General features: G+C 38.4%; 42 protein-coding genes, 5 pseudogenes and 1 CRISPR repeat array. Of the genes and pseudogenes, 21 read left to right on the forward strand and 26 right to left on the reverse strand.

The features are described from left to right. From AN486_RS10315 to AN486_RS10325, 3 genes and pseudogenes are all read left to right on the forward strand, one after another. Nucleotides 1–278, forward strand: a 278-nt coding sequence (locus AN486_RS10315; protein WP_290600487.1) for a transposase, incomplete at its 5' end; no start/stop codon positions are given. 16 nt (nucleotides 279–294) lie between these two features. Next, nucleotides 295–543: pseudogene (locus tag AN486_RS10320) on the forward strand (FAD-binding oxidoreductase); the annotation flags it as partial. Nucleotides 544–804: 261 nt separating this feature from the next. Then, nucleotides 805–1,023, forward strand: coding sequence for a hypothetical protein (locus tag AN486_RS10325; RefSeq protein ID WP_052150100.1), 219 nt, complete (start codon nucleotides 805–807; stop codon nucleotides 1,021–1,023). Between the two features lie 152 nt (nucleotides 1,024–1,175). On the opposite strand, the gene AN486_RS10330 is transcribed toward AN486_RS10325, so the two are convergent. Beyond that, the gene (locus AN486_RS10330) at nucleotides 1,176–2,360 is read right to left on the reverse strand and encodes a CBS domain-containing protein (protein WP_290600490.1); all 1,185 of its coding nucleotides are present in this window, start codon (nucleotides 2,358–2,360) and stop codon (nucleotides 1,176–1,178) included. Nucleotides 2,361–2,603: 243 nt separating this feature from the next. Then, complete coding sequence (locus AN486_RS10335) at nucleotides 2,604–2,945, reverse strand: recombinase family protein (protein WP_015079420.1); 342 nt, start codon at nucleotides 2,943–2,945, stop codon at nucleotides 2,604–2,606. 133 nt (nucleotides 2,946–3,078) lie between these two features. On the opposite strand from AN486_RS10335, the gene AN486_RS10340 reads away from it, so the two are divergent. From AN486_RS10340 to AN486_RS10360, 5 genes are all read left to right on the forward strand, one after another. Then, nucleotides 3,079–3,684, forward strand: a complete 606-nt coding sequence (locus AN486_RS10340; protein WP_168636467.1) for a nucleoside monophosphate kinase — start codon at nucleotides 3,079–3,081, stop codon at nucleotides 3,682–3,684. Between the two features lie 185 nt (nucleotides 3,685–3,869). Beyond that, nucleotides 3,870–4,229: a thioredoxin gene (gene trxA / locus AN486_RS10345; RefSeq protein ID WP_290600496.1), complete on the forward strand. Its 360-nt coding sequence runs from the start codon at nucleotides 3,870–3,872 to the stop codon at nucleotides 4,227–4,229. Nucleotides 4,230–4,241: 12 nt separating this feature from the next. Further along, complete coding sequence (locus AN486_RS26670) at nucleotides 4,242–4,601, forward strand: hypothetical protein (protein WP_367142433.1); 360 nt, start codon at nucleotides 4,242–4,244, stop codon at nucleotides 4,599–4,601. Further along, a complete protein-coding gene (locus AN486_RS10355; RefSeq protein WP_290600498.1) occupies nucleotides 4,598–5,053 on the forward strand; it encodes a CBS domain-containing protein in 456 nt (151 codons plus the stop codon). The genes AN486_RS26670 and AN486_RS10355 overlap by 4 nt, the downstream gene beginning before the upstream one ends. Before the next feature lie 159 nt (nucleotides 5,054–5,212). Further along, nucleotides 5,213–5,770, forward strand: coding sequence for a CBS domain-containing protein (locus AN486_RS10360; RefSeq protein ID WP_035081470.1), 558 nt, complete (start codon nucleotides 5,213–5,215; stop codon nucleotides 5,768–5,770). Nucleotides 5,771–6,153: 383 nt separating this feature from the next. Here AN486_RS10360 and AN486_RS10365 read toward each other — a convergent pair whose 3' ends face one another. Next, nucleotides 6,154–7,092: a putative 2-dehydropantoate 2-reductase gene (locus tag AN486_RS10365; protein ID WP_290600501.1), complete on the reverse strand. Its 939-nt coding sequence runs from the start codon at nucleotides 7,090–7,092 to the stop codon at nucleotides 6,154–6,156. A gap of 117 nt (nucleotides 7,093–7,209) precedes the next feature. On the opposite strand from AN486_RS10365, the gene AN486_RS10370 reads away from it, so the two are divergent. Continuing rightward, the gene (locus tag AN486_RS10370; protein ID WP_027401651.1) at nucleotides 7,210–7,611 is read left to right on the forward strand and encodes a fasciclin domain-containing protein; all 402 of its coding nucleotides are present in this window, start codon (nucleotides 7,210–7,212) and stop codon (nucleotides 7,609–7,611) included. A gap of 341 nt (nucleotides 7,612–7,952) precedes the next feature. After that, entirely contained in the window at nucleotides 7,953–8,282 is a 330-nt protein-coding gene (locus AN486_RS10375; RefSeq protein WP_053539614.1) for a hypothetical protein, read from the forward strand. 108 nt (nucleotides 8,283–8,390) lie between these two features. Here AN486_RS10375 and AN486_RS10380 read toward each other — a convergent pair whose 3' ends face one another. The 6 genes and pseudogenes from AN486_RS10380 to AN486_RS10405 all read right to left on the reverse strand — a co-directional run. Beyond that, nucleotides 8,391–8,597 carry a hypothetical protein gene (locus tag AN486_RS10380; RefSeq protein ID WP_053539613.1) on the reverse strand — a complete coding sequence of 69 codons (207 nt, stop codon included), beginning with the start codon at nucleotides 8,595–8,597 and terminating at the stop codon, nucleotides 8,391–8,393. A 334-nt stretch (nucleotides 8,598–8,931) separates the two neighbouring features. After that, complete coding sequence (murF, locus tag AN486_RS10385) at nucleotides 8,932–10,287, reverse strand: UDP-N-acetylmuramoyl-tripeptide--D-alanyl-D-alanine ligase (RefSeq protein WP_053539612.1); 1,356 nt, start codon at nucleotides 10,285–10,287, stop codon at nucleotides 8,932–8,934. Between the two features lie 222 nt (nucleotides 10,288–10,509). After that, nucleotides 10,510–11,322 (reverse strand): Rpn family recombination-promoting nuclease/putative transposase, encoded by an 813-nt coding sequence (locus tag AN486_RS10390; protein WP_053539611.1) that lies wholly within the window; start codon nucleotides 11,320–11,322, stop codon nucleotides 10,510–10,512. 85 nt (nucleotides 11,323–11,407) lie between these two features. Next, a complete protein-coding gene (locus AN486_RS10395; protein ID WP_053539610.1) occupies nucleotides 11,408–11,665 on the reverse strand; it encodes an AbrB/MazE/SpoVT family DNA-binding domain-containing protein in 258 nt (85 codons plus the stop codon). 57 nt (nucleotides 11,666–11,722) lie between these two features. Continuing rightward, a complete protein-coding gene (locus AN486_RS10400) occupies nucleotides 11,723–12,190 on the reverse strand; it encodes a 3'-5' exonuclease (protein WP_234413412.1) in 468 nt (155 codons plus the stop codon). A gap of 45 nt (nucleotides 12,191–12,235) precedes the next feature. Continuing rightward, nucleotides 12,236–12,697 (reverse strand): annotated as a pseudogene (locus tag AN486_RS10405) (Uma2 family endonuclease); the annotation flags it as partial. Nucleotides 12,698–12,781: 84 nt separating this feature from the next. On the opposite strand from AN486_RS10405, the gene AN486_RS10410 reads away from it, so the two are divergent. Together AN486_RS10410 and bchB are read left to right on the forward strand one after the other, a co-directional pair. After that, nucleotides 12,782–15,253, forward strand: coding sequence for a BsuBI/PstI family type II restriction endonuclease (locus AN486_RS10410; protein ID WP_053539609.1), 2,472 nt, complete (start codon nucleotides 12,782–12,784; stop codon nucleotides 15,251–15,253). A 242-nt stretch (nucleotides 15,254–15,495) separates the two neighbouring features. Further along, the gene (bchB, locus tag AN486_RS10415; protein WP_053539608.1) at nucleotides 15,496–17,022 is read left to right on the forward strand and encodes a ferredoxin:protochlorophyllide reductase (ATP-dependent) subunit B; all 1,527 of its coding nucleotides are present in this window, start codon (nucleotides 15,496–15,498) and stop codon (nucleotides 17,020–17,022) included. 278 nt (nucleotides 17,023–17,300) lie between these two features. Beyond that, nucleotides 17,301–17,550: direct repeats of the CRISPR family, unit length 37 nt; unit sequence ATTGCAATTTCATTTACTCCCTATTAGGGATTGAAAC. A gap of 58 nt (nucleotides 17,551–17,608) precedes the next feature. Here bchB and AN486_RS10420 read toward each other — a convergent pair. From AN486_RS10420 to AN486_RS10450, 7 genes are all read right to left on the reverse strand, one after another. After that, nucleotides 17,609–17,737 (reverse strand): DUF6516 family protein, encoded by a 129-nt coding sequence (locus tag AN486_RS10420; RefSeq protein WP_234413194.1) that lies wholly within the window; start codon nucleotides 17,735–17,737, stop codon nucleotides 17,609–17,611. A gap of 161 nt (nucleotides 17,738–17,898) precedes the next feature. After that, nucleotides 17,899–18,174, reverse strand: coding sequence for a DUF6516 family protein (locus AN486_RS10425; RefSeq protein WP_053539607.1), 276 nt, complete (start codon nucleotides 18,172–18,174; stop codon nucleotides 17,899–17,901). Between the two features lie 3 nt (nucleotides 18,175–18,177). After that, entirely contained in the window at nucleotides 18,178–18,501 is a 324-nt protein-coding gene (locus AN486_RS10430) for a hypothetical protein (RefSeq protein WP_053539606.1), read from the reverse strand. 369 nt (nucleotides 18,502–18,870) lie between these two features. After that, nucleotides 18,871–21,738, reverse strand: coding sequence for a glycerol-3-phosphate acyltransferase (locus AN486_RS10435; RefSeq protein ID WP_290600511.1), 2,868 nt, complete (start codon nucleotides 21,736–21,738; stop codon nucleotides 18,871–18,873). 266 nt (nucleotides 21,739–22,004) lie between these two features. Then, entirely contained in the window at nucleotides 22,005–22,145 is a 141-nt protein-coding gene (locus AN486_RS10440; RefSeq protein ID WP_027401772.1) for a hypothetical protein, read from the reverse strand. Nucleotides 22,146–22,304: 159 nt separating this feature from the next. Further along, the gene (locus AN486_RS10445) at nucleotides 22,305–22,922 is read right to left on the reverse strand and encodes a hypothetical protein (RefSeq protein ID WP_290600534.1); all 618 of its coding nucleotides are present in this window, start codon (nucleotides 22,920–22,922) and stop codon (nucleotides 22,305–22,307) included. A gap of 2,414 nt (nucleotides 22,923–25,336) precedes the next feature. Beyond that, a complete protein-coding gene (locus AN486_RS10450; RefSeq protein WP_027401774.1) occupies nucleotides 25,337–25,555 on the reverse strand; it encodes a hypothetical protein in 219 nt (72 codons plus the stop codon). 326 nt (nucleotides 25,556–25,881) lie between these two features. Between AN486_RS10450 and AN486_RS10455 the strand changes: the two genes are divergently transcribed. Continuing rightward, complete coding sequence (locus tag AN486_RS10455; RefSeq protein WP_053539604.1) at nucleotides 25,882–26,712, forward strand: DUF3598 family protein; 831 nt, start codon at nucleotides 25,882–25,884, stop codon at nucleotides 26,710–26,712. Nucleotides 26,713–26,812: 100 nt separating this feature from the next. Here the strand turns inward: AN486_RS10455 and nrdJ (AN486_RS10460) are convergent. The 4 genes and pseudogenes from nrdJ (AN486_RS10460) to AN486_RS10475 all read right to left on the reverse strand — a co-directional run. Next, nucleotides 26,813–27,886 (reverse strand): annotated as a pseudogene (gene nrdJ, locus AN486_RS10460) (ribonucleoside-triphosphate reductase, adenosylcobalamin-dependent); the annotation flags it as partial. Nucleotides 27,887–28,204: 318 nt separating this feature from the next. Further along, nucleotides 28,205–29,431: pseudogene (nrdJ, locus tag AN486_RS10465) on the reverse strand (ribonucleoside-triphosphate reductase, adenosylcobalamin-dependent); the annotation flags it as partial. A 257-nt stretch (nucleotides 29,432–29,688) separates the two neighbouring features. Then, the gene (locus AN486_RS10470; protein WP_168636458.1) at nucleotides 29,689–30,045 is read right to left on the reverse strand and encodes a hypothetical protein; all 357 of its coding nucleotides are present in this window, start codon (nucleotides 30,043–30,045) and stop codon (nucleotides 29,689–29,691) included. 15 nt (nucleotides 30,046–30,060) lie between these two features. Beyond that, nucleotides 30,061–30,438, reverse strand: coding sequence for a hypothetical protein (locus AN486_RS10475; protein ID WP_290600515.1), 378 nt, complete (start codon nucleotides 30,436–30,438; stop codon nucleotides 30,061–30,063). 194 nt (nucleotides 30,439–30,632) lie between these two features. Here AN486_RS10475 and AN486_RS10480 point away from each other — a divergent pair, with 194 nt between their 5' ends. Continuing rightward, nucleotides 30,633–31,214, forward strand: coding sequence for an Npun_F5749 family FMN-dependent PPOX-type flavoprotein (locus AN486_RS10480; RefSeq protein WP_290600517.1), 582 nt, complete (start codon nucleotides 30,633–30,635; stop codon nucleotides 31,212–31,214). A gap of 144 nt (nucleotides 31,215–31,358) precedes the next feature. On the opposite strand, the gene AN486_RS10485 is transcribed toward AN486_RS10480, so the two are convergent. After that, nucleotides 31,359–33,224, reverse strand: a complete 1,866-nt coding sequence (locus AN486_RS10485) for a tetratricopeptide repeat protein (protein WP_290600519.1) — start codon at nucleotides 33,222–33,224, stop codon at nucleotides 31,359–31,361. A 5-nt stretch (nucleotides 33,225–33,229) separates the two neighbouring features. Then, a complete protein-coding gene (locus tag AN486_RS10490; protein ID WP_290600521.1) occupies nucleotides 33,230–33,397 on the reverse strand; it encodes a hypothetical protein in 168 nt (55 codons plus the stop codon). 261 nt (nucleotides 33,398–33,658) lie between these two features. On the opposite strand from AN486_RS10490, the gene AN486_RS10495 reads away from it, so the two are divergent. After that, on the forward strand, nucleotides 33,659–35,215 hold the full coding sequence (locus AN486_RS10495) for a DEAD/DEAH box helicase family protein (protein WP_168636454.1): 1,557 nt from the start codon (nucleotides 33,659–33,661) through the stop codon (nucleotides 35,213–35,215). Continuing rightward, complete coding sequence (locus AN486_RS10500; protein ID WP_168636453.1) at nucleotides 35,145–36,359, forward strand: DUF790 family protein; 1,215 nt, start codon at nucleotides 35,145–35,147, stop codon at nucleotides 36,357–36,359. Before AN486_RS10495 ends, AN486_RS10500 begins: the two co-directional genes overlap by 71 nt. Before the next feature lie 649 nt (nucleotides 36,360–37,008). Here AN486_RS10500 and AN486_RS10505 read toward each other — a convergent pair. After that, entirely contained in the window at nucleotides 37,009–38,667 is a 1,659-nt protein-coding gene (locus AN486_RS10505; protein WP_290600525.1) for a DUF3352 domain-containing protein, read from the reverse strand. A 628-nt stretch (nucleotides 38,668–39,295) separates the two neighbouring features. On the opposite strand from AN486_RS10505, the gene AN486_RS10510 reads away from it, so the two are divergent. Continuing rightward, complete coding sequence (locus AN486_RS10510) at nucleotides 39,296–41,869, forward strand: M1 family metallopeptidase (protein WP_290600527.1); 2,574 nt, start codon at nucleotides 39,296–39,298, stop codon at nucleotides 41,867–41,869. Nucleotides 41,870–42,141: 272 nt separating this feature from the next. On the opposite strand, the gene AN486_RS10515 is transcribed toward AN486_RS10510, so the two are convergent. Then, nucleotides 42,142–42,321, reverse strand: a complete 180-nt coding sequence (locus AN486_RS10515; protein ID WP_234413193.1) for a hypothetical protein — start codon at nucleotides 42,319–42,321, stop codon at nucleotides 42,142–42,144. A gap of 282 nt (nucleotides 42,322–42,603) precedes the next feature. Further along, nucleotides 42,604–43,086, reverse strand: a complete 483-nt coding sequence (locus tag AN486_RS10520) for a hypothetical protein (protein ID WP_234413192.1) — start codon at nucleotides 43,084–43,086, stop codon at nucleotides 42,604–42,606. A gap of 59 nt (nucleotides 43,087–43,145) precedes the next feature. Between AN486_RS10520 and AN486_RS10525 the strand changes: the two genes are divergently transcribed. Both AN486_RS10525 and AN486_RS10530 read left to right on the forward strand, forming a co-directional pair. After that, nucleotides 43,146–43,334: a hypothetical protein gene (locus AN486_RS10525; RefSeq protein ID WP_053539593.1), complete on the forward strand. Its 189-nt coding sequence runs from the start codon at nucleotides 43,146–43,148 to the stop codon at nucleotides 43,332–43,334. Nucleotides 43,335–43,444: 110 nt separating this feature from the next. Beyond that, nucleotides 43,445–44,065: a Uma2 family endonuclease gene (locus tag AN486_RS10530; RefSeq protein WP_053539592.1), complete on the forward strand. Its 621-nt coding sequence runs from the start codon at nucleotides 43,445–43,447 to the stop codon at nucleotides 44,063–44,065. 154 nt (nucleotides 44,066–44,219) lie between these two features. On the opposite strand, the gene AN486_RS10535 is transcribed toward AN486_RS10530, so the two are convergent. Then, complete coding sequence (locus AN486_RS10535; RefSeq protein WP_290600536.1) at nucleotides 44,220–45,914, reverse strand: ABC-F family ATP-binding cassette domain-containing protein; 1,695 nt, start codon at nucleotides 45,912–45,914, stop codon at nucleotides 44,220–44,222. Nucleotides 45,915–46,657: 743 nt separating this feature from the next. Between AN486_RS10535 and AN486_RS10540 the strand changes: the two genes are divergently transcribed. Continuing rightward, nucleotides 46,658–48,850 (forward strand): cation:proton antiporter, encoded by a 2,193-nt coding sequence (locus AN486_RS10540; RefSeq protein WP_290600531.1) that lies wholly within the window; start codon nucleotides 46,658–46,660, stop codon nucleotides 48,848–48,850. A 571-nt stretch (nucleotides 48,851–49,421) separates the two neighbouring features. Next, a pseudogene (locus AN486_RS10545) lies at nucleotides 49,422–50,437 on the forward strand (sodium:calcium exchanger); the annotation flags it as partial.

Raw genomic sequence — 50,437 nt, forward strand, 5'->3', positions numbered from 1 at the left:
ACATATTTGAATCTACTAAGTCTTGGGGTGAAAGCATAATCAATTTATTAGATTGGATGCATAATGGACTTTCGTATTTTCCCAAAAGTATAGGAACAATGATTAGATGGTTTGGTGAAGTCGTAGGTTATTTTGATGGCAGAACTACGAGTGGTACTGTTGAAGGAATTAATAATAAACTCAAATTAATCAAAAGACTTGGATATGGCTTTCGTAACTTTAGTAATTTCCGATTACGTAGTTTATTAAACTGGCACTTTAGTATTAATTCTCCATAAAAGAGACGCAAGAGCCACAAAAACTTTGTTAAAAACTGGTTTATCTCATCCTTTATTAGTTGCGAAAATCATTCCCCAAGTTGGTTTATTGAGTTTGTTAGATTGGATGTTACATTATGTGAATTTAATTGTGTATACTAGTTTGTTCTCTCTAAGTCCAAGATTAGAAATATTAGTTAATAATCTATCACCAGAAAACCGATATTATTGGCATCGGTTAATAGATAAATGGAAGTTTGGTTCTGGTAGTGATTATTCTGAATAATACAGCACTTTCCGGTGTGATGAGGTACATATCCAGCGGGCAAGATGTCCGCACTACAAGAGTTTCATAATTCAAGTTTGTACCTCATTAGAGCGGAATCTGCTGTATCTGGTAAATGGTTATGAATAGAGGTTTTGTGATTTTATACGTCAAATTAGTTTAACGCTCCCATTGACATAGTATTAATATTGATACTATTATTTATTTAATGCTAATCATAAGCATCTTACCTATCCTATAAAAAAATTGAGGAAATGGAAGATGGTTAACTATACCCACTACACATATAAAGTTACTTGGTCGGAAGAAGATCAAGAATTCGTGGGATTGTGTGCTGAATTTCCCAGTCTGTCTTATCTTCATAAAGATCAGAATGCTACACTCAAAGGTATTACAGATTTAGTAAAAGATGCAGTAACTGATATGGAATCTAATGAAGAGCTAGTTCCAGAACCCAGGGCAAACGCATCTTATTTTTAGAATGCTTACTAAACAATAGTCGGCGTTGCTGAATTAGGGTATGAAATTGAAAAATCAATGATTTCAAACTCTTACTCTCTGCGCCTCTGCGCCTCTGCGTGAAACAAAATCATACTCTTAATCAGCAACGCCCAATAGTCCTATATATTTTTTCAGCTATGAAGACAATGGCGGATTTTTTGCATCTCCGTTGTCGCTAAACCTAAATACATTTGCTGTAATTCTGTGGATAAATCAGGGTTTTTGATCAAATGTTCTATCCGGCTTTGCACAGTAGCAATCAAGTTATCTAAGTTTTCGTCAGCAACTATATGTTGTTTCTGTATCTGCTTTAAGTCTGGCTGTAGTGGTAGTTCGGTGGAGTTACTTTGGTTATGGAAAGATTTAGCTTTTTCGGTTTCTAATTGAGCTACAGTTATTTGTAATGTTTCTATGACTCCATACATCTCCAGTGGATCAAATATTCGCAACAAGCTGGTTTGAGTGACGATCGCTAACTTTGCTCCCCAATCCCAGGATACAACTAATCGCTGCACTCGTCGCTGCTGCATTTCTTGATGGGCAGACCAGAGAGAATCTTCTGGACTTAGCAAAAATAAGGGTGTACTCATCACTGTTTTTGCTTGAATTTGAGCCAAATTTAATCCCAATGCTTGAAATTGTACGATGTCTCTTTCTGTCACAATTCCTACTGGTTTAAAGGCTGATAAGACATCGTTCCAGGAATCTGTTTTGACTATCACCACGCAACTAACTTGATTTTCCGCCATCATCTGTGCCAAGCTGAGTACGGAGGCTGTAGGTGGTGCATGAATTACCTGAGTTGTCATTACTTCTGACACCCGCCGCATTTTCAGCAAGTTGGTGGGGCGCAAAATTTGTCTAATACTTTCTGGGGAGACAATCCCCACGAGTTGTTCCTCTGCATTGACTATCACTAAGTGGCGAATGCGATATCGTCGAAACAAAAACAGTGCGGCAAAGATATCCCGAAATGCAGTTTCCGCCAAGGTTATGACTGGATGCACCATGACATCAGCTATTTTCACATCAGCAAAATCTCTACCCGCCGCTGTAAGTTTGACAATATCTCGCTCTGTGAAAATACCCAGTATTTCTGTTTCTTCCATGACTAAAATACAACTTGAACGCGTACCTCCCATGGAACTAAAGCCAATTCCTGAATCAAAATCAGGTAATAAACAACTATTACCTCGCGTCTGATTCATTAAATTCACAACATTAATTAGGGAAGTATGGGGCGCAACAACCAGTGGATGCCTATCTATCGCCTCTTCTAAGCAGGGAACGCCAATGAGTGGGTCATCAATTTGCATGGTTGACAATAGCTGATGAAGTTAATTTATGAAGTTTTGTAAAGTTTTTTGTCATATATATATTATTTCTACAAATTTCAGTTATGATACGAGGGATGTAAAGGATAAATCGAGGAAACAGTTTACATATAAAGGATTGAATGCTCAAAAGGTAAATATGGGATAAAATTTAAAGTTGTCTATCCAAATAGGGCAAAGAAGACATTTTTACTTTGTGGTTCTAAATCAGAGCCAATGTGGGCATCAGTCTTCGTCCATGCCGGAAATTCTTTGTATTTTACCATACAGCCTGTCTAAAACCCTTTTAACTGATACAGGTTGCCACTGACTGCCTCGCTTGGTTGTATATCCTTGCTGGTTAAGCCACGCGGCAATTTGTGGAAGTGATTTTCCTGACTTGTGGTGACGGCGAATTAATTCAATGATCTGTTGTTCAGATGGATTCTCTACTAGTTCACCATTAACTGACTGTTGACCAAAAGCAGGTGAACCATAGCCGGCATAGCCGCCACTGGCAGCTTTCGCTTTCCTGGCTTGGTCTAGCTTTTCCCACAGGTAAGAGTCTTTTGATTTTTCAGTTGCCATAGTTTTGAGAATTCAATCACCTCTGTAGATATGATATCTCAAATATTGGCTATTCCTAGAGGAATCTTATATTTGGGGATTGTATTGGTTGTTGATTTCATCTCATCTTAGGTTGGAAATAGGGGGTGTTTGAATGCGATTGATTTTTTTGGGAGTACCGGGTGCTGGTAAGAGTACGCAGGGGGCAGCACTGTCAAGCCAATGGCAAATTCCCCATATTTCCATTGATGATATATGCCGTCAGGCGATCGCCAAGGAGACTTCTTTCGGCTTAAAAGTCAAGCCCTATATAGAAAGAGGTGATGTAGTTCCAGATGATTTCCTGCTGAATATCATCCGCCAACGCTTAAATCATGCCTCTGCTCAACAGGGTTGGATTCTGGATGGATTTCCTGGTAACTTATCCCAGGCGAAACTTCTTGATCAACTACTATTAGAAATCCAGGCTAAAAACCACAATACTTCATCAAAACAGCTTTACGACCAAGTTTTTAGCTTTTATGTCCCCATTGATGTTTTGTTGCCAAGGTTACTGCAACAAAGTCGCCTAGATGATACTCATGATAACATTTACAAGCGAATAGAAATCTATCATGAGCATTCTGCGTCCTTAATTCAGTATTATCGCCAACAAAATTGTTTAACCATGATTAATGGCGATCGCTCAGTTGAAATAGTAACTCAGTTTTTACAAGATTCCGTTGCCAAATCTTATTTAACAGCAAATAAAAAAATTTAACTGCTGGAAAAATATTTCCTATTTTATGCGAAAGAAAAGAAAAATCAAAAGATTACAATTTCTATGGCATCAGAGTTATAGAACTTCTGAGCCTTGTGTTACCTCAACAAATAACCTCAATTATTTGACAATTTTCCATCTTACAACTACATAATCACCAATTTAAATTTTTGCTGGAGAAACCTATGGCTACTTCTGAAAGTCTGAATGAAAGTCTTGTTAAATATATCCAAAAATCAGAATTTGAATCGCTATTAGAAGCGGAAGAGTTGTTTGTCATGGACTGTACCGCAACTTGGTGCGGACCTTGTAGGATGGTTGCTCCTTTAATGGATAAACTAGCCGAAGAATACAAAGATCAGGTAAAAGTAGTCAAATTAGATGTTGGTGACGGCGAAAACCAAAGCATTGCGAAAAAGTACGGTATTCGCAGTATTCCCGCAGTTATGTTTTTCAATAACGGTGAATTATCAGAAATAGTTGTTGGGGTAGTTCCCTACGAAAAATTCACCATAGCTTTAAACAAAATACTTTCACCTTCTTGAGGGAGTTTCTCCATGCAGAGAGCGTATATATTTCCATGTCCTAATTGCGGTAGTGAAGCAAAACGTCAGTTTTTAACTGATGAAAAACTAGCTCACAAGTATTCTTTGATTAATCAAATTATCCGCACAGAGTGTCCAGTTTGTGACTACCTGATGGTAATACGCTCTCTGGATGGAAGTGTCATTGAAGCTTACGCACCTGGAATACCAAGTAATTTTCAACCATTAACGACATCTAATCTTTCTCCAGAAGTTTCTAAACAGCACATATTAGAGATGAGTAAATCTATTTTATTCTCCCCCATATGTAGACATTTACCAAATGAAAATCCCAAAAATTCATACTCATTACTTTCAGGATCTCAACCATGATTAAAGCTGAAGACATAATGACCACAGAAGTTGTGACAATTCGCGGTTCAGCAACCGTAGCAGAAGCTGTAGCACTGATGAAAGAACGCCATCTGCGCTCTTTAATTGTCGAACCTCGCACAGAAAATGACCCCTATGGCATGATAACTGAAACTGATATTGTTTATAAAGTTGCTGCTTACGGTAAAGACTCCAAACAAGTGCGAGTTTATGAAATTATGACCAAGCCTTGTATTGTTGTCAATCCTGAACTTGGTGTGGAGTATGTAGCCCGCTTATTTGCCAATACAGGCATCCGTCGCGCTCCTGTCATTAAAGGTAAACTATTAGGAATCATCTCAATTACTGATATTCTCAGAAAAAGTGACTTTGTGGAAAATCCAAAAAGCTATTTTGAGATGTATTGTCAGGAATTTCCCGATGCTTTAGAAGCCAGAGTTTACGAAGATTAAATCCAATAATTCATGTTTTTTTGCCCAGGTAAGCATACTCATTTACATAAGAATAATGAGCAATCTGGAGAAAGCTGAAACGGGATTTTTGCAAATTCATGACAATTCACAAGTTACCCACAAATTTCAATCCAACTATTGATAGGAACTTATAAACCGATGATGAAAGCTGAAGACATAATGACCACAGAAGTTGTAACAATTCGTGGTTCAGCAACCGTAGCAGAAGCTGTAGATTTAATGAAATATAAAGGTTTGCGATCTTTAATTGTTGAACCTCGCACAGAAAATGACCCCTATGGTATGGTCAGTGAAACTGATATTGTTTATAAAGTTGCTGCTTACGGTAAAGACTCCAAACAAGTGCGAGTTTATGAAATTATGACCAAGCCTTGTATTGTTGTCAATCCTGAACTTGGTGTGGAGTATGTAGCCCGCTTATTTGCCAATACAGGCATCCGTCGCGCTCCTGTAATTAAAGGTAAGCTATTAGGAATCGTCTCAATTACCGATATCCTCAGAAAAAGTGATTTGTTTGAAAATCCAAAACGCATCTTTATTGAAGACGAAATAGAAGTTGCACGGGAAGAAGCGAGAACAATTTGTACAACTAAGGGAGATTCTTCTCGTGAATGTGCAGCAGCTTGGGATATTGTAGAAGAACTTCTGGCAGTAGCATCTGACCAAAGATTAGTGAAGGAAAATGTTGTCGAATAAATATTATTTGCCTTGCCTGATTTGCCCAAAATTCTCATAGGGGTAAAGGTTTTTTCTTGCCTTTGTCCCTTTAAATAACACCTATAGACAATACCTTGTCCATTTTCTGCTTTGTTGGGTTTCATGCTAATTGCTCCGCGAACGTTCACGTTCCACAACCCAACCTACAAATCAAGGCTTTTTCTAATTTGGACAAGGTATTGATAGAGATAAGTAGGTGAACACAATAAAACCAAACTGTGTAAAGAAATGTAAAATCGCCTAAACCCTCTTCACTCTTGCCTCTTGCCTCTTGCCTTTTGCCTTGCCATAACGACAATTTTCAACGCCAACCTACTTAGTTGATTTGTCCATTTTTTTATAGGATGAGTCAGGATTTAGATTTAACTTCTATTTTTCATATCCAAAAACTTTAATTGTTGATATAAACAACGAATTTGCTGCAAATTTACACCTGCTAATTCTGCTTTTCTTAATGGATTACCAAAAATTGCGTCTACTTCTAAAGGACGCTTTTCATCAAAATCAATTTTCATACTGGTGCGGTAGGGTTTCATTTTTGTGGTGTAATCTAACATGGTTTGAATAAAACTTTCAGGAATAATTCTCCCTGTACTTTTTGCCCCTGCGACTACCTCCCACATCAAACTTTCCACTAACTGACGAGTGTGAATATCCGTCATCAATTCATCTGTTCTCCCATCAAGAATTACAGATAAGCCATTATAGGGAATATTCCAGACTAACTTTTTCCAACGTCCTAATAGTAGATCTTCTAACATTTCTATAGATATACCAGCATTTTCAAAATCTGTGGTAACTTCCCGTATTTTTTTAGTAATGCCGGTTGATTGATAATTAGATTTATACTCACCTAAAGTAATTTGTCCATAATCTAAATGATGAATATGTCCTGGTGCAACTTTATTAGCACAGAGAAAACATAAACCCCCAATAATGCTGACATTATTGACAATTTCTGCAACTTCTGCTTCTATATCCAGTCCATTTTGTAATACCAATACTACCCCGTCATCTTTAACTATTGGTGGTAATAAATGGGGTAAAAGTTGATTTTGGGTTGTTTTTAGTGATATTATTACCACATCACACGGTGGCATTTTGTCTACATTGTTATAAGCATTAACTTGGGGGAGGGTGAAATCACCGTCTTTAGACTCAATAATGAGACCATTTTCCCTTACCTGTTGGTAATCGCTTTTGAGTAAATAGTGAACTTCTAAACCGGATTTTTGGAGTTTTGCGCCATAAAATCCACCTAATGCGCCGGTTCCTAATATTGCATAAGTGCGTTTATCCATTTGATGTATAAAAAAAACTGAAGAAAATCATCAGACTATATTTTACCAGAATTGTCATTAATAAAACTTAAACATGATTTACTATCTTGTAGAAGCTTTGCTAGAGAGGTAAAATTCATGGCTGATATTGTTGATATTGCAGTTAGTAATGATGCGTTTAAAACTTTGGTAGCTGCTGTTTCTGCTGCTGGGTTAGTGGAAACATTAAAAAGTCCGGGTCCATTCACCGTGTTTGCACCCACTGATGACGCTTTTGCTAAGTTACCACCAGGCACAATTACAACTTTATTACAAAATATTCCCCAGTTAGCACGGATTTTAACCTATCACGTTGTTCCTGGAAAGTTAACAAAGGATGATTTAGCGAAACTAGGTACAGTCAATTCTGTGGAAGGTTCTCCCATCAAAATTAATTGTGAAGATGGTTTTGAGGTGAAAAACGCCACAGTTTTAGCAGCAGATATTATTGCTGATAATGGTGTAATTCACGTTATTGATACTGTGATTTTGATGGGTTAGTCCCACAAGCTGAATTTTTTGATTTTGACATTCTGATAGAGACGCTGGAAGCAACGTCTCTATATACTAAACACGGGTGAGATCTAAACTTTTGCCAAATGACAAAGAACCCAGATGTGTAGGGGTTTAGCTCATGCTTTACCCCCTACCTTTAGAATCAAACAATCAAGCCGTTTTGAGTATAATTAAAATTAAGAAATTGAGTTGTTAGGGCTAATTCTTTAAAAAATGTAACATAAATGGTGTAGCCACTCACTTTTGAGATAAGATTACCTAAGTAGCCTGGAATTTATAATAAAACCTAATCATAAGAACCTACAATTATCTATCCCCCAAAATTAATGTTAGATTTTCACACCTTAACTGAATTTTCCCGCAATCACTGTATAGGTATCTGTGGCTTTCTAGTCCCGGCCAATGTCTTGACTACCTTATTAACGATTATCCTCGCGTTTCTCAATCGTCCCATGAGTCAAGTCTGGGCATCTGTGACACTAGCCTGTACATTTGCTGCAATCATGATGCTGCACGTTTATACTTGGTTTATGATTGGTGTAGTGATGTTACCCACGTATGTCTTGTTATCCCTAGCTGTCACCTGTTTATTAACTAATCTTTTAGTAATTATCTGGCGGAGAAATCCTCTACAATTATTTTCTCTAGGTAAATAATGACAGCATCAATCAAAAGTTAGAAGTAAAAACGTAATTTTATTTCAACTTTCTATATCCCCGACTTCTTAAAGAAATCGGGGATATAATTTTACCAATGTTTAGATTTTAGCAGCAAGAACCACAGTGGTGATGATTATAACCGCCCCAACTGTTGCCGCCCCAACTGTTACCTCCCCAGCTATGATATCCAGAATAACCACCACCGATAACGTTTTGTACTTCATCGGTAGCTAATTCATTCATAAAACTAGCAGCATCATTAAATAAATCATAACCAACAGGAAGTAATGCGGATATTTGGATATTAGCCATGATAATTCCTCCTTGTATGTATTATCTTGATAAAAGATAAGTAAGATCAGATGTGATATGCACTAACCTTAGTTTTTATTCTTTCAAAAAGAATTTATAAATTCAAGGCTTTGATGCCAATGGATAAGACGTTATTGAAATAGTTTTGTCTAGTTATTGATGGCAATTAGTAATTATTTTTTCTTGACTAAAAGACTTTTTATTTTGATTTTTTGCTATATGGTAGAGATGTTTCATGCAACATCTCTAGAAAAAAGTTATTTTTTCGGTGTATTATATTTATCCGAAAAACCAGACTTAATTAAGTTTGTTTTGTCTGAAATACCAGGAATTTTTAATTGGTAAATTCTGCCCGCAATTGGTTAACAACTCGATCTAATCCCACAGAATGGGCGGCTTTGAATAATAGGCGATCGCCTGTTTGCATAAATGTTTTTAATCTTGTTACCAAATCAGCATGATTTGTGAAACATTCGCAAGATATATTATCGGCACTATTAGCAATAATTTCCGCATCTTGACCATCAACTAATACCAATAAACCATCCAGATGCAAATTCTTGACCATTTCTCCAACTTTTCGATGAAGTTCTGGGGATCTTTCTCCTAGTTCTTTCATTGCCCCTAAAACCGCAATTTTTCGCTTTCCGGGTGTGTCTGCTAACAACTGTAAAGCTGCTAACATGGCTTCTGGGGCGGCATTATAGGTTTCATCTAAAATCACCACATCATTAGGTAAAGTAAAGCGTTGACTTCTACCTGTGGGCATATTTACCATAATACCAGATTGTAATAATTGCCAATCAATTTCTAATACCTTGGCTACTGCTAAAGCTGCTAAAAAATTGGTAGCATTATGACGACCGGGTAAAGGTAAAGGTAGACGCATTCCCGCAACTTCTACAGTTTCATTATCAGTTAATTCTCCTTGAATATCGCCACCGGAAAAACCATAACTGATAACTTTACCCTGCCAGAACTTCGCTGCCGTTTCCATTAATAATGGATTATCATAATTAAGAATAGCAATACTATCATTTGGCATGGTTGCTAATAATTCACATTTAGCTTCTGCAATGGCTTCTTCTGAACCAAGTAACTCAATATGCGCCGTGCCTACATTAGTAATTACGCCAATTGTCGGTTTAACAATTTCTGTCAATTCGGCAATTTGTCCCCTTCCCCGCATAGCCATTTCGATGACAGCAAAGTTATTTTCTCTACCCATTTCTAACAGGGTTTTGGGAACACCTATTTCATTATTAAAATTCCCGTAGGTTTTATGAACTTTGCCTTTTGTGGCTAAAACTGCGGAAATTAATTCTTTGGTTGTGGTTTTCCCGACTGAACCTGTGATGCCAATGACAGGAATAGCAAAGCTTTCGCGCCACCATTTAGCAATTTGTTGATATGCCTTTAAAGTATCTTTAACCCGCAAAACCGGAAAACCGGGATTTTCGTAATGACGATCAACTATTGCAACTATAGCCCCTTGAGCGATCGCTGTGGGTACAAAATCATGTCCGTCAAACTTTTCTCCTCGCAAAGCCAAAAACACTTCCCCTGGTTGCAAAATGCGGGTATCTGTTTGTATCCCAATAGCCAACTGAGTTAAGGTAGATACAGATACATTCACAGGTTCAGCGATAAGAACTTCAAGCAGTTGAGAGATAGTGATAGAGACTGACATACTGATAAACGATAGGGTATTTTAAAGTTATTCACCTTATCATTTTTTGTGTCACTTTCATTGAAGATTTATTTTTGTGAAGTTCTATACACTAAACTGGTTTAGATGATTTGTAATACGTATTACTGTTGAAGTGGAGAATCTATCTCTTGTTTAATTCTATTGATTAGGTAATCTCCTTTTCTTCAACAGTAGTATTTTCTGGAACTGATTAAATCATGTTTATTTGTCCTTTGTGTTGATATTCTGTTGTTGGATAATCTGGCTAATTTCTTCCAGACTTAAATTTAAAACTTGTGCGATTTGTTCTCTAGTTAAACCTAATGCTATTAAACCAGGAACTGCATCTAACTTAGCTTTGCGTTCACCTTCTTCCTTTCCCTCTTCTTTTGCTTCTTGATAAAATCGGGTTTGTTTTAACTCACTTAATCCAAACATGGCTTCTATTTCCTCCCTATTCATTCTTGGAAACTTGTAAATTAAAATTGTCTCGATAATTTGTAAGAGTTGTTGCTGTTGAAGTTGAGAATTTATCTCTTGTTTAGTTCTGGTGATTAATTCTCTAGCTTGGGTAATGGAATTATCTTGGTTAGCGATGATTAGTTTTATTGTAGCAATACCAATGGGTAAAGATGTTGTTTCTGCTAATTCATCGAGATAAATAACTCTAACTCGTTGACTGGTGAAGAATTCTTGATAATGCTGAATATCTTGTGTATCTATGCTGCGGGTTGGATAGATAACTACAGCACTCCAGTGATTTTTGGGGTTGTTTTGGCGAATGTAAAGAAATATTTCGCTAAAAAGTCTATGGTAGAGATCCTTATCTGATTGAAATTGTACTTCTAAAAAGTAGATGGGGTTATCTGTATTTTGGTTAGGTAAGAAAACTCCATCTATTCTCAAGGCTGTTTGTTTAACTTCAACTGATGAAAATTGATAAAGTTCTGCTAGTTGGGGAGAGTTACCAATCAGTTCAAAAAATATGCTGGGTATTTCTTGAAATAATCGGTAAAATATGCTGTCTGTTTTCATTTTAAAAAGTTGTTAAACACTGTAAAATTTTGAGACTTTTTAATAAATTTTTCATCTCTAAACATAATGTTAGTATCAATAGCAATCATTGATGACCTAATTCTTCTATTCCCTGTGCTACCGCTTGTTCCATTTCTTCAATTGTTTTGGCTTTTCCTTGATAATTCAAACAACCAGCAGCATCATCTAATGTTGTTTCTGGAAAAGTTTTTTTAGGCTTTAATAAAATTCCATCCCCCAAATTAATTATTATTAATTCCTGTCCATCTTGCCAATGATACTGATCTCTTAAAACTTGGGGAATAGTAATTTGACCTTGAGTTGATAGTTTAGTAATTTCCATTGCAATAATTTTCCACTATTTATGGTAATCCAATTTTAACATATATTCATAGCTATATTAGTCAATATGATAAAATGCTAATTCATTTTCCGCATCGTCATAAAACCGCACTTCAATTCCCACAGCTTGAGAAATCCAATTTACATTATTAAAATATTCTGGAATTGAAAAACCTTCTGCTGGATAGGTACGATACCAAACTTTTTTTGTTTTATTCCATTCATAACCTTCAGCTTTCAACAAATGGCTAATTGTGTAAGTACCATTGCTACCTTTACCAATTTGATTGCCAACTTTAACAGTAATATACTGTACAGTCCCCACACCAATAAAAGTTTGATAATCTGACCAATTTAATATAGAAATTTCTGTTCTCCTGTTTAATTCGTCAAGAAAAGGTGATGAATTTGTACTTTCTGTAATAATAAATAAAGTTTCAACTGCACGAGTTAAAGCCACATAAAATAAACGTCTTTCTTCATTTACTACAGACTCAATGCTATCACCAAAGACACGGGTAAACATTAAATCAGGATGTATCAAGGGATAACAACGAGGAATAGCATCAAGTATTATATATTCTTTGACTCCATTGCGACGATAAGCTTGTTTTTTGCCATGTAGGTCAATAGCTGCACTACTAGCAGCAATTTCTACCACCAACTCCGGCGCACCTTCAATATAATCGTCCTCACTAATTCGAGTTTGTCCACCTGCTTCTGGTATAATAATCAGAATTGCATCAGGTTGAGGTTCATTATCTAAATCTAGCCGGACTGTAGGTTCAACTCCTAATGCCACACCAGGAGTTAAAACTTCATAATTACCAATCCATGTTAAGATGCGACCATGAGGTTGTCCATGACTTCTAAAACGCAGAGCAGCCGGCATAATATAAACAATTCCTTCAATTAATTCAGCTTTTTTAGGTTTAGATGTTGTATTATATCGCCGTTCAAATTCATAACGGGTGAGTTTATCCCCGTTTGTTAAAGGAGGAATTGTTGAAGCCAGAAAGGGTATTTTTACCATAGTTTTTGTAATAAGTAATAAAGCCCTGAGTGTATCATAGCAAATTATTCACAATTTTCATTATCTAATTTTATTGTCTATAACATGACAACTTTCTTGACAGACTCCACAGATATAAATAGATTTAATTTATCGGCAAAATTAAACCCAAAACAAAGAAGTGAATTGGGTCAATTTATGACTCCTGCGACAGTTGCGAGATTGATGGCAGGACAATTTAACAATTTATCAGGTCATATTAATTTACTAGATCCTGGTGCTGGTTTTGGGTCTTTAACTGCTGCTTTTGTAGAGCGATTATTGACGAATTCTAATCAAGTTGAAAGTTGTTTTATCACAGCTTATGAAGTAGAAGCAAGCTTTATACCCTCGCTGCAAGAATGTCTTAATCACTGTTGTCAAGCCTTAAAAAATAGAGGGATTAAAGCAGATTATTGTTTACAGAATGAAAGCTTTATTGGAAGTATTACAGAAAATAATTTACCACTTTTTAATACTTATACCCAGAATTTTACTCATGCTATTATGAATCCACCTTATAAAAAGATTAACAGTAAATCAATTGAGAAAAAAATACTGTCAAAGCTGGGAATTGAAACGGTAAATTTATATAGTGCATTTGTTTGGCTATCCATATTACAACTTTCTATAAATGGAGAGATAGTGGCAATTACTCCGAGAAGCTTTTGTAATGGTAGTTATTTTCGTCCTTTTCGCCAAGCTTTTTTGGAAAAAATGGTACTCCAAAATATTCATATATTTGAAAGTCGCTCATTAGCTTTTGCAGAAGATAATGTTTTACAAGAAAATATTATTTTTCATGCTACAAAAACAGAAATTAAACCTAAATTTATAGAAATAAGTATTAACTCAGAACAAGAATTAGATAGTTTTTCGGAAATGAGACTTGTTCCCTATAACCAAGTTATTGAAAAAAATGATCCTGAAATGTTTATCCATGTTCTTACCAACTCTTTGGAAGATGCTTTAAAAGTGCAAATGGATAAATTTCCATCTACATTAGAAGAACTTAGTTTGGAAATTTCAACCGGTCCAGTTGTAGATTTTCGTCTCAAATCATCTTTAAGAAATTCCTTAGATGATCAAACAGTTCCCTTAATTTACCCAGAATCTATCAAACCAGGAAAAGTGTTATTTCCTCCCACAAAACCGAAAAAATCAATTGCTATTGAAAAGAATCAAGAAACACAAAAATGGTTAATTCCATCAGGTTGTTATATTGTAGTCAAACGGTTTTCTGCAAAGGAAGAAAAACGCCGTATTGTTGCTGCTGTATCTTACCCTATAGATTCATCGGCACTGGGTATAGAAAACCATCTTAACTATTATCATGCTAAAGGAAAGGGAATGAATCTCGACCTAGCAAAAGGTTTAACAGCATTTCTCAATTCAACTTTATTTGATCAATACTTTCGCCTATTTAGTGGTAACACACAAGTTAATGCTACAGACCTACGAAAAATTAAATACCCCTGTAAAAATGATTTAATAAAACTAGGAACACAAATTCATGAATCTGCGTTTGATCAAGATCAAATTGATCAACTTGTACATCAAAATCTATCAATTATGAGTGAAGCAATCAACACAATTCACGCTAGTAAACGTATTCAAGAAGCACTAACTATTCTTGAAGAAATTTCTGCACCCAAAGAACAGCAAAACGAAAGATCCGCACTGTGCTTACTCGCATTGGCAGACATTCGACCGGAAACTTCTTGGGATCAAGCAACAACACCCAAACGCAGAATTACTGAAATGATGGATTGGTTTCGTGATTTTTATGGAAAACAATACGCACCCAATACAAGGGAAACAGTGAGAAGACAAACAATGCACCAGTTTGTACAAATGGGTTTAGTTGTGGAAAATCCAGATCAACCCGACCGACCAATTAATAGTCCTAAATGGTGTTATCAACTTCAGCAACAAGCACTTTCGCTGATACAATCTTATGGTTCTGATCAGTGGGAAGAATCTCGTCGTAATTATACTATTTCTGTCAAGAATTTATTGCAGGATAGAACTCGGAATATCTCCACAATTCCCGTTAGTTTACCCAATGGACAAGCAATTTATCTATCATCAGGTGGACAAAATAATTTAATCAAAGACATTTTAGAAAATTTTTGTCCCAGATTTACACCAGGAGGTTTGGTTCTTTATGTCGGTGATGCTGGGGATAAGTTCATTATTAATGAAACTCAAAAGTTTCGAGAAATAGGAATTGATTTAGATCCTCATGGTAAAATGCCAGATGTTGTAATTTATTATCAACAACAAGACTGGCTAATATTAATAGAAGCTGTCACCAGTCATGGACCTGTGAATTTAAAACGACACAATGAACTAAGAAAACTGTTTCAGTCTAGTAATAAGGGATTAGTTTTTATGACTGCTTTTCCCAGTCGCAAGGACATGACTCGGTATCTAGCTGAGATTTCTTGGGAAACAGAAGTTTGGGTAGCAGACCAAGCAGATCATTTAATTCATTTTAACGGAGAGAGATTTCTTGGACCTTATGAAAATCGGTAAAATCGGTTTGGAGATTTTGATCCAAATATTTTGCAAATCATTAAGATTTATTTACTTAAACAACATAAATATTGTTTAAATAATCAGCCATAACCCAGTCAGCAACTAGGTTTCACCCTCTCCCACATCAAATAACCTCGCAACAAACCTTATTTGTTCATAGCGGTTAGGTTTGAGAAAATCAGAAACGATTTAATAATCAAGCACTTATAGTTATTTAACTTGTCAAGGGAGAACACAGGATGAAGTTAGCTTACTGGATGTATTCAGGCCCCGCCCACATTGGAACTTTGCGAATTGCGAGTTCTTTTAAAAACGTTCATGCTATCATGCACGCGCCCCTGGGTGATGATTACTTCAACGTTATGCGTTCCATGTTATCGCGGGAGAGAAACTTTACCCCAGTTACAACCAGCGTCGTTGACAGAAACGTTTTAGCGCGAGGTTCTCAAGAAAAGGTGGTAGACAACATCACCCGCAAAGACGCGGAAGAACACCCCGATTTAATCGTTTTAACTCCTACCTGCACTTCCAGCATTTTGCAAGAGGACTTACATAACTTTGTCGAACGGGCGCAATTGGAAGCAAAAGGGGACGTAATGCTGGCGGACGTGAACCATTACCGCTACAATGAATTACAAGCCGCAGATCGCACCTTACAACAAATCGTCCAATATTACATTGAGAAAGCCCGGAAGCGGGGGGAATTACCAACAGAGAAAACAGTCAAACCCTCAGTTAACATTATCGGGGTTTCTACTCTGGGTTTCCACAATAACCATGATGTCACCGAATTGAAGCGGTTAATGACTGATTTGGGAATTCAGGTAAATACTGTTATTCCTGAAGGTGCGTCTGTTCACGAGTTAAAAACTATGCCTCAAGCTTGGTTTAACTTAATTCCTTATCGGGAACTGGGGTTAACTACAGCTAAATATTTAGAAGAACAATTCGGGACTCCTTACGTAGATATTACGCCAATGGGTGTAGTGGAAACTGCTAAATGTATCCGTAAAATTCAGCAGGTAATTAACGCTCAAGGTGCGGAAGTTAATTATGAAGACTTCATTAATGAACAAACTCTGCACGTATCCCAAGCGGCTTGGTTTTCCCGTTCTATTGACTGTCAGAACTTGACAGGGAAGAAAGCGGTGGTTTTTGGTGATAATACTCATGCGGCGGCTTTAACGAAGATTCTCTCGCGGGAAATGGGGATTCACGTGGTGTGGGCTGGTACTTATTGCAAGTATGATGCTGACTGGTTTAGAGAACAGGTGAGCGAATATTGCGATGAAGTATTGATTACAGATGATCATGGTGAAATTGGGGATGCGATCGCTCGCGTTGAACCTTCTGCTATATTTGGTACACAGATGGAACGTCACGTTGGTAAACGTTTGGATATTCCTTGTGGTGTCATTGCAGCACCAATTCACGTGCAGAATTTCCCCATTGGTTACAAACCATTTATGGGTTATGAAGGCACAAATCAAATCACTGATTTAATCTACAATTCCTTCACTTTGGGAATGGAAGATCACTTATTAGAAATCTTTGGTGGACACGATACAAAGGAAGTAATTACCAAAGGAATTTCCGCAGAATCTGGTTTGAATTGGACAAAAGATGGTCAAGCGGAATTGAATAAGATTCCTGGTTTTGTGCGCGGAAAAGTGAAGCGAAATACCGAAAAGTTTGCCCGTGAACGTGGGTTTAAAGATATCTCGGCTGAGGTGTTGTATGCCGCTAAGGAATCTGTAGGTGCGTAGGTAAGAAGAGTGAGTAGTGAGGGCGAATATTTTAACCTTCGCTACTTGCTTTTTTTATATTAGTGTTTATAGTTAGAGACTTCCAAGAAATAAATTATCCTAAGAAACGAACCACAGAGGCACAGAGTACACAGAGAGAGAATTTCTGCATCAGTTTTGGGACATTTTTTTATTTGGAAGTCTCTTAGGAATGTGGATTAAATAACTTACAATTCTAAATGTTGTTGTGGTTTAGCAGTATAGTTCCACTGTGGCAAAAAATCATCAAAGAAAATCTCCATTCAATTTCACTTACTCCCTATTAGGGATTGAAACAGAGCGATCGCATCCCACTAGCGATCGCCCAAATTGCAATTTCATTTACTCCCTATTAGGGATTGAAACTTTTAAATAATAGTGATTTAGATGATTATAATCTTAATTGCAATTTCATTTACTCCCTATTAGGGATTGAAACGGTGGCCTTCTACTGCTTCTGTTGGTTCTGGATCATTGCAATTTCATTTACTCCCTATTAGGGATTGAAACATGAATGCGTTATTCTTATTGGAATAATTCTTATTCAGGACTTACGCACTTTATAAGTTCACATTAATTCTTTTTCAATGAGTTCAATTAATTCCAGAATACTACGAGATTGGCTAGGTTCTACATTAGATTCTTCAATTATATGGACATGATGGGGAAAATTAGGTAATTTTGGAAAATGCTGCACATTATTGAACAGAATTCAGGAGTCAGGAGTCAGAATTCAGAATGAATTCTGTGCGAGTGGCGGATGAATAACTGGGTTTAAGACCCCCACCAAATCGTAGATTTGGTGGTCTTTAATCAGTCGCAGGTTTGAATCCTCGACTGATTGATTCTGACTCCTGGCTACTGACTCCTGACTCCTTCTTCATCCCAACGTTTTCTTAAATTTTCCTTTTGTTCATCCATCCACTGATAACGATAACCAAGGGTTACAAAATGTCCCTCAATAATAGTAAAGGACTCTGCTATTTCTAAGAAATCATTATTTACTAAAGTTAATCTAGTACGGAAATAACCACGATCCAATAAAATTTTTTCTTCCACAATAGCGATTTTAATAATAATGCGGCTAGTAGCTAATTTAATTTTTACTGTATTAATATAATCTTGTATTTCCATTGTTTAACTAGCTATTAAATTCGTATTTATCTGAATAGTATTTTGAGCATTAGTCCACATTTCATAAAATACGCTCCATTCAAAAAAATCTATTTCATCTCCTAATTTACCTGCTTGAAATTCTTGATAGAAGTCACCAGAAGACATTTGATATTTTGTCTCAAAATTCTTTAATTTTTGTTCTAAATCTGAAATATCTTGTTGTGTTGAATTTGCTAATGGTGAAGATAATTTGACATTATTAATTTTGCTTTCTAAAAGCTGCCTTTCTTCTGGGGATAAAGAGAGGATGATTTGAGTGATAGATTCAACTAATTGGGTATTCATAATGTAATTTTCCTTGGTCGGCAATTTGTATCTTCACTATATCTCATTTATCGAAGTTTGAATGGCACTTAATGAGTCAAAACAAAGCTACTACGACTTATTTGAAGAAGCAGGAATCAGTTGGAAGAAAACCACTACTCCCTATTAGGGATTGAAACTACGCATGAGGGAGGGTTTACGCCGTAAACCCCTACGAAATTTTAATTTCACTTAATCCCCATTAGTGTTTGTTTAAGTTCTAAGTAGGTGAACACAATCAAACCAATCTGTGTAAAGAAAAGTAAAATCGCTTAAACCCTATTCAATCTTGCCTCTTGCCTTGCCATAACGACGATTGACAATGCTAACCTACTTAGATGATTCTTGCTTCTAGAGTATTTCCACCGTCCCTTTATAACCATCAATTTGGACTTGTTGACCGTCTTGAAGTAGGTATGTCGCACCACGCACATCCATAACAGCGGGAATACCGTATTCACGGGCGATAATTGCTCCGTGAGAAAGTTTACCACCTGCTTCGGCAATTAAGCCTCCAGCTTGGACTAGGATAGGGGCCCAACCGGAATCTGTGTAAGGGACAACAAGGATAGTGTTTTTATCAATATTATGGGCTTCTTGTAAGGTTCGTAATACTTTTACCCGTCCTTGAATTTGTCCTTGACTGGCGGGAATACCTAATAAAATGTTGTCAGAGGAATCAATTACGGGTTTAATGGGATGAGGGGGGTTATAACCGTAAACTACGGGGGGAATTTGGGGAATTTGGCTATCTTGGATAAATTGCGATCGCCTGTTTGCGATTAATTCCCAGATATGATTCTTAAAAGCTACATCTGGATTAATCCCTAAACGACGAATTTCCTCTAACTTGAGAAAGAAAATATCTCCCTGTTGTGTTAATACCCCAGACTGAAGCCACATCTGTTCTAGCGCCAAAAATGTCCAACGTAATTCCGCCAACAATCGGGAATAAACTTCTGTCACCCTACCTTTAAGATCAACTCGTCTTTGTACTAAATTTGTCTGTTCTGAACGGGAATCATCTAAATTTGGTGCTTCCGGTGCTTGTAGCAACTGGATAAATAATTGTCTGACTATTTGGGGATTTTCTCGCCAAGTGGGGACGGAAATATCTGTACCAACTTCGCTCAAATAGCCATAATCCTCAATCAATTCGTTAAATTCCGCTAAAATTCTCGACCCTGCGGCTGTTTCTGCTAATTGTGCAAATACTTGTTCTGGTTTAAGTTCATAGTTACCGGCGATTAAGATTTGTCGAGCATCCGCCGCCAATAAGCGCATAGCTCTTAATGATGCTACCTCTGGGGTGACACTGTTATCAATTTCTTCTACTTTTGCTCCCAAAACTGCTTGACGGATGGCTGCACTCAAGGGGGCTAAAATGCTGTAATAAGTACCCCGGTGGAGTAAGTCGAGAATTAAATCTATTCTCCCTAATAATTGATCTAGTGATAATTCCTCAATGACAACGTTTGATAATTGGGTTAATCCCGGAATAAAAACTTGGCGATAGTCCAATTTAAAATCTTTGTCTAAATCAATTTCTCGCTTGAGTAACTTTGTCAGTCCTGGTAAATTAGCCAAAGTAGAATCTAGAGCAGGTTTACTGATGCTTGCACCTCTAGTCAGAAATTCCAAACTTTCTGGAGGTAATCCCATTTTCAGAAAGATTTCTCCTAATAAGGAAGCATTAAAATAGGCTCTAGAGTAGTGCAGTGTGGCTGTTGTGGCAAAATCCAACCGGTTAGCGCGATCGCCTAACACTATACTAAAAATTTCCCCCCACACACCACAGGTTAAAGGTGAATTAATAGACCAAGTTAAGGGATGAATAACTCCCGGAATTACCTCAGCCGCGATTTTTCTTGTCCATAACGGTAAAAGGGTAGTGATAGGTCTTGTCTGCAATACCCACAGATTTTGACCATCATAACTCCATTCAATATCTTGGGGAATGCCCAAATAACGTTTTTCTAACCGCCGAGCTAAGTAGGCAACTTGTTTAATTAATGCTTCAGGAACTTTGCCATGACCTTCAAATTGCAGACAAGATAATTTTTCATTATCCGCAACCACCACCCGATATTGTTCCGGTGTTACCTTCCCAGATACAATTTGCGTAGGACTACCAGACACCGCTTCAATAACCACCGCCTCACCCTGTTGAGAAATGGGATCTCGGCTAAAAGCTACCCCAGAAAATACGCTTTGGACTTGTTGTTGAATGAGTACCCCCATTGCCCGATCTTCTGAACTACTGCGATGGCGATATTCGACGGCACTGGGATGATCATAGGAGGCTTTAACTTGAGCGATCGCTTGTCGCAATTCTACCTTACTGATCACATTTAAAATCGTTTCATACTGTCCTGCCGCCGAAGCTTGTTGGGAATCTTCGCCAATCGCCGAGGAACGCACTACCAAGGGCGAAAGTGGCGACGGTTGCAGAAAATCAATTAAAACAGTAGGATCTTCACCAGCAGGCAGTACCCAACCTTTAGGAACTGCATAGCCCCAACGTTTAATTTGCGATAATGTCGCAGCTTTAGCTCCTACCACTTCCCCATCTAAATCATCATCTAAAGTAATAATCCTCTCTTGATTATTTAAATATTCCATCATTGGTTGAGATTCTAGCGCCGCCTCCTCAACAGGGAGATTCATATCATCAGGAATTTGGCTATAAATCCAGTAAATTAACCCCGACAAAGTTGCAGCAGCGATAATCCTTAGTATATCTTGGGAATGGATAATACCCACAAACAGGGGAAATATCACTAATACCCCCAACTTAATAGTTTCCTTAGAACGAGTAATTAAAAACCCCATCGCCGCCAGCAAACTCACAAAAGCAGCTACCATCGGATCATGTGCCAACAACCCCCAGGAAACGTTAGTTATTCCTGCGCCTTTAGTAGCCACATATCTACCGATAACCAAAGCAATTAAAGCAATAAGTTCCCAAACTGGTTGGGAAGGAAAACAATATTGGGCAATTGTCACAACCCCAACACCCTTGAGGGCTTCAGAAACCACGCAGATACTTCCTGCTAACTTACCACCATGATAAAAAGCGGCTGCCACACTAATATTTCCTGTACCCACCTTGGCTAACTGCTTACCACTCAAGGCATAAGTAATCCAGGAAATTAGTGGTATTGCTCCTAACAGTGGACAAACAATTAAAATAATGACGATACCGAAAAGATTAATCATGATTCTCTAATCTAAAAATTAAAATTTGATGACATCTTCCAAGTTTGTTGTTAACAAACATGAATCACATAATAAAGATAAAACCCTTGTACGGCAGGAGTCAGGGTTCAGATTCAAAATAATTCTTTCTTCTTTGTTTTTCTTTCTTGCTCCTGACTGCTGATTGGGCGCAGGCCCTGCGCCCCTACCTCCTGACTCCTCTTAAATATAAGGACACTAGAAAACAATGATAGTCTTACTAGTGTCCCAAATGTTATTCAAGGAATTTAGCCTAGTGCATAAGCGGCAGTAAGCGCCCAAATAATCAGCCCAGCAATTGATCCTAAAAGTACCACAGTGGAAATTGTAATCAGTTTAGGTGAATCTGCACCTTCAAATTTCATGATTCCGCGATTTAAATCGGACATTGTTTTATAATGCTCCTTTATTACAGGGCTAATCTGTCCGTCTTGATTTTAGTCTTTCTATTGCCAGATGGTGTTAAATTCTTATTACGATTTTTTTTAAGATTGGTAACAAGAGGGAAAATGGGACTTCTCTACTACTTAATATTGTGCAAAAATAATTTAATTTTCTCTAATCCAAAGAGCTAAACCACCTCCGCGTCCACGAGCAGCAATCATATCTTCAGTAACTAGAAAAAAAGCAAAAAAAGCCAGTTTGGCGATGGCTTGCCCATCAAAATCTTTAATTTCACCTTTACTTGCAGAAATATTTTGATTGACAAACATCCAATCAAATAAACTGATCTGCATTTTGATAAAATCAAAAGCCAATAAATTCTTTTTTCCTAAATATTTGATTGGTCCAGTTAATTTAAATAATATTCCTCCCAATTGGACTTGATTCGCAATTTCTCCTGTTCCTAAAGTCTTTGTTTCCAACGGATTCAAGCAAATATGAATTTTCGTAAATCTTGGCACATACCAACCCTTACCTAAAATAATTCCCCCACGATTTCTGACTTTTTTAGTACCAGTCGCAAAACAAAGTCGCCATTTACCATTGAGAGATTCAAAAGGATAATTTAACTTTTGTAGCTTGGCGGTTTTTTCCGCCTCCAGCAACGCATTCACCATTATTTCCGCCGAGGGTAATTGATTTCCGGCTCGGTATGCAGTCGCAGCACAGGACAAGGAGTTGATAAAATCAGACGCAGAATTAGATATTAAATTAGCTTTCATAAAAGTATTATTGATCTCAACTATTGCTATTTTTTTCATAAACTACATAGATTGTAACGTTTATTTAATTATTTTCTTAATTAAGGGTAAGTAGGTGAACACAATAAAACCAAACTGTGTAAAGAAATGTAAAATCGCCCAAACCCTCTTCACTCTTGCCTCTTGCCTCTTGCCTTTTGCCTTGCCATAACGACAATTTTCAACACCAACCTACTTACAATGAATACAAGATTTTTAGCTAAAATTGCGATGTCAACTTAACGTAAAACATCTATCCCGCAAAGAAATCAAGTCATCTCATTCCCAGTCTCTGACTGGGAATGAATTCTAGAAGGCTCTGCCTTCAATGATATTAGAGGCAGAGCCTCATCAACTGCATTCCTAGTCAGAGACTAGGAACGAGATGTGGTATGGATTTGAGCCTAAGTTGACACCAATGATAAAGGTTTTATACCTATTGGGATGCCCTCACTTTATCCGGATTGCTTGATCCCCGTAAAGAACTGTTTATTGGTAGATGCACCTTGATCTTCAATCCCCCTAGTTGAACAAAATTCACTAGGGGTTTTCTTTCTTCATTTTGGTAAATAAAAAACGCTCCTGGGTGACAAGAACGTTTCTAAGCATTTGTAGATAAACTATTAAGTAGATAAAATCCCAACAACCAACTCCCCTACCCAACCACCAGCCACAGGAATTTTTTCGGTATGTGACAAACAGCAATTTTTGGGTAATTTTTTCCGGAGCATAAGTTAAAAACAATGAACAGTTAACAAGTAGATGCACCCTGATAACTAACTTCCCCTAGCTGGCTAACACCTCTGGGGGTTTTTTCTTGTTTGTGATTAGCACCATACAATTATTGGCCTGCACCCATTTTTCTTCCGGAGCATCACATAGAAACCTAGAACAGTTAACAAGTAGATGCACCCTGATAACTAACTTCCCCTAGCTGGCTAACACCTCTGGGGGTTTTTTCTTGTTTGCGATTAGCACCACACAATTATTGCCCTGTACCCGTTTTTTTTCCGGAGCATCACATAGAAACCTAGAACAGTTAACAAGTAGATGCACCCTGATAACTAACTTCCCCTAGCTGGCTAACACCTCTGGGGGTTTTTTCTTGTTTGTGATTAGCACCACACAATTATTGCCCTGTACCCATTTTTTTCCGGAGCATCACATAGAAACCTAGAACAGTTAACAAGTAGATGCACCCTGATAACTAACTTCCCCTAGCTGGCTAACACCTCTGGGGGTTTTTTCTTTTTCTACCGTTATCAAAAACCTGTGGCTAGTTGAACCCCGAACTCAAAACAAACTCGTTAAATATAAATTTATCCGGAGGATCGTTATGCACTGGAGAACACTTAATTGGTAGATGCACCCTGATAACTAAACTCCCCTAGTCGGCTAACATCCACTGGGGGTTTTTTCTTAAAAATATAAACTAAACTCACCCTATCATCAAAACAAGTCTCTGGCAATATCCCTACTCAACAAGTTTTTGGTAACTTTGGCTAGTCGCACTTACAGACGGGAATATTAGCTGACACAATGGCGAACATGGTTGTTTATCGCGCAGCTTGACTACACACAGAATATAGCTCGTTATTGCCTAAATACCAGACTTGCGGATGAACCAATCTGACAACTTTTCCAGAATCACTTTCATAAGAATACCCGGTAAGTGGGAAACGAGCGCGTCTTTAGACCTGAGAGGGAAACGACACGAGCGGTTTTAACCGCTGTGGATATTAAAATTGAAACCAGATTTTTGATTGGAATCTGGAAACCAACTCCCATTTCTGGGGTAATGTTAGCCGATGCTACGGCACGCTGCGCGAACGACCTGTTATAAGAGCTTGTGTTTTGCTTGCAACACTGTTCCTGTTACCTTAGAACTGTTTAATCACAAGCGACAGAGCAGGGAACTGGCAACGCATTCGGTGGGTGTCGTGACTCAAATAACGGCTACCATGAGAGTAAACTCAGGGTGGTCTGGTCAGTACGGCTTGCTTGATTACTCTTGCAAGCCCAGTCCCTTTAGGGCTGGGTTACTGACTCCATTGTGATCCTTAGCTCTAACTTTAGAATGATCACCGCGATAGATAATAGGACTCTTAATTATTTCTTTATAATATCTGTACTTAGTATAGCCTGTTGCAGATTAATAGACATCTCCAAAAAAGATGGTAGAGCCGAGAATCCCTACCCATAGAACGTCTCTACAAAGGTTTCAGGTAACACATCTTTAATTTCTGGAGATGTCTATTGATTACAAGGCTTAAAAATAGTTCATTCACTTACGCCGCAGTGTAATAGGGAATAGGTAATAGGGAATAGCGAGTAATTACCCATTCCCTATTACCTATTTACAGCCTAAACTTTAGATAACTAATAACTTGAGTGATTTAGTCAATTGTGATTTGTTGCGGTCCATTGGCTTTGCCGTTTTGTACTTCTGTACTCAGGTTGCTAGAGCTATTTCCACAACCTTTTTTATTTAACCAACTTTTGACGGGATCTTCGGTGAGGTTGAGTCGGAGGACACCAGAAACGAACCCACCTAAAAATGAAACTGGATGTTGGGCTAGTTCTCGAAATAGGGGCGACAATTCAGTAATAAACATTAGACTCTCCAAGTATTGGTTTTAAAAATTATTAATTCTTGATTAATCTTAACAGATGGCGGCTAAGAAGCAACTAACAACTGATTGGATAATATTTGGCTGTATGATATTTATCATTGGCTCAGGACTCAGGCAACTGGCACACCCTACAACAGATTTTTAGTGTGACACTTGTGTAACTCCTATGGTTAAACTAAGTAGGTTGGCGTTGAAAATTGTCGTTACAGACAAGAGGCAAGAGTAAAGAGGTTTTCAGCAATTTTACGTTTCTTTACACAGTTTGGTTTTATTGTGTTCACCTACTTATATAAATTAAGAATTAAATTATGACAAGCAACTGGGAAAACTTTCTCAAAAATTTAGGAGAATGGCGTGGTTCATTTACTAAAATCTCTCCCAATGGTGAGATATTAGATTCTACTGCTAGTATTTTAAATTTGGAAGCTGATGATAATAATCAAGCTGTAATTTTTAGATTACGTCGTTTTGATTCTTATGATTATGATAGTCCTCCTATTCAGGATTATCAACAGGAATATCGTTCTTTAGGAAGGCAGAATATCTTTTTTGCTACGGGAGCTTTTTCTAAAGGAACATTGCAACTAGCTCCTTTTTCTGAGTTCGGGGCAGAATACGGTTTTATTGATGATGACCGGCGATCGCGTTTGGTACAATTGTATGATCAACAAGGTAACTTTATTAATTTAACTCTGATTCGGGAATTTCGCAGTTTTACAGATGCTTATGAACGTCCGCAACTGACTGTAGAACAGTTAATTGGTAATTGGCAAGGTAAAGCTCATACAGTTTATTCAGACTTGAGACCATCGGCAACTTATACTACTTATTTAGAAATTAAAGAAATCGGTGATGGATATTTAGAACAAAAGTTATCTTTCCAATCTCAAATTATTACTGCAAAAGCCAGAATAGAAGGCAATAAAATCATTTCTGAGATGGAAGGAATTCCTCGACAGATTTTGTTATTACCTGATGGAACTTCTAGTAATGTGCCGTTACAACTACAACTGAGAAAACCTTTTTTTGTGGAAGCTGGTTGGTTAGTTAGAGAGAATGAACGTCAACGTTTAATTCGCAGCTATAGCGACAAAGGGGAATGGATTAGCTCGACTCATGTGATTGAATCTAAAATCTAGAAAAACCCCACCCCCAACCCCCTCCCCGCAAGCGAGGAGGGGGCTATGATCTAACAGATGTGCTAATAAGAAGCTATGAGGGGGGCTTTGAAAAAGGATTTTATGATGTGGGTGGCTGTTCTGGGAACATACATTTATCTGAGTCACAACCACTAGGGCCTGCTTCTGATAATTCTCCCAAATCGTAACGACTTAGCGCCCCACAGAAATCATCTGTTTTCCGTCGGGCTTTGACTTCTTTAGATAGGCTTTCATAGGTGGCTTTGTCTATGGGTTCAAAGGGGAGACGGGGGAAGGATTGCAAGTCGTCAAATCGGGCTAATAATGCGGCGGAAATATATCCTTCATCATTTTGAATGGCTTCATAGATGCGTGTTCCCAATAATTCAACTTCCTCGGAACGGAGTTCTAGGGTTGCTGAGGTGTTATGGGTGACGTAATGACTTTGGACTTGCATGACAAAATCCAGTTGCGCTAAGACGGAAAACTGGGAAACTTCTATTTCATCAGCGCCGGGTAAATCAGCCCAAGATACAGCGACGGGGATTTCGACTAACCATTCTGTACACCGAGGATCAAAAGGATCGTTGAGTAAGTTGCCGTTTTCGTCTTTGTCAGATTGGGACGGGATGACGTTGTAACCATAGTCTATACAAGCTAGGGCTACGGGGTCATTTTTACGGAAGGTAATGCGCCGGATGAATCTTTGAGCTTTGGGGGGATGCCAACCAGGAGATGCTCCGGTTAAGAGGGATTTGGTGCCGGCTGGCTGAACAGTGGTACAACGGTTGGGGCGTTTGATTTGATGGCGATCGCAATATTCCCACACTACTTTATGAACGACATCTTTCCAGAAGTTGAGATATTTTTGTTCACCACGTTTAAAAATCAGTCCTTCAGGAGTTTCGGGTCTTCCTGCTTCCCACCACCGTAACCAATCTGTCCCAAAAGCATGAACAAAGAAATCAAATAATCCGGTGAAGGATACACCGACAATGGGATCAAGTTCCCGGCTATATTGATAGCGGGGTTCAAGGAATTGGTGATTTAACAGGGCGACGACGGAAAGCGCACCAGCGGTAAATGCCTCTTCTTGTTCTTTATAGTTGTCGGGGTCGAGTTGGTTTAAGTGTACCTCCGAAAGATTGCAGTGGAAGTCAGCACCAATAATCTCCAGTTTTGTTACCCTAGAGGCTTTTTATCCTCTAGTTCTTGATTTTCGAGGTTGTTACAACTTGTGACAACTTAATTCAATCAAGCTCGGCGTACATTTTCGCTTTGTAGCGTCAGGCACTCTTGGGGGAGTTATCGCTTCCTTGTCGCTCATCCCCTACGCTCTACGGTGCTGGTGGTATCCAGTTACCTCGGTATTAGCAAGTAATCTTGTCATATAAGTTTGGAGAAAACTTACAAATTTATATAAAAGACGACTTTGTTCTCAGCTTTCACCGATTTTGCCTGATTTTTATACGTGAGGCAAGTATTATAAAATACCACACGGGTTTAATCCATATCTACCCAAACGATGTTCTACTTCATCAGTACCAACTTCAGGATAGTATTCTTGTATCCATTCTCTGGCTTTTCCTTGGTCGTAAGCTTGCAAAAAGTCTTTTTTGATTTCTGGTGTATTTAATAAATCAGCATTAGCTCTAGCAACTGCTTCACCAGCCCATTGAATTGCTCCTTCACCACTATAATACTGCTTTTGAACTGCTGCAATAGATTCTTCTAAGGTTGGTTTGTGGTGAAAGACTCGGCTATGGTTGGCCATTCTCAGAGAATCGCGTTCTGGATCTATCCGCCAGTTACCTTCTGCATCTTGTTGCCATAAGTTATCTTTAGCATTTGCGCCTTGTTCATCTTCAGAAACAAACTGACGAATCCCCGCACTTCTTCTAATATTTCCCGCAACAATAGTGACAGCAGCTTCATCAATTAATAAGCAGCATTCAACTGAATTTAATTGCCTGCCTATTGCCTTATTGAGAATAGAGGCGCAACGCTGATACAATCCGGGCAACTTCACAGGGTTAGCCATGCCGCCAAAACCTTTGAGGGTTTCCCCAGATTGGCGCACATCGCTAATATCAACAATTACCTGAACGTCATCTGTAAAGCGTTCATCCGTAGAAAGTTCTAACAGGGTTTGATAGGATTTTACCCAACCTTCTCGACTATCTCCGACGTGGATAGTAGCGGTGTTAGCTTCTATATGGGTTTGTGTAAATTCACGCCGCTGTGCTGGGGGTGTGCTGCCAATTTCACCTTTAATGGTGATATTGAGGCGATTACGGATAGGGGGAAGTTGATTAATATATTTTGGTTCGATGATAGCACCCGTACCACAGCCCATCATGGCTAGATCCATCATCAACCCAAAAGCACTCCAGTCTACAAGGTTAGTAGAGGTGCAGTTATAAGCACCGGAAAAGTTTTTGGCTTTGGTTAACCAATCTGTGCCACCAACCCACATCCAGCGCCCACTGGGGAGGGATTTCATGTTCCGCTGCATCTTGTCTAAAATGGCAGCTTCTTCACGGGTGAGTTTTCCCAGTTCTACTAAACCGCGTAAAGTGCGATCGCACACCTGATCCCATGTTTCTCTCAAACCTGCATCTGTCCGACGGCTGTAGGTTCTAAAAAACACTGGATTGGCTGCTGGAGCAGATTCTGGAAAAGTTGCACCCTGACGTTGACGTTCAAGTTCTCGAACCATGATGAAGTATGATTGCTTATGGACAAACTATGACTATACGCCAAGTAGATTGAGGATTAAAGATTGAAAAATTTACCACTTTGCGCTATAGCTTAGTCTGTGTCAATTATAACTATATTTTTGTTTTTAGGTTAAGTATAAAACCCCGACAGTGCATTATCAGGGTAATAGAATCTCAAAGTTTTATCTGTCAGTTTTCGTAGAATAGGCTATCTATGTAATAGTGCTGTTTGTGTAATTTTTGCGTTGACTATCCATCAAGCAGAGATAGCAAGTAAAGATGCCAATTCATTTGTATTAGTTACAACTTGACGTAATTGCTCACTGAAATAGATAACTTCATAATTAGGTGCAAGTTCTTTTTGCAGTTGTTTCCACAAACTAATCCCTTCTTGTTCAAAAGCTGCTTTAGCCTCTAAAGTGTGAAAACCTGATGAATTAGGATCTTCCCAATTCAACTTTGCATCATAGATATCTGCCCATTTTTCTAACCGACTAACAGTTTCTTCACTTAATGGCATCGTTTCTGGATCAATATCTCCAGCTTTACCAGAACTAGCCCACCAGAGTGGGTAGCATTCATAATCAGCCATGAGTTTGATTTTTTCTGCCATAGTCAATTTACCAAGTTATGGGTAAGTTCTGGGGTTAACCCCCACCATATACCCATTATCGCTGACAGTGAGAGCGATATAGTGAGTTTTGCCATTAAAGTTAACTTCATAAATAATGCGAGTTTGTTTTTTACCTTGATATCCAACCGCTTTACCCTTAGTTAGTGCTTTAATAATTATATCTGGTATCTGATTTTGCTGGATTCCCTGATCTGCGAACTCTAAGGAATGTTTTTCTAGAATATGTTGGAGTCCTGCGTCAGAATTTCCCTGTTCTAAAAATACGATTTTACCATCTGCTTGTTTAGCAATCTTGACTATTTTCTCAGGAGTATGCTTAATGCCAAGTTGGACAAGTTCGGAAATCAAGGCTGATTTTTCAGCACTATTCATTTTTTCTCCTTAAATTGGGGTTAGTCTCACGCAAAGGCGCAAAGACGCAAAGAACTGCCAACTTGACGTTACGGATTGACTACTTTGCGCTATCTACCGATTTAATATCTCATAGTTAAAGTATGATTAATTGGCAATTTGGCAGTTTTTTTTGCGCTATGTCTTGTAACGTGTAAATTATAACTATATTTAAAATGTCACTAGCACCTTGGCGAAGTCTTATTACCCGCGCCCTGCATCAAAACCGCAGCCTTGTTTATGCCCGTTACGTACAACTGGCAACAGTGCGAGAAAATGGTTTTCCTGCTAATCGTACCGTCGTGTTTCGCGGCTTTCTAGACGATACCAATCAGCTAAAATTTATTACCGATATTCGTAGTGCAAAAGCTGAACAAATATCAAAACAATCCGCAGCGGAAATTTGCTGGTATTTTCCCAACACTAGAGAACAATTTCGGATTACTGGAGAATTAATATTAATAAGTGCTGATTCTCACCCCCATTTACAACCTGCGAGAATTAAAATGTGGCAAGAATTAAGTGATGCAGCTAGGTTACAATTTGCTTGGCCTATTCCGGGTGACATGAGAGTACAAACACCGGAAGCTTTTACACCACCAGCACCAGACAATATTCAACCATTAGAAAATTTTTGTTTATTATTACTTGAACCAGTAAAAGTAGATCATTTACAATTGCGGGGTGAACCACAAAATAGATGGATTTATCATCGCCATGAACAACAAGAATGGTTGACAGAAGCAATAAACCCTTAAAAAAATCCTGCTGGGAAACCTTTAAGAAATTTTTAGGACTGATTGTTTTTGCCAAGCCTATCGAGAAACGAAAGTTCATTGATTAATTTTTTTTGTTGGGTTGCACTTTCGCTTAACCCAATCTACAATTTTATTAACATCAAATTAAATATCCTCTTGATATTTCACTAATAAACTAGGAATGTAATCATATCCATCAACGCCAATAATAGCAATCATATTCGGGCGATTTTGTTGCAGTAATAATTGAAATTTGTCTGTGGTAATTTGCCCTCTAATAATTGTCAATAAAGCAGCAGGTTTTCGCCATTCATCAGAGGCAATTTGCTCTAGAAGATACATTCCTAAACTACCAGAGTAAACTGCTTTTTCATAATTAGCCATAAGATAATTAGCTTCAGCTAAATATGCTAAATTTCTGCCTTGTAAATACAAATCGCCAGAAATTTGGGCAATTTTAAAGGCATTTTCTAAATATTTAATTGCTGATGGATATTGTGCAGTAACTAAATAAGCAATTCCTAGACTACTAAAACATAAAGCTTGACTTTGTAAATCGTTTAATTTTTCTGCTAATTTTAAACCTTGTTCTAGATAGTTAATAGCAGATTCATAAACTTCCGATTCACTAATTTCTGTTTGCTTGGCTTGCATAACTTCGCTATAACCTAGATTTACCAAAGCATTAGCTTCTCCAGTTTTGTCTCCAGTTTGTCTACTAAAAATTAATGCCCGTTGACTATAATTAATGGCTTCACCATAATTTTCTTGTTGTACATAAGTCCGACTTAGGTGATTGAGATTGGCAATTTCACAGGTTTTATCTCCGGCAGTTCTAGCTATTTCTACGGCTTGTTGATGAAAATCAAGAGAGCGATCATATCTGCCTAAACCGCGCTGGGAATACCCCAATAATGTCAAAATCCGAGCTTTTTCTTGAGTACCTTCGGCTGAACGCAAGGGGGCATCTAAATAATCTAAAGCATCCCGTAAATAACTACCAGAAAATGAGGCAAAAATCCCACCGTAGAGAGGGAAATAAGGACGTTGGGCAAAGGTTCGCAAAATTTGCAGCATGATTTGGGATGCACCATTGCTATATATTGCTGCTTGATTTTGAAAACCGCTGGCTAATTGACTCCAAATTACGGCAAAGGTTAAAAATGTGGAAATAGATAATTTAGGACCTGCTTGAATATCATAAGCTTGTTGATAGCGAAGCGCTCCGTAGGAATCAAACCAATTAATTAAACCCCTTTGTAAAAACTGTAAAACTATTGTTAATTCTACCCAATTACTCAAACTAATTTGCTGTTGTTGTTGAGCAAATTCCAAAGCCGATTGTTCTTTGGCTAGAATCTGAAAAAATGCTTGGGGAACTTCACTATTAACTACTTTAGCCCAACTTGCCCAAGGACTATTTTCTCCAGGTACACCTCCAAATCCTAATGAATTTTTGCGTTCATACATCCAATTCAGTAAATTTGCTTGGATTCTTTGCCAAGAAGCGATACCACGATTAATCCCGTCAGCAATTTGCTGAAAATCTTGATTAGCACTGGCAAATTGTTGTAAAGATTTGGCTAACTGTTGAAGTTGAGACAAATTTAAGGGATACTTCAAATTGGGATCAGTAGCTCGTAGCAAAGCCGTTAATCGCTCATCTGCGGTGGCTGTGGTAATTTCCCGCACAGATAGAGATATCGCTTCAGTGGCTTTATTTTGTTCTTGCCACCGTTGCCATTGTGTTTGGATGGTTTTGGCAGCGCGTAAGCTGCGGGTGGCTTTGGCTTTTTTCAGTTCATCGGTTTCCGAGTCTACCTGAGATTGGATCGTATTCAGGCGATCGCTCAAAACTAACTCAAACACCTCCCCAGTCCCGGAAGTGATACCTTTGAGCAACATTTGATAAACCTGCTCTACAGAGCTAATTTTACCCTTGAGAGTGGTTTCGATAATATCGTTAATTAAAGCGAGATAATGCTCGCGCAATGGTAAAGGGTCTGACACTTTAGCTAATAGAGAACATCACAACAATTCTCATTGTAGCTGTTGCAGGTTGGGAGATTGGGAATTGGGTTTTTTTGATTAAACTTAAGTACAGATTTTTGCATATCCAATGCCATATTGGCGATCGCTAGAGCATGATCACTGCGATAATTAGATAAACTAGCGACAGCCATATAGCGAGCAGTATGCACTTGAGCGAGATACAGTCAGCTAATTGTAAAGCCTGTAGGGGCGCAGGGTCTGCGCCCTAGATTGTATTGCATCAAGGGCGATAACCACTATATAAGCATCACCGATGGTCTTAATTTTTTCTATACTATGAATTTCGGCTAATTAGTATAACAAGTACCGAAGAACCGACATTGATATTAGTCATCATGCTCATTTTGCGTTATGAGTAGTTAAATCAGTGTCACCGGACTAAGAAAAAATAAATGGCTCGTCACCCGACATTAACTTTTGATCGTGGTACATTAATTTTACACCCACCACCACGAAGTAAAACATGGATAGACTATGCAACCTGGGATGATAGGGTAGAAAAATTCCGAATTCCCGCAATTAGATACCGTTCCTTAGTGGAAGCACTCCAAGCTGAAGCCACAGATTTTATTGATGAAGCCAAGGCTTTTTACCCCTTGGATTTGGTTGCTAGTTTAGAAATGACACCCTATCCCCACCAAAATGAGGCATTAGCGGCTTGGAAACGGTTAGGACGACAGGGAGTAGTTGTGTTACCTACGGCGGCGGGAAAGACTTATTTAGCGCAAATGGCGATGCAAGCCACACCACGCACGACATTAATTGTCGTCCCCACGTTGGATTTAATGCACCAGTGGTATGCTCATTTAGTAGCGGCTTTTCCTGATGCAGAAGTGGGTTTATTGGGGGGTGGTTCACGGGATAGAACCGCGATTTTAGTTGCTACCTATGATAGTGCGGCTATTCATGCAGAAAGTTTGGGTAATAAATATGCGTTAATAATTTTTGATGAATGTCACCATTTACCTACAGACTTTAACAGAGTCATTGCCGAATATGCGATCGCACCCTATCGGTTAGGACTGTCCGCAACCCCAGAACGCACAGATGGTAAACACGCTGATTTAGATATCCTCATTGGTAAAGAAGTTTATCGCAAATGCGCTGAAGATTTAGCAGGAAAAGCTTTAGCTGCTCATGAAATTGTGCAAATTAAGGTTAAATTATCCCAATTAGAACGAGAAAAATATAATCAGTTAATTCAAACTCGCAATGATTTTTTAAAGCAATCAAAAATATCTTTAGGAAGTTTACAAGGTTGGCAGATGTTTGTGCAAATGAGTGCGCGTTCTCAAGCTGGACGCAGAGCAATGTTATCACATCGTCAAGCCAAAGAAATCGCATTGGGAACAGATGGAAAAATCCGGGTACTTGTAGACCTATTAGCTACCCATTATCCCGAAAGAATTTTAATTTTTACCGCTGATAATGCTACAGTTTACCAAATTTCTCAAGACTTATTAATTCCCGCAATTACTCATCAAACTCCAGTCAAAGAAAGACATGAAATTTTAACTAAATTTAAGGAAGGTGAATATAATACCTTAGTTGCTTCTAATGTTTTAAATGAAGGTGTAGATGTCCCCGCAGCCAGCATTGCGATTATTTTATCAGGAACAGGTTCAACCAGGGAATACATTCAACGTTTAGGGAGAATATTACGAAAAGGAAATTTAGCAAATAAACAAGCAATTCTCTATGAAGTCATCGCCGAAGACACCAGCGAAGAAGGAACTTCCGCCAGACGGAGGGGGGAAAATAACAATCAGGAAGAAAAGCCGCAAAAAGCAAATTTACAAGTTATTTATGGAACTGGAAATAAAAGGGATTTAAAAGCAGCAGAACAATTAGAAATTAATTATTCCCCAGAAAAGAAAGATGTTACCAACAGACCTACTGATACACCGCCAAAACGGCGAAGAAATTATCCCAAAAAGACTGAAACTTGATCAAAAACATTTAAGTTTAGCGACTGAATTAATTAAGTTCTTTCAGGAAGCAGTCGGGAAAACTCAAGGATTACTAGAACGTCAATTAGCAGACTTTGAAGGAGATACCACAGATTACCGGATGAAACGGGGTTTAGCTTATATTCTCAAAAGTGGTTTTTGCACCTTTGAAATAGTTAGTCCCCTCGAACCACCCATGTTAAGAGCAAAAGTATTTGCATTAGCAGCAAAATCCGTTGCTAGTCGAGAATCAACTGATATAATTTTAAATAAAATTGCTGATGATTTAAGTCAAGAACTCAACCAAGAAGTTTTACCTGCTCAAATCAAAAATGGACTTTATGCTGATTTATCGGAAAATAAAATATTAACTGCTTTTGATACTCCTAAACCAGAAGAAGTTTTACATCGTTATAATTTATCTCAAGTCCAGGGAATTTTCTATAAAGCTAGTCAATTAGTATTAAATGCTCATCGCAATGTTCCCGGAGAATATAAACTCTTATTTCGTTATTTAAAGCTATTTCAATTAATGGCTTATATTGAAGGTGATGCTGATCATGGTTTCACAATTAGTGTAGATGGACCGACAAGTTTATTTACTCCCAGCACCCGCTACGGTTTAGCCATAGCCAAACTAATTCCCGCCTTACTTCATGTTACCAAATGGAGTTTATCAGCGACCTTAAAAACCCGTGATTTTTACACAAACGAATGGAAAACCGGACGTTTCACCCTCAATTCAGAATGTGGCTTAGTTTCCCACTATCCCCCCGGCAAACCCTATGATAGTATGTTAGAGGAATCATTTGCCAGTAAATGGGATGCTTTAAAAAGTGGTTGGATATTAGAACGAGAAGTAGATTTAATTCCCATTCCTGGTAGTGTAATGATTCCCGATTTTCGGCTAGTTCATCCAGACGGAAGAGTGTTTATATTAGAAATTGTTGGTTATTGGCGACCAGAATATTTACAAAAGAAATTTGCTCAAGTTAGAAAGGCTAATTGTGATAACTTAATTTTAGCAATTTCCGAAAGATTGAACTTAGAAAAAGCTGGAATTAAACTAGATAACGTACCCGCCAGAATTATTTGGTTTAAAGAAAAACTCTTACCAAAATCCGTATTAGCCGTCATGGAGTGATATCATGTCCGGTTGAACACTTATCATATCTGTTGAGGCTGGTAATGGGTAATTGGTAATTGGTAATTGGTAATTGGGAAAAGGCAATACAATAGACATCTCCGAAAATTAAATGTGCGTCGTTTGAACCCCTTGTAGAGACGTTCCATGGAACGTCTCTACAATCTTTACCGGAGAAGTCCATTATATATAATCATCAAATCCATTAATTCATCTTCATCCGTTCCTATCTGCGTTTATCTGCGTTTATCTGCGTTCAATTATTCTAGAAATCTTGGCGTTGCTGAATAAGGTGCGTCAGATAGAAGATATCTGTTTTTTACCAAATTATCGGGTCTGACGCACCCTACAAACTCGGAAGTTATGAGTTTAATTATTTTTTTTAACTGGTCAATTAAGTAGGTGAACACAATAAAACCAAACTGTGTAAAGAAATGTAAAATCGCCTAAACCCTCTTCACTCTTGCCTCTTGCCTCTTGCCTTTTGCCTTGCCATAACGACAATTTTCAACGCCAACCTAGATGTCTAATGAATAAGGTGCGTCAGATAGAAGATATCTGTTTTTTACCAAATTATCGGGTCTGACGCACCCTACAAACTACTCTCTGCGCCTCTGCGCCTCTGCGTGAAAAAAAATCATAAAGGATATTACTTCCCCTTACCAGATTTAAGAGATAACAACATCTCCATTTGAGTCATGGATTTACTAGGACTATTAACAGTCACACCAACACCACGAATAGAATCAAGAATAGCGGTAGCGTCCGCAGGTAAAGGTTGACTTTGAGCGGATACACGCTGAATTATGGTTTTGGTTTTGTCCATATCTAAATAGAAATAACCACCGTTGGGTTTTTGTAAAGAACCTGTAACAGTTTTAAAGGTATCACTTTGATCAAGTGCTGCACCTTTGCGATTTGCTAGTGTTTCCGCAACGGGTCCACCAATAGCCACAAATGCTGTATTATCATTGAGCCAACCATGTGCCACGAGAGCGCCTTGTTGGGGGATTTGCCATTCTGTGACATTTTTACCACCAATGTTTCTTTGAGCGACATTGAGAGATTGCTGTTTGGCTAAATTATCGAGTTTGGTGAAGGTAGCTTCGGCAGTTTTGCGATCGCTCGTATCTAATACTAACGCACCTCCAAAACCCACATTAGCTAATAAACCTTGATTAGATTGAATTGCACCTAAACCAAACTCACCATTCATCCAGCCAAAAATATCTTTATCTAAATCAATTTGCAGGACTTTTAGTTGAGTTCGCGCTTGTTGAATTCCTTGATTTAATTCGGGATAATCTTTAGATTGTTCCACAAAAGTTTCCCAGCTTTTACTAATACCTTGTCCACTAGTTAAAGCCAAAGTTTCACTAGGAAATTGTCCCACAATCTTGGCGGGAGTAGCTTGATATTGGAATTTATTTAGTTGGGGATCTAAATTCACAATTGCTTTTAATCGCAAGCCGTCATCATCTATTCCCACCCCTGCTGTTAATGATTTCACTTGCTTAATTTGTGCGAGAGTTTGTGGGGGTAATTGTTTAGATTGAGGATTAAATGCCGTTAATTGTTGAATCATATTGGCATAATCAGGGACATAAATTTGCGCCAAACCATTCTTAACATCCACACCTTTGCTCAGAATATCATTTGCACCTTCTTTAGTGACAAAAGAAGGTTCGCCTTTATAGGTATCAATCGCTTTTTCTACAGCTTGTTTATTGGATGTTAAAAGCAAATAGTCATTATTCACAACCGTTACATAAGTCGGTTGACCTTGACCTGTAGATTCGATAATTTTTTGACCTTTGTAGTCAGATTCCTGAATTTTGACGTTTTTTTTGTCTTTCAACTTATTTGCAAATTTCAAAGCAGCTATTTTATCTTTAATCCCGACCACCAACAAATAATTTGGTGCTTCGGATGCGCGAAAGTTGTCCTGAGATACTTTCTTTGCCTCTGGTGGTAGTACCGCAATCATCATTCCACCAACCCAAGGTTTAATATCTGCTTCGTAGGATATCTTACTATCATTCAACATTTGTTGATTGAAGTTCTGGAACTCTTTACCTAGTAACTTCCGCGCTTCCGGTGTACCAAACTGCTGCAACTTATTCCAAGATTCAGGATTAGTGTCAATATAAGTTGCCATTAATGCAGTTGCAGGTACTAATTTAGCACTACCTAAAGGGCTAGAACTATTCGTACCACCCTTGAGGTACATATAAGCTGCTATGCCCCCTGCTATAATTACAGCAGTACCAATTACAGGGATTAAGAACGATGGTTTTTTTGCAGACACTGGTAAATACTCCTTATTGGTGTAAATGATATAACAGATTCAATGAAATGCTCATTGGTGGTTGGGGAAATTTATCTAGGCAAAAATTCATTAAAAGAACTATATTTTGGGGATTTTGTCAGTTTCGTTGATATCAGTGGATATTGCACATTGAGTATAAAAAAGTTGGACATACTCGACTCCTAGATACAGTTTACAATTAAGTGCTGAAAAAACTTAATGCTCATGAATTCTGATGTTTGAATTCTTTTTTATCGCTAATTTCCGCTATTTTCACGGTATTTACTGATATAATCGGAAATCTATGATATTTTATTCCTTTGAAAACAATAGTCAATTTGTCACCTCCCAGTTATTCTAAAACTATATGGAAAATTAGTAGTATTTGTAATCAATAATTATGGATCACGGATGAATACCCTCTGGAACAGAGGCAGAGAAGAGTTACATACTTAAGTTCTTAAGTGTGACAACAGTAGATAAATCAGCTTTGTCAATCTGTAGATTCAGATAGTGCCGACGTTACCAGAATCAAACAGGCAAAAAATGTCATACTACGCTACACTTCTGTATTTGTATGACTTACATCCCATTAAATGTTTTAGGATTAGAAGGCTAGAAATAATAAATGTTGCAGTTTTATTTTGATACTGAAAAAACCGGACATAAGCGTTTTGAATTACCGGGGGCAAAACCACACTATAACCCTGACCGACCTGGACAGGTAGAACATATTTTTCTGGATCTGAATTTGGATATCCCGAACCAAAGTTGCTACGGAAGTTGTAGTATTCGCCTATTGCCAGTGCGGAATGGGATTGATAGGTTGACTTTGGATGCTGTCAATTTGAAAATTGAGTCAGTACAGGTAAACGAAGTTACACAAAAGTTTGAATATGATGGCGAACAGCTTTGTATTTACCTATCACAGCCTACAGAAATTGGTCATCGTTTGTTAATTGCGATCGCCTACGCCGCCGAAAAACCCCAACGGGGTATTTACTTTATCCAACCAGACAAACACTACCCCCACAAACCCACCCAAGTCTGGACACAAGGAGAAGACGAAGATTCTCGCTATTGGTTTCCTTGTTTCGATTACCCTGGACAGTTATCAACATCAGAAATTCGCGTCCGCATTCCTCAACCCTTAGTTGCTATCTCCAACGGTGAACTCATTGACACCGTAGAAGAGGCAAAATACACAACCTACCATTGGTCCCAACAACAAATTCATCCTACCTATTTGATGACATTGGCAGTGGGCGATTTTGCCGAAATTCGGGACGAGTGGCATGATAAAGCTGTTACCTATTACGTCGAAAAGGGACGGGAAGCAGATGCTAAACGCAGCATGGGCAAAACTCCCCAAATGATCGAATTTTTGAGCGAAAAGTATGGTTATCCCTACGCTTTCCCCAAATATGCCCAGGTTTGTGTAGATGATTTTATTTTTGGAGGTATGGAAAACACATCCACGACTCTCCTCACTGACCGTTGTTTACTAGATGAACGGGCAATATTAGATAATCGCAATACCGAAAGTTTGGTTGTCCACGAACTTGCACACCAATGGTTTGGCGATTTGGTGGTAATTAAACATTGGTCCCATGCTTGGATTAAGGAAGGTATGGCTTCCTATTCGGAGGTAATGTGGACCCAACGGGAATATGGCGACCAAGAAGCTGCATATTATCGGTTGTCGGAAGCGCGGAGTTATTTCAGTGAAGATAGTAGTCGCTACCGTAGACCAATGGTAACTCATGTTTATCGGGAAGCGATCGAACTTTACGATCGCCACATTTATGAAAAAGGATCTTGTGTTTATCACATGATTCGCGCCGAATTGGGCGATGAGTTATTTTGGCAAGCTATCCAAACATTTGTCCAGGACAACGCTCACCAAGCTGTAGAAACGATAGACTTATTAAGAGCAATTGAAAAAGCCACAGGACGCAATTTAGCTTTCCTGTTTGATCAATATGTCTATCGTGGTGGTCATCCTGACTTTAAAGTAGCTTATGCCTGGGATGGTGACGCAAATTTAGCGAAGGTGACTGTCACCCAAACCCAAGCTAAAGCCGATAGTAAGGATTTATTTAATCTCAGGATTCCCATTGGTTTTGGATATAAAGAAAATCCCCAACTCACAACTTTTACAGTTCGAGTCCATGAAAAAGAACAAAGTTTTTACTTTCCTTTAACACAAAAGCCTGATTTTGTTAGCTTTGATGTCGGCAATAATTACTTAAAAACTGTCAAATTAGAATACCCAATTTCTGAATTAAAAGCCCAATTAGAATTTGATCCTCATCCTATTTCCCGCATTTATGCAGCAGAAGCTTTAGCGAAAAAAGGCGGATTAGAAGCGACTCTTGCCCTATCCTCAGCTTTGAAAAATGATCCCTTTTGGGGTGTACGGGTCGAAGTTGCCAAAGAACTCGCAGAAATTCAACTAGATCAAGCTTTTGATGGTTTAGTCGTTGGATTAAATGATCCTAGTCCCTTTGTGCGGCGGGCGGTAATTAGTTCTTTGTCACAAATTAAAACTCATAACAGCTACAAGGCTGTGAAAAGTTTTGTCCAAGATGGCGATGCCAGCTACTATGTAGAAGCTGCGGCTTGTCGAACTATTGCCACCATAGCAGCAGCGCATTTAGAAGATAAACCCCATGAAGACAAGGTAATCAAGTTACTTAAATCTGTCTTAGAAGAAAGGGCAGGTTGGAATGAAGTTGTCCGTAGTGGGGCTGTAGCTGGTTTGGCTGAGTTCAAATCTTCAGAAACGGCTTTAAATTTACTCCTGGAATACACGAAAGCTGGGATACCGCAACCATTACGCCTGTCCGCAATTCGCGCAGTGGGCAAAATATCCACTGGTCAAACTCCGGCTAATATAGAAAGGATTTTAGATCGGTTAGCGGAAATTGCCAGAGAGACTTTCTTTTTAACCCAGGTAGCCGTTTTAACAGCCTTGGGACAAATGGAAACACCAAAAGCCATTGGTATTTTGCAATCTTTAGCCAATCAAACCGCAGATGGGCGAGTCCGTCGCTATGCTGAAGAGGAAGTTAGTAAGGTGCAAAAGAACATCGGCACAGACAAAACTCTGAAGCAGTTACGTGAGGAACTTGATCAAATCAAACAGCAAAATCAGGAATTGAAAAGCCGTTTGGAAAATCTGGAAGCAAAATCAAAGTAAGTATGACTTAGGCATTGTAGTGAGGTGAGGGTAAAGCAAAAGCTTATTGGTGTCAACTTAACGTAAAACATCTATCCCGCAAAGAACTCAACTCGTCTCATTCCCAGTCGAGACTGGGAATGAATTCTAGAAGGCTCTGCCTTCAATGATATTAGAGGCAGAGCCTCATCAACTGCATTCCTAGTCAGAGACTAGGAACGAGATGTGGTAGGGATTTGAGCTTAAGTTGACACCTATGAAGCTCTTGCTTTACCCCTACACAATAACCCAACCTACTTAACTGCTTTCGTCGCTACCAGTAAAGATTGTGTAAAAGCAGCATATCCCTGTGGACAGCCAGTTTTGATTATTGCCAAATCAATCTGTTTACCTAAGTTCCAGCGAATTTGTAGCGATCGCTGATTGCTAGTATCTTCAGATAAATACGTTGATTGAGAAATTGCATTCTCCAAAATATCCTTTGTATTGTCTAAATGCTCTAAATTTTCCAGTTTTTCTAACTCTACACCTAAAATAGTTGAAACAGTTTGGGTATCAGCAAGTAACCAAGTCTCAAAATTTCTAATTGCTAAACCTCCCGCAGAGCGATCGCTAATTTGTTTTTCGTTAATATCTAAGTAGGTTGGTGTTGAAAATTGTCGTTATGGCAAGGCAAAAGGCACTCATGCAAGAGGCAAGAGTGAAGAGGGTTTGGGCGATTTTACATTTCTTTACACAGTTTGGTTTTATTGTGTTCACCTACTTAAATGATTATCACGAATTTTATTTAAAGCTCGTTCTAAATCAATTTGTCTTTGTTCTAGTTTATCATCAGCATCAACCACAATGATGATCATGTCTACATCCTCTGGTTTCCACAAAATAACAATTTGCGCTAGATATTTGATATCTAAAATTGAATGTCCAGTTCGTAAAGTCCGTTTTTGACTTTCTTTAATAGATGGATGTCTTTGAATAAAATCACAATCAGGCAATCCAGCATTTTCTAATTCTCGTCTAATTAAGGTATGGAGTGCGCCTTCATTGTTTCTTTCAATAACTTTCCCCCCATCTTCTGGTTTAATGTAAGGAATACTTGCACCCAATTCTGCTTCTCCTTCGGCAATTAGCCCAATCCGAATCCGACGGCTGATAACATCTGGTTGCAAATAAATTGGCTTTTGGGTTGTTTTTATGGTGACTGAGGATTCATTGATGATAACTCCCGGTTCGCCCATTTAAAATCGAGTTACAAAAAAGCTGAACGATTTAATCAGGGTTTTCGGCTTTGATAAAAATGTACTACCCTACAGACTTTATGCGATCGCATAAAAATAGAGTTTTAGCGCCGGATGTGGTAGTTCAAGCTAAATTTCGGGAAATCGCTAAAACCATTACGACACCTGGATTTCTTGTTTTTTTGGCAATTTCTCGAACTCCAAAAAAAATGAGCGAACCGGGAGTGATAACATTAGATATATTATAGGTATTGTAGAAGTTTAGCAATGCTTATGGGTGTTAAATTAAGTTTTCTTTATGTAGATGCGGTTTCCAAACGACAGAATAATCTTTATTTAATCAGCAAGAAACATAATCATGGTACAATCACCCCTAAAACTAATTACAGCTAATGAATTTATTACTCAGTATGGCGACAGCGATCGCTATGAACTTATTGATGGGGAATTAATCGAGATGGAACCAACAGGACCCCATGAACAGGTATCATCATTAATTGGGCGAAAACTGAATGTAGAAATTGATCATCAAGACTTACCATACTTTATCCCCCATCGCTGCTTGATCAAACTATTGGGAACAAACACAGCCTTTCGTCCCGATGTGATTGTATTAGACCAAACCCAACTAATCAATGAACCATTATGGCAAAAAGAGCCTGTAATTACATCAGGAAAATCAATTAAACTAATTGCTGAAGTCGTCAGCACAAACTGGCAAAATGATTATGCTCGCAAAGTTGAAGATTACGCCCTATTAGCTGTTCCTGAATATTGGATTGTAGATTATTTAGGCATTGGTGGTAGAGAATATATTGGCAAAATCAAACTGCCAACAATTACAATTTGTACATTAGTAGAAGACGAATATCAAAAGCGATTATTTCAAAACAATGATCAATTGCTTTCCTCAATCTTTCCCAACTTGCAATTAACAGCAAAACAAGTTTTTGCGTCCGGGGGTATTGTTACTATGTAATTTCTCTTTTATACTAATTTTTTTTGAAACTGCACAGAATAATCATCCATATTTATCTGTGTTTATCTGCGTTCATCTGCGTTCAATTATCATAATTAAAAAATAGGTGACAGAAAGCCAGAAACACAATCAGTCACCCATTCGCCGACATTACCTATTTCTGCTTTGCTCCAGCTTTTGCAGATTTAGCGGCTTTTTTAGCGGCTTTTGCGGCTTCTGCTGCTGCCAATTCCGCCAGTTCTTTTTCTTCAGCTTTCTTATCGAGATAGTAGTGATAATCGCCTAAGTAAACATGAAAATCACCATCACGAATTTCGACAATTTTGTTAGCTACTTGGGAGATAAAATAACGGTCGTGGGAAACTACAAGGACAGTACCATCATAGTTTTGCAAAGCCTCTTCCATCATTTCCTTTGCCGGAATATCTAAGTGGTTGGTAGGCTCATCCAGGATGATTAAATTTGCTGGACGTAATAGCATTTTTGCCAATGCTAATCGAGCCTTTTCACCTCCACTCAATGCCGCAACTTTCTTAAATACAGTATCACCAGTAAATAAGAATCTGCCTAACAATGTGCGGACTTCTTCGTTTGTCCAGTTGGGAACTTCGTCATGGATGGTTTGCATGACGGTTTTATTTAAATCCAAGGCTTCCGCTTGGTTTTGTTCAAAGTAACCAGGAATCACGTTGTGATCACCTAATTTCACAATCCCTTCTGTGGGTGGTTCAACACCCATCATAATTTTTAACAGTGTGGACTTACCTGCACCGTTGGGACCAAGGAAGGCGATTCTGTCTCCTCTTTCCACCAGCAGATTTGCAGATAAAAACAGAATTTTATCCCCATAAATATGGGTTAAGTCCTTAATTTCCACTACTTCTCTACCGCTACGAGTGGCATCAGGAAAACGGAAATGTAGGGTTCTCATTCCTCCTGTCGGTGCTTCAATGCGTTCAATTTTATCAAGTAGTTTTTCTCTACTTTTCGCTTGGGTACTGCGAGTAGCACTGGCACGGAATTTTTCTACGAATGCCTGTTGTTTTTCTAATTCTTTTTGTTGACGTTCGTAAGCGTTGAGTTGTGCGTATTGATTTTCGGCTTTTTGTTGCAGGTAGGATGAGTAATTACCCAGGTAAGAACCAGAAACACCTCTTTCTGTTTCAACGATTTGGTTACACAGACGATCTAAAAATTCCCGGTCATGGGAAACTATGACCATTGGGGTAATTAAACCTCTGAGGTAATTTTCTAACCATTCAATGGTTTCTAAATCTAAATGGTTTGTCGGTTCGTCCAGTAGTAATAGGTCAGGTTTTTGCAGGAGGATTTTTCCTAAACTCATCCGCATTTGCCAACCACCGGAGAAGGCACTAACTAGGCGATCGCTATCTTCTAGTTGAAATCCCATCTCTGGTAATATCTTACCAATCCGTGAGTCTAAATTATATCCATCCAAAGCTTCAAACTGACGCTGTAACCGATCTAACTCATGAATTAGCTCATCTAACTCTTCTGGATTAGCTGTTTCCATCTCATGAGGGATATGAGCTAAAGCCTTCTGCACTTCATTAGCTTCTTTAAATACAGTCCAAAATTCTTCTCTAACTGTACGAGTGGGGTCAACCTCAAATTCTTGGTTAAGATAAGCTATATGTAGACTGGCGGGACGAATAATTTCTCCAGCGGTGGGTTCAATCTCCCCAGAGATGATTTTCAATTGGGTGGATTTTCCCGCACCGTTAACACCAACTAAACCAATACGATCTCCTGGTTTGACTTCCCAGTTGACATCTTTAAGAACTTCGCCTGTAGGATAAATTTTACTGATATGTTCTAATCGCAGCATGAAGCGTCTCGTAGGTAGGGGACAGGGGGCAAAGCTAACGCCGTATCTAATCTTAACAAAATTTAACGCCATATTTACAATTTTTTGGCTATAAACCTAAATTCTTTCCTCGATTCAGGAGGTAGGGGCGCAGGGCCTGCGCCCTTTGTCAGAAGAAGACAGAATAAGAAAGACAGGATTTGCCGGCAAGTATTTTAGGTTACACCTGAGACATTTTTTCTAATTTTTAATCAGAGGACTGTTTAAGAATTTATGGTTTATTGTCAGCTTTTATGCGGAAATAATTTATTAATCAAAGGTTCTGACCACTTGATTCTCTTGATTTAGGTTTTATACTTGCTAATTCTCAAGTTTATTGACAGTTTAACAACAAATTAATACTGATTTTCTGAGATAATCAAGATAGCAAGGTAACAATAATTAACATCTTGAATTAATAAAAATAGTTGAGAATAAGTAGGTTGGCGTTGAAAATTGTCGTTATGGCAAGGCAAAAGGCAAGAGGCAAGAGGCAAGAGTGAAGAGGGTTTGGGCGATTTTACGTTTCTTTACACAGTTTGGTTTTATTGTGTTCACCTACTTATATCTAGTTATGTTGACAATTTGAACTATAGCAGTATGCACTTGGATGAGATCCAGAATATACAATAAAAGCCATAAAGTAAGATACTTCTGACTCCTGACTCCTGCTATCTTGTCAAAAATTATCATAGTGAACTCAAATTATCGTCAATGAGGAAAATATGCACACAGTTATTCTCGTTTTGGTTGAAGTATTAATTGTGATTGGACTCTCTCGACTTGTGGGACTGGGATTCAAAGCAATTAAACAACCATTGGTAATCGGCGAGATTTTCGCTGGTATCATGCTTGGTCCATCATTATTTGGTTTAATTGCTCCTGGTTTAGCTCATAGCCTGTTTCCACCAGAAACCATGCCTTATTTGAATGTTTTATCGCAAATAGGGCTAATATTTTTCATGTTTCTGATTGGGTTGGAATTAAATCCCAAGTATCTGAGTGGTAACTTAAAAACTGCCATTCTCATTTCCAATCTCAGTATTATTGTTCCCTTTGCTTCGGCTTTTGTATTGTCTTTCGTCCTTTATCCCTTAGTTTCTAGTAATCATGTCAATTTTGCCCCCTTTGCCTTATTTTTAGGGGCGGCGATGTCAATTACTGCCTTTCCGGTGTTGGCGAGAATTATCACCGAAAATAACTTACAGGGAACTCGTTTGGGGACATTAGCCTTAACTTGTGCGGCAGTAGATGATGTGACAGCCTGGTGTATTTTAGCAGTAGCGATCGCTGTCGCTCGTCACGGTAGCATTGACGGGCAAGCTATTCTCACCATTATTGAAAGTATTGCTTATATTGGCTTCATGTTCACAGTGGGAAGGTGGTTTCTCAAACGTCTGAGTAAACATCATCGTCGGGCTGGGCGGTTGAGTCAATTCGTTCTGGCTGTAATTTATATGGGGGTTGTCTCCTCCGCTTTAATTACTGAATTTATCGGTATTCACCTAATTTTTGGGGCATTTTTATTAGGGGCAGTCATGCCCAAAGATGAAGAGTTAGTCAGAGAATTAGCGATCAAAACTGAAGATTTCGTCCTTATATTTTTGTTACCAATATTCTTCGCCTACAGTGGTTTAAAAACACAAATTGGTTTGCTTAACAGTCCTCATTTATGGCTATTGTCAGCCTTGATTTTATTAGTAGCAATTGGTGGTAAATTTACTGGTGCTTATATAGCCGCTCGAATTAGTGGCATTGACAAACGCGAAGCATCAGCCCTGGGTTGGTTAATGAATACTCGCGGTTTAACCGAGTTAATTGTCTTGAACATTGGTTTAGAGTTAGGCGTAATTACCCCCTTACTTTTCACCATGTTAGTAATTATGGCTTTGGTGACAACATTCATGACTTCACCATTACTGGAATTTACTTATCCGAAACGCCTGATCCGATTAGATGTTGTTGAACCAGAAGCTGAAATCCCAGCAGAAGCCGTACCAGTCCCCAGCCAACCTTATATTACCCAATATCGGATGTTAGTCCCAGTGGCTAATCCCGCTACCCAAAAAGGTTTGTTACAGTTGGCAACTGCGATCGCCGTCAACAACCGACAACCTGCTGTGGTTTATCCCCTCAGCTTCATTGAACTCGAAGAAGACTATGGTTTTGAAAGTACCCCAACGGAAGCCGACAGACTTATTGCCGAACGTCGCCAAAAACTAGAAGAATTAATCGCTACCCTAGAACCACCAGAAACACGCTCCTATATCCATCCTATAGTTCGCATATCTAGCAATGTTGCCAGAGAAACAGCACAGATAGCCAAAATTGAACAACCAGATTTAGTTCTCGTCGGTTGGCATCGTCCAGCTTTTAGCAACAATCGGTTAGGGGGAAGAGTCGGACAAATTCTCAGTACCACACCGGTAGATGTCGCCGTATTTGTAGATAAGGGAGGCAACGCCATTGAAAGTTTATTAGTTCCCTACTCCGCCAACATCCATGACGATTTAGCATTAATTATCGCTTTGAGAATGCTGATTAATCGGGATACTTGTATTTTACAAGTTTTACAAGTCTTTAAAGGCACTCACATCCAAGAAGAATTAAGTTATGAACTCAACGCCATGATTGAGCGATTACCACAAAGTGTGCGCGATCGCATTGAAATCAAAAGCGTTACATCCCCAGAACCAATCCAATCCGTAATTGCTGCCTCAGAAAATGTTGATCTAACCATTGTTGGTACTAGCCGTCTGTGGGGAATAGAACGTCAAACCCTGGGAAGATACACAGATCAACTCGCCATCCAATGTCGTTCTTCATTACTCATTACCCGTCGTTACAGTCAAGTTACCTCACACCTTACCGCCCTCCTACCAGCAGTTAATACCCAAGAAATCACTCATAATTCCTAACTATTCTCATGGTTGAGCTTAGGTGCTTTTAATTTGCATTCATGGATAAGTTACGGAACAAATAAATTATCCATATCTTTTTAACGCACCTTTGCAAAAAAAATAAAATCTATGCAATTTTGACCGCACGAGTCGCTTATTTTGATTCACCAATGCCGCGTTTAGTAGCAATGATAGATTATTTCTTATAGTATGTATTGATAAAATCAATGGTTTATTTCAATATATTTTTGATACTTTGTAGCAAGGCTTTACTCAAGTGTGGTAGTATAACCGCCAGGGGTGTGTAACCCTGGTGACTTGACAAGAATATCAATATTTTACAGTAATATACTTTTCCTACTTAATAGCAAACCGTTAGTTAACTGTGGTAAGTAATTGAACAAAAATATTTACAGTCATTGCGAGCGAAGGGAAGCAATCACAACCCTTGGAATTGCTTCATTTCACTTCGTTCCATATGGCTAACGCCACGCAACGCTTACGCAATGACATTGTGTAATTAATTCTGTCTTACTACTTAATTTAACCTGTTGTTTTAGTTCAAACCTCGAAAAACATCATTTATTTTATGAACTTTTTAATTAATTCCGCGCTAACCTTAGCTTCTAATCAACTTAAATATTTTTCTCGTTTAAATAACTTCTGGCAGGTTTTTGATACTGCTTTTGGTACACAATATAACCGCAGCCTTGCGGAAATTCTGCGGTTACAGTGGGAAACTGGGGATTTTAGTCAACTTCCCCAAATAGAAGTTCTTGATAGTAGTATTCTTGGCGGCGCTAATGGCGCTTATGCTAGTAGTGAGAATAAGATTTATTTATCAAATACCTTTGTTGCTAGTGCTTCTTTAGCAGCTATTAGTGGGGTGTTGTTAGAGGAAATTGGGCATTTTGTAGATGCTAAAATTAACCAGACGGATAGCGCTGGAGATGAAGGGGCGATTTTTGCTGAATTGGTACAGGGTTACAGTCTGAATACTCAGACTTTCCAGGCTTTGAAGTCCGAGGATGATCACGCGACGATTACGGTAAATGGAGAAGTTATTCAGGTAGAGCAGCAGAATTTTACGGAAACGTCAGGTAATGACACCATTACAGGAACTATTGGGAATGACGTTATTAGTGGTTTGGACGGTAATGATACCCTCAATGGTGGTACTGGCAACGATGATCTCTATGGTGGTAATGGCAATGATGTCGTTAATGGGGATGCAGGAGATGACACACTCTACAGTGATGCAGGTAGTGATAATCTGAATGGCGGTACAGGTTTTGATTACTACAACGCTGATTACAGTAATCGAGCCACAGGATTAACGATGACCTATGACCCAACAACCAGTAATGGCACAATTACCATTGGCACTGAAGTTGATACTCTTACTTCCATTGAAAGCTTTAATGATTACCCTGGTTTTCAAGGCACAAATTTTGATGATGTAATTGTTGGCACTTCTGATAATGAAGGTTGGGGTATTTATGGTAGGGATGGTAACGATAATATTACCGGCGCTGCGGGAAATGATAAGCTAGATGGTCAAGAAGGTAATGATACCCTCAATGGTGGTACTGGCAACGATAATCT

This window comes from Anabaena sp. AL93 (assembly GCF_001672085.1).
Taxonomy (GTDB): Bacteria; Cyanobacteriota; Cyanobacteriia; order Cyanobacteriales; family Nostocaceae; genus Dolichospermum; species Dolichospermum heterosporum.

What these genes read in the sequence shown, in the direction of transcription:
- AN486_RS10325 (WP_052150100.1), top strand. Translation starts at nt 805, where the DNA reads ATGGTTAACTATACCCACTACACATATAAAGTTACTTGGTCGGAAGAA.
- AN486_RS10330 (WP_290600490.1), bottom strand. Translation starts at nt 2,360, where the DNA reads ATGCAAATTGATGACCCACTCATTGGCGTTCCCTGCTTAGAAGAGGCG.
- AN486_RS10335 (WP_015079420.1), bottom strand. Translation starts at nt 2,945, where the DNA reads ATGGCAACTGAAAAATCAAAAGACTCTTACCTGTGGGAAAAGCTAGAC.
- AN486_RS10340 (WP_168636467.1), top strand. Translation starts at nt 3,079, where the DNA reads ATGCGATTGATTTTTTTGGGAGTACCGGGTGCTGGTAAGAGTACGCAG.
- trxA (WP_290600496.1), top strand. Translation starts at nt 3,870, where the DNA reads ATGGCTACTTCTGAAAGTCTGAATGAAAGTCTTGTTAAATATATCCAA.
- AN486_RS26670 (WP_367142433.1), top strand. Translation starts at nt 4,242, where the DNA reads ATGCAGAGAGCGTATATATTTCCATGTCCTAATTGCGGTAGTGAAGCA.
- AN486_RS10355 (WP_290600498.1), top strand. Translation starts at nt 4,598, where the DNA reads ATGATTAAAGCTGAAGACATAATGACCACAGAAGTTGTGACAATTCGC.
- AN486_RS10360 (WP_035081470.1), top strand. Translation starts at nt 5,213, where the DNA reads ATGATGAAAGCTGAAGACATAATGACCACAGAAGTTGTAACAATTCGT.
- AN486_RS10365 (WP_290600501.1), bottom strand. Translation starts at nt 7,092, where the DNA reads ATGGATAAACGCACTTATGCAATATTAGGAACCGGCGCATTAGGTGGA.
- AN486_RS10370 (WP_027401651.1), top strand. Translation starts at nt 7,210, where the DNA reads ATGGCTGATATTGTTGATATTGCAGTTAGTAATGATGCGTTTAAAACT.
- AN486_RS10375 (WP_053539614.1), top strand. Translation starts at nt 7,953, where the DNA reads ATGTTAGATTTTCACACCTTAACTGAATTTTCCCGCAATCACTGTATA.
- AN486_RS10380 (WP_053539613.1), bottom strand. Translation starts at nt 8,597, where the DNA reads ATGGCTAATATCCAAATATCCGCATTACTTCCTGTTGGTTATGATTTA.
- murF (WP_053539612.1), bottom strand. Translation starts at nt 10,287, where the DNA reads ATGTCAGTCTCTATCACTATCTCTCAACTGCTTGAAGTTCTTATCGCT.
- AN486_RS10390 (WP_053539611.1), bottom strand. Translation starts at nt 11,322, where the DNA reads ATGAAAACAGACAGCATATTTTACCGATTATTTCAAGAAATACCCAGC.
- AN486_RS10395 (WP_053539610.1), bottom strand. Translation starts at nt 11,665, where the DNA reads ATGGAAATTACTAAACTATCAACTCAAGGTCAAATTACTATTCCCCAA.
- AN486_RS10400 (WP_234413412.1), bottom strand. Translation starts at nt 12,190, where the DNA reads ATGTTTACCCGTGTCTTTGGTGATAGCATTGAGTCTGTAGTAAATGAA.
- AN486_RS10410 (WP_053539609.1), top strand. Translation starts at nt 12,782, where the DNA reads ATGACAACTTTCTTGACAGACTCCACAGATATAAATAGATTTAATTTA.
- bchB (WP_053539608.1), top strand. Translation starts at nt 15,496, where the DNA reads ATGAAGTTAGCTTACTGGATGTATTCAGGCCCCGCCCACATTGGAACT.
- AN486_RS10425 (WP_053539607.1), bottom strand. Translation starts at nt 18,174, where the DNA reads ATGGAAATACAAGATTATATTAATACAGTAAAAATTAAATTAGCTACT.
- AN486_RS10430 (WP_053539606.1), bottom strand. Translation starts at nt 18,501, where the DNA reads ATGAATACCCAATTAGTTGAATCTATCACTCAAATCATCCTCTCTTTA.
- AN486_RS10435 (WP_290600511.1), bottom strand. Translation starts at nt 21,738, where the DNA reads ATGATTAATCTTTTCGGTATCGTCATTATTTTAATTGTTTGTCCACTG.
- AN486_RS10440 (WP_027401772.1), bottom strand. Translation starts at nt 22,145, where the DNA reads ATGTCCGATTTAAATCGCGGAATCATGAAATTTGAAGGTGCAGATTCA.
- AN486_RS10445 (WP_290600534.1), bottom strand. Translation starts at nt 22,922, where the DNA reads ATGAAAGCTAATTTAATATCTAATTCTGCGTCTGATTTTATCAACTCC.
- AN486_RS10450 (WP_027401774.1), bottom strand. Translation starts at nt 25,555, where the DNA reads ATGTTTATTACTGAATTGTCGCCCCTATTTCGAGAACTAGCCCAACAT.
- AN486_RS10455 (WP_053539604.1), top strand. Translation starts at nt 25,882, where the DNA reads ATGACAAGCAACTGGGAAAACTTTCTCAAAAATTTAGGAGAATGGCGT.
- AN486_RS10470 (WP_168636458.1), bottom strand. Translation starts at nt 30,045, where the DNA reads ATGGCAGAAAAAATCAAACTCATGGCTGATTATGAATGCTACCCACTC.
- AN486_RS10475 (WP_290600515.1), bottom strand. Translation starts at nt 30,438, where the DNA reads ATGAATAGTGCTGAAAAATCAGCCTTGATTTCCGAACTTGTCCAACTT.
- AN486_RS10480 (WP_290600517.1), top strand. Translation starts at nt 30,633, where the DNA reads ATGTCACTAGCACCTTGGCGAAGTCTTATTACCCGCGCCCTGCATCAA.
- AN486_RS10490 (WP_290600521.1), bottom strand. Translation starts at nt 33,397, where the DNA reads ATGGCTGTCGCTAGTTTATCTAATTATCGCAGTGATCATGCTCTAGCG.
- AN486_RS10495 (WP_168636454.1), top strand. Translation starts at nt 33,659, where the DNA reads ATGGCTCGTCACCCGACATTAACTTTTGATCGTGGTACATTAATTTTA.
- AN486_RS10500 (WP_168636453.1), top strand. Translation starts at nt 35,145, where the DNA reads ATGTTACCAACAGACCTACTGATACACCGCCAAAACGGCGAAGAAATT.
- AN486_RS10510 (WP_290600527.1), top strand. Translation starts at nt 39,296, where the DNA reads ATGTTGCAGTTTTATTTTGATACTGAAAAAACCGGACATAAGCGTTTT.
- AN486_RS10520 (WP_234413192.1), bottom strand. Translation starts at nt 43,086, where the DNA reads ATGGGCGAACCGGGAGTTATCATCAATGAATCCTCAGTCACCATAAAA.
- AN486_RS10525 (WP_053539593.1), top strand. Translation starts at nt 43,146, where the DNA reads ATGTACTACCCTACAGACTTTATGCGATCGCATAAAAATAGAGTTTTA.
- AN486_RS10530 (WP_053539592.1), top strand. Translation starts at nt 43,445, where the DNA reads ATGGTACAATCACCCCTAAAACTAATTACAGCTAATGAATTTATTACT.
- AN486_RS10535 (WP_290600536.1), bottom strand. Translation starts at nt 45,914, where the DNA reads ATGCTGCGATTAGAACATATCAGTAAAATTTATCCTACAGGCGAAGTT.
- AN486_RS10540 (WP_290600531.1), top strand. Translation starts at nt 46,658, where the DNA reads ATGCACACAGTTATTCTCGTTTTGGTTGAAGTATTAATTGTGATTGGA.